General features: G+C 41.6%; 43 protein-coding genes, 30 tRNA genes, 3 rRNA genes, 1 pseudogene and 1 riboswitch (2 of these 78 only partly in view). Of the genes and pseudogenes, 71 read left to right on the forward strand and 6 right to left on the reverse strand.

Annotated features, from left to right (window positions below; all coding sequences use genetic code 11):
• Together OZX58_RS01715 and OZX58_RS01720 are read left to right on the forward strand one after the other, a co-directional pair.
• Positions 1-114: the end of a TIGR01457 family HAD-type hydrolase gene (locus OZX58_RS01715; protein WP_277141234.1), read on the forward strand. Its footprint begins 660 nt before the window's first position; the window shows 114 of its 774 coding nt (coding positions 661-774); the start codon falls outside the window, past its left edge; its stop codon occupies positions 112-114.
• Positions 111-719, forward strand: coding sequence for a TIGR01906 family membrane protein (locus OZX58_RS01720; RefSeq protein ID WP_277141235.1), 609 nt, complete (start codon positions 111-113; stop codon positions 717-719). The genes OZX58_RS01715 and OZX58_RS01720 overlap by 4 nt, the downstream gene beginning before the upstream one ends.
• Positions 720-732: 13 nt before the next feature.
• Here the strand turns inward: OZX58_RS01720 and OZX58_RS01725 are convergent, their stop codons facing one another.
• Together OZX58_RS01725 and OZX58_RS01730 are read right to left on the reverse strand one after the other, a co-directional pair.
• The gene (locus OZX58_RS01725; RefSeq protein ID WP_277141236.1) at positions 733-1,383 is read right to left on the reverse strand and encodes a VTT domain-containing protein; all 651 of its coding nucleotides are present in this window, start codon (positions 1,381-1,383) and stop codon (positions 733-735) included.
• An 8-nt stretch (positions 1,384-1,391) separates the two neighbouring features.
• On the reverse strand, positions 1,392-2,327 hold the full coding sequence (locus tag OZX58_RS01730) for an NAD(P)/FAD-dependent oxidoreductase (RefSeq protein WP_277141237.1): 936 nt from the start codon (positions 2,325-2,327) through the stop codon (positions 1,392-1,394).
• A 501-nt stretch (positions 2,328-2,828) separates the two neighbouring features.
• Here OZX58_RS01730 and OZX58_RS01735 point away from each other — a divergent pair.
• From OZX58_RS01735 to OZX58_RS01935, 41 genes are all read left to right on the forward strand, one after another.
• Positions 2,829-4,397: ribosomal RNA gene (locus OZX58_RS01735) — 16S ribosomal RNA — on the forward strand.
• Between the two features lie 134 nt (positions 4,398-4,531).
• A tRNA-Ile gene (locus OZX58_RS01740) sits at positions 4,532-4,605 on the forward strand.
• Between the two features lie 37 nt (positions 4,606-4,642).
• Positions 4,643-4,715: transfer RNA gene (locus tag OZX58_RS01745), tRNA-Ala, on the forward strand.
• Between the two features lie 122 nt (positions 4,716-4,837).
• Positions 4,838-7,748: ribosomal RNA gene (locus tag OZX58_RS01750) — 23S ribosomal RNA — on the forward strand.
• 82 nt (positions 7,749-7,830) lie between these two features.
• Positions 7,831-7,947, forward strand: a 5S ribosomal RNA gene (gene rrf, locus OZX58_RS01755).
• The 16S, 23S and 5S rRNA genes sit together here with 18 tRNA genes alongside, the layout of an rRNA operon.
• 3 nt (positions 7,948-7,950) lie before the next feature.
• Positions 7,951-8,023, forward strand: a tRNA-Val gene (locus OZX58_RS01760).
• A gap of 4 nt (positions 8,024-8,027) precedes the next feature.
• Positions 8,028-8,100 (forward strand) — tRNA-Lys (locus tag OZX58_RS01765).
• Positions 8,101-8,112: 12 nt separating this feature from the next.
• A tRNA-Leu gene (locus OZX58_RS01770) sits at positions 8,113-8,194 on the forward strand.
• Between the two features lie 32 nt (positions 8,195-8,226).
• A tRNA-Thr gene (locus tag OZX58_RS01775) sits at positions 8,227-8,299 on the forward strand.
• Positions 8,300-8,311: 12 nt separating this feature from the next.
• Positions 8,312-8,383, forward strand: a tRNA-Gly gene (locus OZX58_RS01780).
• Positions 8,384-8,392: 9 nt separating this feature from the next.
• Positions 8,393-8,478: transfer RNA gene (locus OZX58_RS01785), tRNA-Leu, on the forward strand.
• 9 nt (positions 8,479-8,487) lie between these two features.
• Positions 8,488-8,561 (forward strand) — tRNA-Arg (locus OZX58_RS01790).
• A gap of 6 nt (positions 8,562-8,567) precedes the next feature.
• Positions 8,568-8,641, forward strand: a tRNA-Pro gene (locus OZX58_RS01795).
• Positions 8,642-8,675: 34 nt separating this feature from the next.
• Positions 8,676-8,749 (forward strand) — tRNA-Met (locus OZX58_RS01800).
• 11 nt (positions 8,750-8,760) lie between these two features.
• Positions 8,761-8,834, forward strand: a tRNA-Ile gene (locus OZX58_RS01805).
• A 34-nt stretch (positions 8,835-8,868) separates the two neighbouring features.
• Positions 8,869-8,942 (forward strand) — tRNA-Met (locus OZX58_RS01810).
• 3 nt (positions 8,943-8,945) lie between these two features.
• Positions 8,946-9,019 (forward strand) — tRNA-Asp (locus tag OZX58_RS01815).
• Between the two features lie 6 nt (positions 9,020-9,025).
• Positions 9,026-9,098, forward strand: a tRNA-Phe gene (locus tag OZX58_RS01820).
• 15 nt (positions 9,099-9,113) lie between these two features.
• Positions 9,114-9,184 (forward strand) — tRNA-Gly (locus OZX58_RS01825).
• A 5-nt stretch (positions 9,185-9,189) separates the two neighbouring features.
• Positions 9,190-9,263: transfer RNA gene (locus OZX58_RS01830), tRNA-Ile, on the forward strand.
• A gap of 2 nt (positions 9,264-9,265) precedes the next feature.
• Positions 9,266-9,355 (forward strand) — tRNA-Ser (locus OZX58_RS01835).
• A gap of 677 nt (positions 9,356-10,032) precedes the next feature.
• A tRNA-Glu gene (locus tag OZX58_RS01840) sits at positions 10,033-10,104 on the forward strand.
• A gap of 36 nt (positions 10,105-10,140) precedes the next feature.
• Positions 10,141-10,227 (forward strand) — tRNA-Ser (locus tag OZX58_RS01845).
• 9 nt (positions 10,228-10,236) lie between these two features.
• Positions 10,237-10,310 (forward strand) — tRNA-Met (locus tag OZX58_RS01850).
• Between the two features lie 3 nt (positions 10,311-10,313).
• Positions 10,314-10,387 (forward strand) — tRNA-Asp (locus OZX58_RS01855).
• A 6-nt stretch (positions 10,388-10,393) separates the two neighbouring features.
• Positions 10,394-10,466: transfer RNA gene (locus OZX58_RS01860), tRNA-Phe, on the forward strand.
• 7 nt (positions 10,467-10,473) lie between these two features.
• A tRNA-Tyr gene (locus OZX58_RS01865) sits at positions 10,474-10,555 on the forward strand.
• A gap of 4 nt (positions 10,556-10,559) precedes the next feature.
• A tRNA-Trp gene (locus OZX58_RS01870) sits at positions 10,560-10,630 on the forward strand.
• A 12-nt stretch (positions 10,631-10,642) separates the two neighbouring features.
• Positions 10,643-10,715: transfer RNA gene (locus OZX58_RS01875), tRNA-His, on the forward strand.
• 7 nt (positions 10,716-10,722) lie between these two features.
• Positions 10,723-10,794 (forward strand) — tRNA-Gln (locus OZX58_RS01880).
• A 21-nt stretch (positions 10,795-10,815) separates the two neighbouring features.
• A tRNA-Cys gene (locus OZX58_RS01885) sits at positions 10,816-10,886 on the forward strand.
• Positions 10,887-10,929: 43 nt separating this feature from the next.
• Positions 10,930-11,014: transfer RNA gene (locus tag OZX58_RS01890), tRNA-Leu, on the forward strand.
• Positions 11,015-11,132: 118 nt separating this feature from the next.
• A complete protein-coding gene (locus OZX58_RS01895) occupies positions 11,133-12,305 on the forward strand; it encodes a glycosyltransferase family 4 protein (protein WP_277141238.1) in 1,173 nt (390 codons plus the stop codon).
• Entirely contained in the window at positions 12,298-13,341 is a 1,044-nt protein-coding gene (locus OZX58_RS01900) for a glycosyltransferase family 4 protein (protein ID WP_277141239.1), read from the forward strand. Before OZX58_RS01895 ends, OZX58_RS01900 begins: the two co-directional genes overlap by 8 nt.
• Positions 13,341-14,366 (forward strand): lysylphosphatidylglycerol synthase transmembrane domain-containing protein, encoded by a 1,026-nt coding sequence (locus OZX58_RS01905; protein ID WP_277141240.1) that lies wholly within the window; start codon positions 13,341-13,343, stop codon positions 14,364-14,366. Before OZX58_RS01900 ends, OZX58_RS01905 begins: the two co-directional genes overlap by 1 nt.
• A 69-nt stretch (positions 14,367-14,435) precedes the next feature.
• Positions 14,436-16,496: an LTA synthase family protein gene (locus OZX58_RS01910; RefSeq protein WP_277141241.1), complete on the forward strand. Its 2,061-nt coding sequence runs from the start codon at positions 14,436-14,438 to the stop codon at positions 16,494-16,496.
• Between the two features lie 69 nt (positions 16,497-16,565).
• Entirely contained in the window at positions 16,566-16,799 is a 234-nt protein-coding gene (gene secG / locus OZX58_RS01915; protein ID WP_038521563.1) for a preprotein translocase subunit SecG, read from the forward strand.
• Positions 16,800-16,874: 75 nt separating this feature from the next.
• A complete protein-coding gene (gene rnr / locus OZX58_RS01920) occupies positions 16,875-19,211 on the forward strand; it encodes a ribonuclease R (protein WP_277141242.1) in 2,337 nt (778 codons plus the stop codon).
• Between the two features lie 12 nt (positions 19,212-19,223).
• Positions 19,224-19,679 carry an SsrA-binding protein SmpB gene (smpB, locus tag OZX58_RS01925; RefSeq protein WP_277131040.1) on the forward strand — a complete coding sequence of 152 codons (456 nt, stop codon included), beginning with the start codon at positions 19,224-19,226 and terminating at the stop codon, positions 19,677-19,679.
• A 339-nt stretch (positions 19,680-20,018) separates the two neighbouring features.
• Entirely contained in the window at positions 20,019-20,675 is a 657-nt protein-coding gene (locus tag OZX58_RS01930; protein ID WP_277141243.1) for a nitroreductase, read from the forward strand.
• 78 nt (positions 20,676-20,753) lie between these two features.
• Positions 20,754-22,100: a hemolysin family protein gene (locus OZX58_RS01935; protein WP_277141245.1), complete on the forward strand. Its 1,347-nt coding sequence runs from the start codon at positions 20,754-20,756 to the stop codon at positions 22,098-22,100.
• Between the two features lie 55 nt (positions 22,101-22,155).
• Here OZX58_RS01935 and hpt read toward each other — a convergent pair whose 3' ends face one another.
• Positions 22,156-22,725 carry a hypoxanthine phosphoribosyltransferase gene (hpt, locus tag OZX58_RS01940; protein ID WP_277141246.1) on the reverse strand — a complete coding sequence of 190 codons (570 nt, stop codon included), beginning with the start codon at positions 22,723-22,725 and terminating at the stop codon, positions 22,156-22,158.
• Positions 22,726-22,965: 240 nt separating this feature from the next.
• Between hpt and OZX58_RS01945 the strand changes: the two genes are divergently transcribed.
• From OZX58_RS01945 to OZX58_RS01960, 4 genes are all read left to right on the forward strand, one after another.
• On the forward strand, positions 22,966-24,048 hold the full coding sequence (locus OZX58_RS01945; RefSeq protein WP_277131045.1) for a M42 family peptidase: 1,083 nt from the start codon (positions 22,966-22,968) through the stop codon (positions 24,046-24,048).
• 102 nt (positions 24,049-24,150) lie between these two features.
• The gene (locus OZX58_RS01950; protein WP_277131046.1) at positions 24,151-25,377 is read left to right on the forward strand and encodes an MFS transporter; all 1,227 of its coding nucleotides are present in this window, start codon (positions 24,151-24,153) and stop codon (positions 25,375-25,377) included.
• A 59-nt stretch (positions 25,378-25,436) separates the two neighbouring features.
• A riboswitch (TPP riboswitch) is annotated at positions 25,437-25,525 on the forward strand.
• A gap of 46 nt (positions 25,526-25,571) precedes the next feature.
• Positions 25,572-26,150: an ECF transporter S component gene (locus tag OZX58_RS01955; protein ID WP_277141247.1), complete on the forward strand. Its 579-nt coding sequence runs from the start codon at positions 25,572-25,574 to the stop codon at positions 26,148-26,150.
• Between the two features lie 13 nt (positions 26,151-26,163).
• The gene (locus OZX58_RS01960) at positions 26,164-26,742 is read left to right on the forward strand and encodes an ECF transporter S component (protein ID WP_277141248.1); all 579 of its coding nucleotides are present in this window, start codon (positions 26,164-26,166) and stop codon (positions 26,740-26,742) included.
• A 43-nt stretch (positions 26,743-26,785) separates the two neighbouring features.
• On the opposite strand, the gene udk is transcribed toward OZX58_RS01960, so the two are convergent.
• Positions 26,786-27,430 carry a uridine kinase gene (gene udk / locus OZX58_RS01965; protein WP_277141250.1) on the reverse strand — a complete coding sequence of 215 codons (645 nt, stop codon included), beginning with the start codon at positions 27,428-27,430 and terminating at the stop codon, positions 26,786-26,788.
• A gap of 199 nt (positions 27,431-27,629) precedes the next feature.
• Between udk and scrK the strand changes: the two genes are divergently transcribed.
• From scrK to OZX58_RS02000, 7 genes and pseudogenes are all read left to right on the forward strand, one after another.
• Complete coding sequence (gene scrK, locus OZX58_RS01970; protein ID WP_277141251.1) at positions 27,630-28,502, forward strand: fructokinase ScrK; 873 nt, start codon at positions 27,630-27,632, stop codon at positions 28,500-28,502.
• Between the two features lie 32 nt (positions 28,503-28,534).
• A pseudogene (locus tag OZX58_RS01975) lies at positions 28,535-29,494 on the forward strand (PTS transporter subunit EIIC); the annotation flags it as partial.
• 86 nt (positions 29,495-29,580) lie between these two features.
• On the forward strand, positions 29,581-30,891 hold the full coding sequence (locus OZX58_RS01980; RefSeq protein ID WP_277141252.1) for a glycosyltransferase family 2 protein: 1,311 nt from the start codon (positions 29,581-29,583) through the stop codon (positions 30,889-30,891).
• Positions 30,892-31,035: 144 nt separating this feature from the next.
• Positions 31,036-31,506: a DNA starvation/stationary phase protection protein gene (locus OZX58_RS01985; protein WP_277141253.1), complete on the forward strand. Its 471-nt coding sequence runs from the start codon at positions 31,036-31,038 to the stop codon at positions 31,504-31,506.
• A 125-nt stretch (positions 31,507-31,631) separates the two neighbouring features.
• Positions 31,632-32,324 carry a ribose-5-phosphate isomerase RpiA gene (gene rpiA / locus OZX58_RS01990; RefSeq protein ID WP_277141255.1) on the forward strand — a complete coding sequence of 231 codons (693 nt, stop codon included), beginning with the start codon at positions 31,632-31,634 and terminating at the stop codon, positions 32,322-32,324.
• A 119-nt stretch (positions 32,325-32,443) separates the two neighbouring features.
• Positions 32,444-33,364, forward strand: coding sequence for a nucleoside hydrolase (locus OZX58_RS01995; protein ID WP_277141256.1), 921 nt, complete (start codon positions 32,444-32,446; stop codon positions 33,362-33,364).
• A gap of 11 nt (positions 33,365-33,375) precedes the next feature.
• On the forward strand, positions 33,376-34,101 hold the full coding sequence (locus tag OZX58_RS02000; RefSeq protein WP_277141257.1) for a GntR family transcriptional regulator: 726 nt from the start codon (positions 33,376-33,378) through the stop codon (positions 34,099-34,101).
• Between the two features lie 67 nt (positions 34,102-34,168).
• Here the strand turns inward: OZX58_RS02000 and OZX58_RS02005 are convergent, their stop codons facing one another.
• On the reverse strand, positions 34,169-34,942 hold the full coding sequence (locus OZX58_RS02005) for a DeoR/GlpR family DNA-binding transcription regulator (RefSeq protein ID WP_277141258.1): 774 nt from the start codon (positions 34,940-34,942) through the stop codon (positions 34,169-34,171).
• Positions 34,943-35,229: 287 nt separating this feature from the next.
• Between OZX58_RS02005 and OZX58_RS02010 the strand changes: the two genes are divergently transcribed.
• Together OZX58_RS02010 and OZX58_RS02015 are read left to right on the forward strand one after the other, a co-directional pair.
• A complete protein-coding gene (locus OZX58_RS02010; protein WP_277141259.1) occupies positions 35,230-37,629 on the forward strand; it encodes a phosphoketolase family protein in 2,400 nt (799 codons plus the stop codon).
• 776 nt (positions 37,630-38,405) lie between these two features.
• Positions 38,406-41,072 (forward strand): calcium-translocating P-type ATPase, PMCA-type, encoded by a 2,667-nt coding sequence (locus tag OZX58_RS02015; protein ID WP_277141260.1) that lies wholly within the window; start codon positions 38,406-38,408, stop codon positions 41,070-41,072.
• A gap of 73 nt (positions 41,073-41,145) precedes the next feature.
• Here OZX58_RS02015 and OZX58_RS02020 read toward each other — a convergent pair whose 3' ends face one another.
• Complete coding sequence (locus tag OZX58_RS02020) at positions 41,146-41,595, reverse strand: GAF domain-containing protein (protein ID WP_277141261.1); 450 nt, start codon at positions 41,593-41,595, stop codon at positions 41,146-41,148.
• A 143-nt stretch (positions 41,596-41,738) separates the two neighbouring features.
• On the opposite strand from OZX58_RS02020, the gene OZX58_RS02025 reads away from it, so the two are divergent.
• The 15 genes from OZX58_RS02025 to ligA form a co-directional block, all read left to right on the forward strand.
• Positions 41,739-43,145, forward strand: coding sequence for a DHA2 family efflux MFS transporter permease subunit (locus OZX58_RS02025; protein WP_277141710.1), 1,407 nt, complete (start codon positions 41,739-41,741; stop codon positions 43,143-43,145).
• A gap of 199 nt (positions 43,146-43,344) precedes the next feature.
• Positions 43,345-44,082, forward strand: coding sequence for an amino acid ABC transporter ATP-binding protein (locus OZX58_RS02030; RefSeq protein WP_277131073.1), 738 nt, complete (start codon positions 43,345-43,347; stop codon positions 44,080-44,082).
• Positions 44,083-44,095: 13 nt separating this feature from the next.
• Complete coding sequence (locus tag OZX58_RS02035) at positions 44,096-44,911, forward strand: transporter substrate-binding domain-containing protein (protein ID WP_277141262.1); 816 nt, start codon at positions 44,096-44,098, stop codon at positions 44,909-44,911.
• Positions 44,908-45,546, forward strand: a complete 639-nt coding sequence (locus OZX58_RS02040; RefSeq protein WP_277131075.1) for an amino acid ABC transporter permease — start codon at positions 44,908-44,910, stop codon at positions 45,544-45,546. The genes OZX58_RS02035 and OZX58_RS02040 overlap by 4 nt, the downstream gene beginning before the upstream one ends.
• Positions 45,547-45,559: 13 nt before the next feature.
• Positions 45,560-46,213 (forward strand): amino acid ABC transporter permease, encoded by a 654-nt coding sequence (locus OZX58_RS02045; protein WP_277131077.1) that lies wholly within the window; start codon positions 45,560-45,562, stop codon positions 46,211-46,213.
• A gap of 101 nt (positions 46,214-46,314) precedes the next feature.
• On the forward strand, positions 46,315-47,469 hold the full coding sequence (locus OZX58_RS02050) for a CDP-glycerol glycerophosphotransferase family protein (protein WP_277141263.1): 1,155 nt from the start codon (positions 46,315-46,317) through the stop codon (positions 47,467-47,469).
• 10 nt (positions 47,470-47,479) lie between these two features.
• Positions 47,480-48,910 (forward strand): oligosaccharide flippase family protein, encoded by a 1,431-nt coding sequence (locus OZX58_RS02055; protein WP_277141264.1) that lies wholly within the window; start codon positions 47,480-47,482, stop codon positions 48,908-48,910.
• Between the two features lie 2 nt (positions 48,911-48,912).
• A complete protein-coding gene (locus tag OZX58_RS02060; RefSeq protein ID WP_277141265.1) occupies positions 48,913-49,611 on the forward strand; it encodes a glycosyltransferase in 699 nt (232 codons plus the stop codon).
• 2 nt (positions 49,612-49,613) lie between these two features.
• The gene (locus OZX58_RS02065; protein WP_277141266.1) at positions 49,614-50,075 is read left to right on the forward strand and encodes a SprT family protein; all 462 of its coding nucleotides are present in this window, start codon (positions 49,614-49,616) and stop codon (positions 50,073-50,075) included.
• Between the two features lie 107 nt (positions 50,076-50,182).
• A complete protein-coding gene (locus OZX58_RS02070; RefSeq protein WP_277141267.1) occupies positions 50,183-50,842 on the forward strand; it encodes a MarR family transcriptional regulator in 660 nt (219 codons plus the stop codon).
• Between the two features lie 74 nt (positions 50,843-50,916).
• Positions 50,917-52,668, forward strand: a complete 1,752-nt coding sequence (locus tag OZX58_RS02075; RefSeq protein WP_277141268.1) for an ABC transporter ATP-binding protein — start codon at positions 50,917-50,919, stop codon at positions 52,666-52,668.
• A gap of 68 nt (positions 52,669-52,736) precedes the next feature.
• Positions 52,737-52,822, forward strand: a tRNA-Leu gene (locus tag OZX58_RS02080).
• Between the two features lie 151 nt (positions 52,823-52,973).
• A complete protein-coding gene (locus OZX58_RS02085) occupies positions 52,974-53,621 on the forward strand; it encodes a glycoside hydrolase family 73 protein (protein ID WP_277141269.1) in 648 nt (215 codons plus the stop codon).
• Positions 53,622-53,701: 80 nt separating this feature from the next.
• Positions 53,702-55,945, forward strand: coding sequence for a DNA helicase PcrA (gene pcrA, locus OZX58_RS02090; RefSeq protein WP_277141270.1), 2,244 nt, complete (start codon positions 53,702-53,704; stop codon positions 55,943-55,945).
• A gap of 38 nt (positions 55,946-55,983) precedes the next feature.
• On the forward strand, positions 55,984-57,671 hold the 5' portion of the coding sequence (gene ligA / locus OZX58_RS02095) for an NAD-dependent DNA ligase LigA (RefSeq protein WP_277141271.1). 325 nt of this gene lie beyond the right edge of the window; only the first 1,688 of its 2,013 coding nucleotides appear in the window; the start codon lies at positions 55,984-55,986; the stop codon falls past the right edge of the window.

The following is a 57,671-nucleotide window of genomic DNA, read 5'->3' on the forward strand; positions in this document are numbered from 1 at the left end:
AATAGTCAAGTTGACCAGTTGTTAGTGACTACTGGCATTACGCAGCTGGACGATATTAAGGATAAGCGTCAGCCAACATACGTAGTTGATAGTTTGGATCAATTTGAATTATGAAGAAGCAAAATAATATTTTTACGATTATCTATCATTTTGTATTTGCGATTACGAGCAGTGTGGTTGGTGCAATTGTTGCCAGCTGGCCGTTACTGCTGGTCTTTGTTATTGTCCAAAAAACCAATCGGACAGTGAAGCTGACAATTGGGCAGGTAATGCACAATTATAATCAGCTGATGTGGTATCTGATTTGGCCTTTTAAACATGTATTGCACATGCGCGATTTGCCAACGTCGTCAATGGCCGCCCAGCACTTTGCGGCGGTGAAAAAACTCTTTGTCTTAGCGATTGTGGCCTTTTTGTGCTGCTTGGTAATTTATCTTTGGAGTAGAAGACAAAAGGGTAACGTGCTAAAGCTAAGTAAAGTTTGGGCACTGCTGTTCTTACTACTGCCAATTGCAATTTTGCCGTTTGCGGTAACAAATTTTGATAGCTTTTTTGTGGTCTTTCATCATTTGTTGTTTGCTGGAAGCAATACCTGGCTGTTTGATCCGGCTACTGATCCGGTTATTAATGTCCTGACAGAAGGTTTTTTTGCCGCATGTTTTGCTGTCGGCGGGATTATTTATGAACTATATTTTGCTGAAAAATTATTACAGCGTTAAAAAAGGAGTTCCTTTAATGGAACTCCTTTTTACGTGTGATGCGCTTTTTTAACGCGACAATTAAAATCGGGATAACAGAAATCAAGATGATTGCTAAGATTAAGATTGAAAAATGATCTTTGACAAACGGGATGTTGCCGAAGAAAAAGCCAATAATGGTGAACAAGCCGCACCAGAGAATACCACCAGCGATGTTGTAAGCTGCAAATTTACCATAATGCATCTTACTGCCGCCGGAAATGAACGGAACAAAAGTCCTAATAAACGGAATGAAACGGCCAATTACGATTGTGATTGGACCGTGACGTTCAAAAAACTTTTCGGCTGCCAAGCGGTTTTTCTGATTAATTAACTTATTGAACCAAGCGTACTTGCTGCCGGCATTAACAGAGCGAGCGCCTAGTTCATAATTACAAGCATCACCTAGGACTGCTGCCAGCAAGACTGTTAGATAAACCAGCCAAATATTGAGTTGGTACTTGGGATTGACGGCCATTGAGCTGGCGGCAAAAATTAGCGAGTCCCCAGGTAGAAACGGAAAGATCACTAGTCCGGTTTCAATAAAAATAATGGCAAATAGGATAAGATAGGTCCAACCGCCAAACTGGTTGACGATTGCGATTAGGTGGTGATCAATGTGCAAAATAAAGTTGATTAACGCCATAAAGTCTCCTAAATACTGGTTGAATGGATAGTTAAAGTTTTTTCTGGGAAAAGTGACCGCATAATTGAGGTAATTGCAATTTGCGCTTCGCCAAAGCCAAGGCCGATAACTGGCACGCGGCCGTCATATGCTGCAGCATCGCCGACAGCATAGATACCAGGCATGTTGGTTTTCATTTCTTGGCTGACCTTGATTTGGCCGCCGCTGGTAGCAACACCCCATTGTTTAACAAAGTTATTGTTGGCGCGAAAGCCATAGGCAACGACAATTTCGTCAAAGGTTTGCTCCACGATGTCGGCTTGTCCCATTTCTTTTAGTCCAATTGTAAGCTGATTATCAACTAACGAACTAGTTTTAGGAAGGTAAGGGGTCAGAATTTCAACATTTTTTAAACTTTTAAGCTGCTGAATACTGGATTCTAAACCGCGGAATTCATTTCGCCGGTGAACAAGCTTAACTTTGGTGTTGGGCTGTTGGGCTAATTCAAGTGCCCAATCAAGCGCGGAATCGCCACCTCCAAAAACGCCGACGACTTTGTCAGCAAATTTTTCGGGCTCTCTTATATAGTAGTGAATGTGTTTTTCACTTTCGCTGTCAACTTTCAGCGGAAACTTTTTAGGTGTAAACGAACCGGTACCGCTGGCAATAATGATACTTTTAACGGCAAATTCGTTGTCAATAATGAAGTAATCATCATCTTTAGCAATTTCACTAACGCGGTGATTCAGCATGAAAGTTGCTTTTTCCTGGGTTTCTTCTGCCAAATGTTCGATTAATTCTTTACCCGTAATTGCATTAAAAACAGGGATGTCAAAAATCTTTTTAAACGGATAAAGCAGCTTGGGCTGCCCACCAACCTCCTTTAACGAATCAAAAATTATCGTTTTTAGTCCATGTAAATGAGCAAAATTTGCGCTAAAGAGTCCAATTGGACCTGCCCCCACGATTGCTATGTCAAATTTTTTTATTTTAAAAACTCCCCTCTAAACGTTGATATAACAACTTTAACATGAAACTAGAAGTAAGTCATTTTAATAATTTTTAAAAAAAGCTTGCAAAAGGGGAGACAAGTTGGTAATATTAATAACTGTCGTCGGGCAAGAGAGCGAAAGGCTTGAGAGCAAGGCGGCGAAATAAAAACTAAGCAAGAGGGCTTGACAAGAGCTCGAAGGTTTAGTAAGATAATAAACGCTGCTGAGGGAGTTGAAAACTTCTTCAACAGGGGGCAGAAAAAACTTCTTGACAAAAGAAAATACTTCTGTTAAAATAAAGAAGCACTGATGTAAGTTATTTACGTCAGTGGGTAGTACCTTGAAAACTGAACAATGTTTTCGCAAAGTGTGCGGGTGTAAGAACCCAAAACAAAAAAGCGAAGTCAATTTCGCAAGCAAATAAATCCGAGATGCAAATCTTGGAACGAATGAGCAAACATTCAAACAAACATTAAAAATGAGAGTTTGATCCTGGCTCAGGACGAACGCTGGCGGCGTGCCTAATACATGCAAGTCGAGCGAGCAATTTTAACAGAATACCTTCGGGTAGGAAGCTAAAAGCGCGAGCGCGGCGGATGGGTGAGTAACACGTGGGTAACCTGCCCTCTAGATTGGGATACCATTTGGAAACAGATGCTAATACCGAATAAGAAGTAAGATCACATGATCTAGCTATGAAAGGCGGCTTTCGAGCTGTCACTAGAGGATGGACCCGCGGTGCATTAGCTAGTTGGTAAGGTAACGGCTTACCAAGGCAATGATGCATAGCCGAGTTGAGAGACTGAACGGCCACATTGGGACTGAGACACGGCCCAAACTCCTACGGGAGGCAGCAGTAGGGAATCTTCCACAATGGACGAAAGTCTGATGGAGCAACGCCGCGTGAGTGAAGAAGGTTTTCGGATCGTAAAGCTCTGTTGTTGGTGAAGAAGGATAGATAGAGTAACTGCTATTTATTTGACGGTAATCAACCAGAAAGTCACGGCTAACTACGTGCCAGCAGCCGCGGTAATACGTAGGTGGCAAGCGTTGTCCGGATTTATTGGGCGTAAAGCGAACGCAGGCGGGAAGACAAGTCAGATGTGAAAGCCCTCGGCTCAACCGGGGAATTGCATCTGAAACTGCCTTTCTTGAGTGCAGAAGAGGAGAGTGGAACTCCATGTGTAGCGGTGGAATGCGTAGATATATGGAAGAACACCAGTGGCGAAGGCGGCTCTCTGGTCTGTAACTGACGCTGAGGTTCGAAAGCATGGGTAGCGAACAGGATTAGATACCCTGGTAGTCCATGCCGTAAACGATGAGTGCTAAGTGTTGGGAGGTTTCCGCCTCTCAGTGCTGCAGCTAACGCATTAAGCACTCCGCCTGGGGAGTACGACCGCAAGGTTAAAACTCAAAGGAATTGACGGGGGCCCGCACAAGCGGTGGAGCATGTGGTTTAATTCGAAGCAACGCGAAGAACCTTACCAGGTCTTGACATCTAGTGCAATTCATAGAGATATGAAGTTCTCTTCGGAGACACTAAGACAGGTGGTGCATGGCTGTCGTCAGCTCGTGTCGTGAGATGTTGGGTTAAGTCCCGCAACGAGCGCAACCCTTATTATTAGTTGCCAGCATTAAGTTGGGCACTCTAATGAGACTGCCGGTGACAAACCGGAGGAAGGTGGGGACGACGTCAAGTCATCATGCCCCTTATGACCTGGGCTACACACGTGCTACAATGGTTAGTACAACGAGGAGCGAACCTGTGAAGGCAAGCGAATCTCTTAAAGCTAATCTCAGTTCGGATTGCACTCTGCAACTCGAGTGCATGAAGCTGGAATCGCTAGTAATCGCGGATCAGAACGCCGCGGTGAATACGTTCCCGGGCCTTGTACACACCGCCCGTCACACCATGAGAGTCTGTAATACCCAAAGCCGGTAGGATAACCCTTCGGGGAGTCAGCCGTCTAAGGTAGGACAGATGATTAGGTGAAGTCGTAACAAGGTAGCCGTAGGAGAACCTGCGGCTGGATCACCTCCTTTCTAAGGAAGAGCGAATAGGTGGAGAGTAGAAATACTAGAGGAAGCCTAGGAGCAACGGAAGCACACGGAGCGAGAACATTGTTTAGTTTTGAGGGTAGTACCTCAAAAAGAATAAAAACAGATACGCAAGAGACGGGCCTATAGCTCAGCTGGTTAGAGCGCACGCCTGATAAGCGTGAGGTCGATGGTTCAAGTCCATTTAGGCCCATTGACATCAGAAGTTATTGACTGTCGAAAGAGTATTTGGGGGCTTAGCTCAGATGGGAGAGCACCTGCTTTGCACGCAGGAGGTCATCGGTTCGATCCCGTTAGCCTCCATTGGGTCGAAAGATCCATTGGTTAGTACATTGAAAACTGAATATAATCCAAGAAAAAACCGAGACACAATCAAAGAGATAATAAACAGATTGCAAGAGCGACCGAGAGAGTATCTTGAGTAAGGTCAAGTAAATAAGGGCGCACGGTGAATGCCTAGGCACAAGAAGGCGAAGAAGGACGCGACTAACAGCGAAATGCTTCGGGGAGTGGTAAGTACACAATGATCCGGAGGTATCCGAATGGGGGAACCCAGTATGAGCAATCATACTACTAGCTGATGAATACATAGTCAGTTAGGGCAAGACGCAGTGAACTGAAACATCTAAGTAGCTGCAGGAAGAGAAAGAAAAATCGATTTCCCAAGTAGCGGCGAGCGAAACGGAAAGAGCCCAAACCAAGTGATTTATCATTTGGGGTTGTAGGACTGTAATAAGGTAGTGCAAGAGATAGCAGAATTATCTGGGAAGGTAAGCCAGAGAGGGTGAGAGCCCCGTAAGCGAAATCGAATGCACACTGAGCAGGATCCTGAGTAGGCCGGAACACGAGGAATTCCGGTTGAAGCAGCGAGGACCATCTCGCAAGGCTAAATACTAATTTGTGACCGATAGTGAACCAGTACCGTGAGGGAAAGGTGAAAAGAACCCCGGAAGGGGAGTGAAATAGAACCTGAAACCGTGTGCCTACAAGTAGTCAGAGCCCATTAAAGGGTGATGGCGTGCCTTTTGTAGAATGAACCGGCGAGTTACGTTAACTAGCGAGGTTAAGTCAGAAAAGACGGAGCCGCAGCGAAAGCGAGTCTGAATAGGGCGAGAGAGTTAGTTGATGTAGACCCGAAACCAAGTGACCTACCCATGGCCAGGTTGAAGGTGCGGTAAAACGCACTGGAGGACCGAACCCACGTAAGTTAAAAATTGCGGGGATGAGCTGTGGGTAGCGGTGAAATTCCAAACGAACTTGGAGATAGCTGGTTCTCTCCGAAATAGCTTTAGGGCTAGCCTGGTGCGAGGATGATAATGGAGGTAGAGCTCTGTTTGGACGAAGGGCCCGTCAGGGGTTACTGAATTCAGATAAACTGCGAATTCCAGATATCAAAGCACTGGAGTCAGACTGCGAGTGATAAGATCCGTAGTCGAAAGGGAAACAGCCCAGATCACCAGTTAAGGTCCCAAAATCTATGCTAAGTGGAAAAGGATGTGGAGTTGCGTAGACAACTAGGATGTTGGCTCAGAAGCAGCCATCATTAAAAGAGTGCGTAATAGCTCACTAGTCGAGTGACGCTGCGCCGAAAATTTACCGGGGCTAAGCATAGTACCGAAACTGTGGATGTGTAGTAATACACGTGGTAGGAGAGCGTTCTAAATGCGGTGAAGGCTAATCGAGAGGATAGTTGGAGCGTTTAGAAGTGAGAATGCCGGTATGAGTAGCGAAAGACAGGTGAGAATCCTGTCCGCCGAAAGACTAAGGTTTCCTGGGGCAGGCTCGTCCGCCCAGGGTAAGTCGGGACCTAAGGTAAGGCCGAGAGGCGTAGCCGATGGACAACAGGTAGAGATTCCTGTACTGCGTTAAATCGTTAATAGCGAAGGAGGGACGCAGGAGGCAAGGAACGCATGGCGCTGGAAGCCCATGTTCAAGCAACAAGTGTGAGAGTGAGTTAAATGCTTGCTTTCAATAAGCACAAGTTGTGATGAGGAGCGAAATAAAGTAGCGAAGGTTCTGTAGTCACACTGCCAAGAAAAGCTTCTAGTGAGAGATAACGTACCCGTACCGCAAACCGACACAGGTAGTCGAGTGGAGAACACTAAGGTGAGCGAGAGAACTCTCGTTAAGGAACTCGGCAAAATCGCCCCGTAACTTCGGAAGAAGGGGTGCTGGTGTAACAGCCAGCCGCAGTGAATAGGCCCAAACAACTGTTTATCAAAAACACAGGTATCTGCAAAGTCGTAAGACGACGTATAGGTGCTGACACCTGCCCGGTGCTGGAAGGTTAAGGAGAGAGCTTAGTCATTAAGACGAAGGTTCGAACTGAAGCCCCAGTAAACGGCGGCCGTAACTATAACGGTCCTAAGGTAGCGAAATTCCTTGTCGGGTAAGTTCCGACCTGCACGAAAGGTGTAATGATTTGGGCACTGTCTCAACGAGAGACTCGGTGAAATTATAATACCCGTGAAGATGCGGGTTACCCGCGACAGGACGGAAAGACCCCATGGAGCTTTACTGCAATTTGATATTGGGTAGCTGTTAAACATGTACAGGATAGGTAGGAGCCAGAGAAGATAGGACGCTAGTCTTATTGGAGGCAATGTTGGGATACTACCCTTGTTTGATGGCTACTCTAACTAGTATCTCTAAGCGAGATATAGGACAGTGTCAGATGGGCAGTTTGACTGGGGCGGTCGCCTCCTAAAGAGTAACGGAGGCGCCCAAAGGTTCCCTCAGAATGGTTGGAAATCATTCACAGAGTGTAAAGGTATAAGGGAGCTTGACTGCGAGAGAGACAACTCGAGCAGGGACGAAAGTCGGGCTTAGTGATCTGGTGGTACCGCATGGAAGGGCCATCACTCAACGGATAAAAGCTACCCTGGGGATAACAGGCTTATCTCCCCAAGAGTTCACATCGACGGGGAGGTTTGGCACCTCGATGTCGGCTCGTCGCATCCTGGGGCTGAAGTTGGTCCCAAGGGTTGGGCTGTTCGCCCATTAAAGCGGCACGCGAGCTGGGTTCAGAACGTCGTGAGACAGTTCGGTCCCTATCCGTCGTGGGCGTTGGAAATTTGAGAGGAGCTGTCCTTAGTACGAGAGGACCGGGATGGACATACCGCTGGTGTACCAGTTGTCTTGCCAAAGGCATCGCTGGGTAGCTAAGTATGGCAGGGATAAGCGCTGAAAGCATCTAAGTGCGAAGCCCCCCTCAAGATGAGATTTCCCATACGTAAGTAGTAAGACACCTCTAAGACTAAGAGGTAGATAGGCTAGGAGTGGAAGAGTCGTGAGACTTGGAGCGGACTAGTACTAATCAGTCGAGGACTTGACCAGAGCTTGAGCAATCTGGAGAGTGTAAGAAAGTTTTTTCAAGAGATTATATTTAGTTTTGAGTGTAAGAACTCAAACAAAAAAGTACGGTGGCAATAGCAAGAAGGAAACACCTGTAACCATGTCGAACACAGTAGTTAAGCTTCTTCACGCCGAGAGTAGTTGGTGGGAGACTGCCTGCGAGGGTAGGACGCTGCCGTGCTTTGGAGGATTAGCTCAGCTGGGAGAGCATCTGCCTTACAAGCAGGAGGTCACAGGTTCGAGCCCTGTATCCTCCATACCGAGTCGTTAGCTCAGTCGGTAGAGCATCTGACTTTTAATCAGAGGGTCGACGGTTCAAGCCCGTCACGACTCATGGCCCCATTTTGCGGGTGTGGCGGAATTGGCAGACGCGCTAGATTTAGGTTCTAGTGTTTCAGGACGTGTGGGTTCAAGTCCCACCACCCGTATTTGCCAATATTATATACCATATTTACATCTTGCCGATTTAGCTCAGTTGGTAGAGCATCTGTCTTGTAAACAGGGGGTCGTACGTTCAAATCGTATAATCGGCATTTATATATTACGCGGAAGTAGTTCAGTGGTAGAACATCACCTTGCCATGGTGGGGGTCGCGGGTTCGAATCCCGTCTTCCGCTTCATTACTTGCCGGGGTGGCGGAATTGGCAGACGCACGGGACTTAAAATCCCGCGATTGGTTTCAATCGTACCGGTTCGACTCCGGTCCTCGGCATATAATGACGCGCCCTTAGCGCAACTGGATAGAGTGTCTGACTACGAATCAGAAGGTTGAAGGTTCAAATCCTTCAGGGCGCATTATCTCGGGAAGTGGCTCAGTTTGGTAGAGCACCTGGTTTGGGACCAGGGGGTCGCAGGTTCGAATCCTGTCTTCCCGATTGTAATCTTATATTGGTTACTTTAATATTTTTTGGCGGTGTAGCTCAGCTGGCTAGAGCGTCCGGTTCATACCCGGGAGGTCGAGGGTTCGATCCCCCCCGCCGCTATACTAGAGCTTGGACCTTTAGCTCAGTTGGTTAGAGCAGACGGCTCATAACCGTCCTGTCGTAGGTTCGAGTCCTACAAGGTCCATAAACTGGATTTTGTACTTTTATTTTTTAAACATCGCGGGATGGAGCAGTTAGGTAGCTCGTCGGGCTCATAACCCGAAGGTCGGTGGTTCAAATCCATCTCCCGCAATATGGTCCATTGGAGCAGTGGTTTATCTCGTCTCCCTGTCACGGAGAAGATCATCAGTTCAAATCTGATATGGACCGTAAGATGGCTCGGTAGCTCAGTTGGTAGAGCAAAGGATTGAAGCTCCTTGTGTCGGCGGTTCGATTCCGTCCCGCGCCATTATATTAATTTGTTGCGGGTATGGTTTAGTGGTAAAACGAAAGCCTTCCAAGCTTTAGTCGCGAGTCCGATTCTCGTTACCCGCTTTAATGGGCCTATAGCTCAGCTGGTTAGAGCGCACGCCTGATAAGCGTGAGGTCGATGGTTCAAGTCCATTTAGGCCCATTGGAGACTTACTCAAGTGGCTGAAGAGGCGCCCCTGCTAAGGGTGTAGATCGGGTTATTCCGGTGCGAGAGTTCGAATCCCTCAGTCTCCGTAGTATAAGCGAATCTTGTTAATTCAAGATTCGCTTTTTTTGTTTTCTTTACTTTAAATTGCTTATTCTGTTTCTTATATATGAAGAAACGATTGATAAATAACGTATAGTTGTGGTTACTATTGCAAATAGCAAAAATAATATCAAAGAGCGATGAGCGTTAATTTTCCAATTAATAGCTTATAGGGGAGAATAACGGCAATATTAAGTTTATTCATGAGCTTTGAGATAAAGTGGCTAAAAAGGCATTAAAATTAAGTTATACATAATTTATTTGTTATGAAGCAAAGCAAGCAAACTGTTAAGTAGCAATTATAGATAATGATTAGAAATTTCTTTTTAACTAACATTAGTCAGCAATAAAAATTAATTCTATAGGTGAAATAATCTTGTTGACACTAATAATTAGCAGCCAAATTGCTATTAGCTCTAGGAAATTAGCTAAAAAATGATATATAAAAGCATTGATAAATTAGGCTTAATGCGCTTTCTAAATAAAAAACAAAATATTTTTGCATAAAAGTCTTGCAAGATGACGACTAATCCTGTATTATTAATAACGTTGTGATTGAGGTATCGCTTGATAGCTCTGAATTACAAAAATAAAACAGTTGACTTTTTAATCAATATTAGGTATTATAATTAAGCGTCTTATATATTAAGAAGAAAACAAATATGACCCGTTGGTCAAGTGGTTAAGACATCGCCCTTTCACGGCGGTAACATGGGTTCAAATCCCGTACGGGTCATTACCAACAGTATTGGTATTTTATTTTTTACATTATGGAGGATTACCCAAGTGGCTTAAGGGGACGGTTTTGAAAACCGTTAGACGGGTTTCTCGTGCGTGGGTTCAAATCCCACATCCTCCTTTCAAACATCGCGGGATGGAGCAGTTAGGTAGCTCGTCGGGCTCATAACCCGAAGGTCGGTGGTTCAAATCCATCTCCCGCAATATGGTCCATTGGAGCAGTGGTTTATCTCGTCTCCCTGTCACGGAGAAGATCATCAGTTCAAATCTGATATGGACCGTAAGATGGCTCGGTAGCTCAGTTGGTAGAGCAAAGGATTGAAGCTCCTTGTGTCGGCGGTTCGATTCCGTCCCGCGCCATCAGCCTGGAGGAATAGCGAAGTGGCTAAACGCGGCGGTCTGTAAAACCGCTCTCTCTGAGTTCGGCGGTTCGAATCCACCTTCCTCCATAATAGGGATATCGTATAAAGGTAGTACATCGGTCTCCAAAACCGCTAGTGTGGGTTCAATTCCTACTATCCCTGTTTACCTTCATGGCGGAATTGGTGAAGGGGTTAACACACCGGTTTGTGGATCCGGCATACATGGGTTCGAATCCCATATTCCGCCCTAGTATTGGGATATAGCCAAGCGGTAAGGCACTAGACTTTGACTCTATTATGCGCTGGTTCGAATCCAGCTATCCCAATCTGTTATTAAAATAGCTGATGGCGGTGTAGCCAAGTGGTAAGGCAGAGGTCTGCAAAACCTTAATCGTCGGTTCAAATCCGATCCCCGCCTTATGGTTCATTGCTAGAACTATTGATTAATAATTGAATATCATGGCGGTGTGGCGGAATTGGCAGACGCGTCAGACTCAAAATCTGGTGTCCTTTTCGGACGTATCGGTTCGACCCCGATCACCGCTATAAATTAGAAGCAGCTCCCATCTGGGAGCTGCTTTTGTTTTACAATTAATAATTTTGCTTATAAAAATTGCACAAGTAATGCGGAATCTTTATAATACCAGTATATGGAGGTAGGCAAATGAATATTGGTATTTTTACCGATACATATTTCCCACAGATTAGTGGTGTTGCAACATCAATCAAGACACTCAAAGATGCACTTGAGGCTCAGGGACACAATGTATTTATTTTTACGACAACTGACCCACATGTCAAAAAGGGGACAGTTGAAGCTAACGTTTTTCGGTTTAGCAGTATTCCCTTTATTTCGTTTACTGATCGGCGAATTGCTTTTCGTGGCTTTTTTGAAGCTACTAAAGTAGCGCGGGAAGTTAAATTGGATGTTGTCCACACGCAAACAGAGTTTGCACTGGGAATGATTGGCAAATATGTTGCACATCAACTTAAAATCCCGGCAATTCACACTTACCATACGATGTATGAGGATTATCTGCATTACGTTTTGAATGGTCATTTACTTAGGCCATATCACGTTAAGCAATTTACCAATGTCTTTCTCAAAAATATGGATGGCGTGATTGCCCCTAGCGAGCGCGTAGAGGCGTTATTGCATCGCTATGGTGTAACTATACCAATGAGAGTTATTCCGACCGGTGTAGCCGTTAATGAGATGAACCAGAAGCCGACTCGTGACATTCGTCAGGAATTAAGTATCGCTGCCGATAGTCCAGTGTTATTAACGTTAAGTCGAATTGCCGGTGAGAAAAAGATTGACCGCATTTTAAATGTTATGCCGGAAATCGTTGATGAATTTCCTAAGATTCGACTGGTGATTGCTGGTGATGGTCCCGATGTTGCCGTATTAAAGCAGCAAGTTGAGCGGCTAACACTTGAAGATTACGTGATTTTCGCCGGAAATGTGCCGCATGAAGATGTTGGTTCATATTATCAAATGGCGAACCTGTTTGTTTCAGCCAGTGATACAGAAACTCAAGGCCTAACATACATTGAAGCTTTAGCAGCAGGGACTAAGTCTGTTGTCTATGATACGGATTATACGGAACATGTCTTTGATGATCCTGATTTGGGACAGGTTTTTACCAGCCAAAGCGAGATGCTCAAGGAGATTGTGACTTATTTGCAAAAGGGTAATTTTCAAATTCCGCAGGCTAAATTGGATAACAAACTTAAGCAGATTTCGGCAGAACATTTTGGTAATTGTGTTTGTGAGTTTTATCAAGATGTGATTGCTAATTATCAAGAAAAGCGCAAAGAGGATTCAAATGATTAGAATAAATATGTTCTCACAGGCTGCATCAGTTGAGGGGCAGGGCGTTGGCTCGGCCTATAACGAATTATTAAGCCTGTTAAGAACGCGATTAGTTGACGAATTTTATGTGACAAATAACAAATATGGTGCAAGCGACTTAACGCATTACCATACGATTAATCCGACTTATTTTGCTAACAGCTTTTCACACAGCCGCGGCCGTAAAATTGGTTACGTTCACTTTTTGCCGGAAACGCTGGAAGGTTCAATCAAGCTGCCAGGGGTTGCCAAAAACGTCTTTTATCGCTATGTCATTGACTTTTACAAGCGCATGGATCAAATTGTCGTTGTTAATCCGATTTTTATTGATAAATTAGTTAAGTATGGCATTAAACGTGAGCGGGTTAAGTACATTCCTAATTTTGTTTCTAAGGACGAGTTTTATCCCGAGAGTCGAGAACAAAAGGACGCTTTTCGTCATGAATTAGGTATCCCGCGAGACAAGTTTGTGGTTTTTGGTGACGGACAAGTTCAGGAACGTAAAGGTGTTGATGATTTTGCCAAAATGGCACTGGCAAATCCTGATATTCAGTTTATTTGGGCCGGTGGCTTTTCCTTTGGCAAGATTACCGATGGCTACGAGCACTTCAAGGCGCTAGTTGATGATCCGCCGCAAAACCTTAAATTTACCGGAATTATTGACCGGGCAAAATTAGTTGATTATCTAAATATCGCTGATTTGTTTGTTTTACCGTCCTATGACGAGTTATTCCCAATGTCAGTACTGGAAGCCTTTAGTTGTGGTACGCCGGTGCTGTTGCGCGATTTGGACCTCTATCAGGCAATTATTGACGGCTATTACATGAGTGGTCATGATTTTACTGAGATGAATGCTCAATTGCAGCGCGCAGCTGGCGACCAAGCTCTACTTAATAAGTACAGTAAGCTATCAGATTTGGCCAGCCAAAAATACTCTGAAGATCATTTAGCCCAGATTTGGAATGAATTTTATCATGAACAATACGACTTGGGTAAAAAGTTGGGACAGATTCGCTAATGAATAAAAAGCACTTATGGGGCATCCTAATTGTTTTACTTATCAGCGGCGGCGTTCTATTCGTTGACTTAAAGGAGACACCTGTTGCTCAGTTGCGTGCAGCGGCCCAGAATATCAACTTTTGGGGACTTATTGCAGTATTTGGCTTAATGCTTCTGTCGTACGTTTTTGAAGCTAGTATTTTGGCGGTTTTAGCAAAACGCAAAAACGAGCCGAAACGCTCCAGCTGGTCATTTTTGCGGATACCGATAATTCAAGCGCTGTTTAATGCGATTACCCCAATGTCTACTGGTGGTCAACCGTCGCAGTTAGCGGCAATGGTGCAGATGGGAATCGAAGGTGGTCGAGCAACTTCATTGCTATTGATGAAGTTTATCATTTACCAAATCGTGGTTTTTATTGCCTATGTTGTAACGATTATTAGCGGCTTTCACATGGTAGCTGCTAAGTTTGGCGGGTTAGCATTTTTTATCGCCATTGGCTTTTTAATTCACGTTAGTTCTATTGTGCTTCTCTTGGCGGCTTTATTTGCTTATCAGTGGACCAAAAATGCGGCTAACTGGGTGATGAATTTGCTGGCTAAAGTGGTTAATCCTGAAAGGGTGGCTGTTTGGCGGCAAAACACGATGGCGAAGATTGATACCTTTTATCGTGAAAGCCAGGAATTAAAAAAAGAAAAAAAGAAGCTGCTGTTGAGCGCGCTATTTACCGTTTTGCAGCTAGCATGCTTTTACTCAATTCCCTACATGGTGCTGGTGGCACTCAATGTTCCGGCCGATTGGGTCAGCGTCACGCAAATGAATATTATGATTATCATGTTTATGGCAATTATTCCAATTCCCGGTGCGTCTGGTGGGGCTGAATACAGTTTTCAAACACTGTTTTCTACTTTTATCTCGTCAAATGGTACCTTGATTTTGGGAATGTTCTTGTGGCGGTTTGTGACCTACTTCTTTGGAATGATATTGGGAATCTTTGGCTGGATTTTTAAACCACGAAAAATTCCAAGTCCCCCAAATAATTAATTTTTGCTAAAATCACTTTGTTTAATCAAGCTTTAGCGTAGTATATTAGCATGGTGAGAGGAGAATAGAATGACACGGATCAAGTCTTTTTTGCAATGGCTGACAGAAACCAAGCTAGGCTTTTTCATTACTGTTTTAGTTGCCTTTTGGCTGAAAACATATGCAATTTACTTAACGAAATTCAACTTGGGTGCAGTTGGCTCAATGCAGAACTTTTTGCTCCTGCTTAATCCGCTGCCAGCGGGACTATTATTATTAGGGATCGGCCTGTTTTTTAAGGGACGCAAGTCGTATTGGATTATTATTGCGATTGACCTGATATTAAGTCTGTGGCTGTTTGCCAACATCTTGTACTACCGTGAGTTTTCCAACTTTTTGTCCTTATCAATTATTAAGACTTCAGGCTCAACCGCGGATAACTTAGGGAAGAGTATCGTGGGGATAACCCATGTAACCGACTTTTTAGCCTTACTCGATGTTGCAGTAATTATTGGGTTGTTATGCGGTAAAGTCATTAAGTATGATTTGCGGCCGCTTAAACTCAGGTTCAACGTGTTAGTTGAGGTTTTGGCAATTATGATGATTGGTCTAAACCTGAAAATGGCGCAAAAAGACCGGTCGGGATTGTTAACAAGAACATTCGACAACAATTACATTGTTAAGTATCTGGGGATGAACGAGTACGCCGTTTATGATGGTTTTAAAACCGCGCAAACAAGTGCGCAGATGGCCAAGGCAAATGTTTCCGATCTTGGCTCCGTCCAAAAATATTTGAAGGCCAACTATGTAAAGCCTAATCCGCAGTACACCGGCGTTGCTAAGGGCAAAAATGTTCTAGTAATCCACCTTGAGAGTTTTCAGCAGTTTTTAATTGGTTACAAGTGGAAGGGGAAGGCAGTTACGCCTAACCTGAACAAGTTGTACCATGCCAAAGATACCTTGAGCTTTGCTAATTTTTATAACCAAGTTGGTCAGGGGAAGACATCAGATGCGGAAATGATGTTGGAAAATTCACTCTATGGCCTGCAGTCAGGGTCGGCAATGTCAAGTTACGGCACATCGAACACCTTTGAAAGTGCGCCGGCAATTTTAAACCAGCAAGGTGGTTATACGACAGCCGTGATGCATGGTGGTGCAGGTTCGTTTTGGAATCGGAATAACGCCTACAAGCAGTTCGGTTACCAGTACTTTATGCCGCTGTCATATTATCAAAATAAACCGAAGTATTATATCGGTTATGGGTTAAAGGATAAGATCTTTTTTAACCAGTCGATTAAGTACATTGAGCGTTTGCCGCAGCCGTTTTACTTGAAGATGATTACGGTAACGAACCACTATCCGTATGAGATTGACAAGAAAAACCAGTCGATTGATAAAACAGATACGGGGGATGAAACCGTTGATGGTTATGTTCAGACCGCTCATTATTTGGATCAAGCAATTGGGGAGTTAATGCATTGGCTGAAGAAAACTGGGCTTGATAAAAAGACCCTGATTGTGATGTACGGTGACCATTACGGTATTTCCGGCAACCACCATAAGGCTAGTGCCCAATTGTTAAAGCAGGATGAGTTCACCGATTTTGACAATTTGAAGTTCCAACGGGTGCCGTTAATGTTTCATATGACGGGACTTAAAGGCGGCATTGATAAGACTTATGGCGGCGAAATTGATGTTTTGCCAACTCTGCTTAACCTATTAGGAATTAATGACAGGGGCACGATTCAATTCGGCCATGACTTGCTTAGCAAGCAGGAACCACAGATTGTGGCGCAGCGTAACGGCGACTTCATTACGCCGCAATACGCTAAAGTTGGCGGGACTTATTATGATACTAAGACTGGCATGGAAATTGTGGACCCTGATAAGAAGTTGAAGTTGCATTTGATGGCAATTTCTAATCGGGTAACCACGCAGTTATCCTTGTCTGATCGAGTGATTGATGGTAATCTATTGCGCTTTTATAAGCCTAAGTGGTTTAAAAAGGTCAAAGCTAATGATTATGACTATAATAAGGACAAGGCACTAAAGAAGCTGTTTAGTCCTAACAAAACTTCTTTGTGGTACCAAAATCATAAGAAGACGACGCAGAAACAATTTAAGACGGATGCGCCGGAACTTGAAAAATAAATACTCGAAAAAAGCCGTCTTTTATGATAAACTTTGTAAGTAATCGATCTGTATATTGGAGGCAGCGCATTGTACAATTTATTTATGACGCTACTAATTATTGTTTCAATTTTAATTGTTATTGCAACAATGATGCAGCCGCAAAAGCAACAGGATGCATTGAATGCCCTATCAGGCGGCGCAGTTTTTAGTGGCCAAACGAAGAAACGTGGTTTTGAAGCATTTATGGAAAAAGTTACAGCAGTTTTGTTGGTTCTCTTTTTCGCTTTTGCTATTGTGTTAGCTTATTTGTCTTCAAAGTAAGTTTTAGTTCCTCCCGATCAAATGTGTTGGGGAGGACTTTTTTTATATTTTTTAATAAGGAACGGAGATTAGTGCATGGCACAAAACGAAAAAATTTTAGCTAATGTTTTAGAAATCTTTCGCCATAATCCCAAAAAACAATACCAAGTAGAGCAAATTGACAGAATGCTGCGGCGTGATCGCCTCGGCAGTTTTTCTGATATTGTCAAGGCACTCTCCTTTTTGGAACAAGAAAAGAAAATTATTACTGACGGTAATGGTCATTATCAATTAGCCGAAGAGAATACCATTGTTGAAGGGTCATTTCGGGCTAATGATAAGGGCTTTGGCTTTGTCAAACTTGAAGATGAAGAAGCCGATGATATTTTTATTGCCAGCGATTATACCGCGTACGCCGTTGATGGCGACAAGGTACGCGTTAAGATTACTGCTGGTGGTAATCCTTGGAATGGCAAGGGACCAGAAGGTCAAGTTCAGGAAATTATTGAGCGCAGCCTTGACACATTAGTTGGCGAATTTCACCCAATAACTGATGCGCAAGTTAAGGTTAGTCACTTTTTAGGGTATGTTTTGAGTACCAATAAGAAGCTGCATAAGTATCGCGTTTATGTTGGTGAAAATGGCCTGCACCCGCAAATGGGCGACATGGTTAAGGTCTCAATTGCTAACTATCCTAGTGAAGACAATCCGGATTCAATGGCTGGTGTGGTAATCGAGATTATCGGTAACAAGAACGATCCCGGCGTTGATATTATGTCCATTGTTTCTGCACATGATGTTCGTACTGAATGGCCTCAAGATGCAATGGACCAGGCTAATGCTATTCCTGACCATATTGAGCCAGAGGAATGGGATAATCGCGAAGATATTACCGATCAGCCAGCTGTCACAATTGACGGTGATGACTCCAAGGACTTCGACGATGCGGTAGTTTTATGGAAATTACCTAACGGCAATTATCATTTGGGTGTTCATATTGCCGATGTATCTCATTACATCAAGGAAAAAACACCGCTGGACGAGGAAGCTTTTGCGCGCGGCAACAGTACTTATTTGGTTGACCGCGTAATTCCGATGCTGCCATTCCGGTTATCAAATGGGATTTGTTCACTTAACGAAGACCAAGACCGACTGGTTTTATCCTGTGAAATGGAATTTACTCCAGAAGGTGAGCGGGTAAATTACCGGATCCATTCATCCGTGATGCGGTCACATGGTCGCTTAACTTATAACAAGGTTAACCAAGCACTTGATCCTGATAACACTGACGAGTTAGAAGAAAAATATGTTAAATTGCGGCCGATGCTGCAAGATATGGCAGAATTGCACAATGCGTTATATCAAAAGCGTCACCAACGTGGTGCGATTGACTTTGAAGAGCCAGAAGCTAAGATTATTGTCGACGAGCAAGGCAAGCCAACTGATATTGTTTTGCACAATCGGGGCACTGCTGAAAAGATGATTGAATCATTCATGTTGGTGGCCAACGAAACTGTAGCTGAAGACTTCTTTAAAAAGCACGTGCCATTTTTGTACCGGGTTCATGAAACTCCTGATGGTGAACGGATTAAGAACTTCTTTGAATTTTGTAGTGCCTTTGGTTTGGATATTAAGGCTGACCCGAACCACATCAAGCCAATTGACTTGCAAAAGGTAGTTGCTAAGACAATGGGAACACCTGAGGAAGCCGTTGTTCAAATGATGATGCTGCGCAGCTTAAAGCAAGCACATTATTCAGAAGAAGCATTAGGTCACTTTGGCTTGGCTGCGAAATTCTATACCCACTTTACTTCGCCAATCAGACGGTATTCTGACTTGATGGTCCACCGCATGATCCATGCATACAGCGACCAAGGAACTGGTAAGGAAGTTCAGCAGCATTTTGCTAGCTACTTGCCGGATGTTGCCGATCAAACTTCAACTCAAGAGCGAGTTTCAATTGATACCGAGCGAGAAGTTAATGATTTGAAGATGACCGAGTTCATGGCCGATCAAGTTGGCCAGCATTTTGATGCGGTGGTTTCTTCGGTAACAAGTTTTGGGATGTTTATCCAATTGCCAAATACGGTTGAAGGTTTGATTCATATTTCGAATTTGAATGATGATTTTTATAGCTTTAACGAGAAGAGCTTAACCTTAACTGGTCGCGGCACGCATAAGCAATATCGTGTTGGCATGCCGATCAAGGTCACCTTAATTAATGCCAACATTGAGCAGCATCAGTTAGACTTTGAAGTTTATGATCCAAATGCGCCAAAGCATCCACATCATGATCGAGGTAACAATAATCGGCGTCGCGGCAGCCGCGGCTTCCATAACGACCATGGCCATCGCGGCGGTCATAACGGCAGCAGCCGGAATGGTTTCCGTAAGAATGGCAACCATCCGCATTTTAGTAAGTACAAGCATTAGGACTACAAGCCGATGAAAGAAAAAAATGAAAATTTAATCGCGCAAAACAAAAAAGCGCATCATGATTATTTCATCAAGGAAACATATGAAGCCGGGATTGCACTGACGGGAACAGAAATTAAGTCGGTGCGTGCGCGGCGGATTAGTTTGCGTGACGGCTACGTGCAGGTAATTAATGGTTCTGCTTTTTTAGAAAATGTACATATTAGTGAGTATAAGCAGGGCAATCGTTATAATCATGAACCCTTGCGCAGTCGCCGGTTGCTTTTACATAAAAAAGAATTGACGCGACTAGCTAAAGAGCAAGCTGAGCGTGGGGTAACAATTGTTCCACTTAAAGTGTATTTGAAACACGGCTTTGCTAAGATTCTAATTGGTGTTGGTCAGGGTAAGAAGCAATACGATAAACGCGAAACAATTAAAAAACGCGATCAGGAGCGTGAGCTTCGACGCCAATATAAAGTTTAAAAAGAAGTTTGATTAGTTATACTAATCAAACTTCTTTTTGCATATGACAAGATATTGTTAATAGCTAGTTCGACGACTACAATTAGATTTTAAGTAGGCATTGTAATTATTCAATTACCAAAAAAATTATTTTGTGACTGTTATTTTTTGGCATAATCATGTATCATTTATTAATATTGTCATTGTATATATTGCTCATAAGTTAAGCAATAAGATTGTTAAATTGTTTTAGTTGAATATTGGATTAAGCCAAATTTTAGCGGTGGTATAATAGAGTTATGTTGTTTCACTAGAGAAAATAATGTTTAATAAACTAAAATGTTAGGATTTGAATTTTAAATGGAATTTAAGGACGTATATAATCATGAACGCGTGACGCGTAAGTTTTCCAATCGGAAGGTTAACGAGAAGCTGCTTGCGAAAATTATTAAAAAGGCCCAGCTGTCACCGTCATTACTTAATTCACAACCTTGGCGGATATATATGGTAACCGGTGATGCCTTGAGCAACTTGAAAGAAGAAGTCATGCAAAAGATTAAGGAGGGTGTTGACCCGCATGAAGATTTTGCCACGATTTTGTCGCTCAACTGGGATGCCTATCCAAGTCAAAGTTTGGCAACGGTAGGTGCATCACAGCCGTACTTCTACAATAATAAGATAGAGTTGTTTACCCAATCTAATGATACGATGTTTAACGCACAGGATGTAGCATTCATGACAATTCCGCGGACTTCGCCTGCGTGGTCAGTGTTTGACTTGGGTATTTTTGCTCAAAGTATCATGCTTTTGGCACTTGATGAAGGACTGGCAGTGATGCCGGCGCATTCGATGGTTGCTTATCCAGAACTGGTACGCAAGTATGCGGAAATTCCAGAAAATGAGCTTGTGGGTATGGCTATTGGTCTAGGTTATAAAGATAATGCGGCGGAAGTTAATGATCCGAAGTATTACCCAGCAAGATTGCCATTCGAAAAGATTTATAAATTGGTCAAGTAAGATTAATTTTGATGATTAAAAGTGCGCTATTGATGCTAAAATAAAGGATAGAATTTTTTGACAAAAAGGTGACAAATTTTGAGTATAGCCCAAATAATTACTTACTTAATAGCGACTTTGGTGATTTTTGTCTTTGCGGCGTTCTTTGTTGCCGCAGAGTTTGCATTAGTCCAAACTCGATCAAGTCAGCTGGAAGATATGCTGACAAATAATACTGGCAATCGCCGCAAGATAAAGCGCGCGTTGCATATGGTTCACAATTTAAATGAATATTTATCAACCACGCAGGTAGGGACAACGCTTGTGGGGGTTGTTTTAGGTTGGTTTTCTGCTGATACATTCGCAACTTTGTTTGCGGACTTGTTAAATTTAGCACACCTAAATCCTTCACTTGTCCGGTCGGTGAGTGCGCTATTAGGTGTTATCTTACTGACATATTTAGAGGTCGTCATTACGGAAATCGTCCCCAAAAATATTGCCATTGATATGCCGGTTAAAATGCTGCTGAAATTGGCGACGCCACTTCAGGCATTTCATACCTTGGTTTATCCGTTCGTGTGGCTGCTTAATACTAGTTCGAATGGCTTGCTAAAGGTTTTGGGTTTTAAACCTGCTGATGAAGAAAATCAGGTTTATTCACAGTCCGAAATTATCAAGTTATCGCGCAAAGCCGTGCACGGCGGCTCTCTTGATAAAAATGATCTAACATACATGAAACGTGCCTTTGAACTGAACGATAAGGTTGCTAAGGATATTATGACTGACCGGACACGGTTAATTGTGATTGATTCAAGTGATACAATTGCTCAGGCACTAGAAATGTATCTTGAAGAGGGCGCAAGCAGGCTGCCGGTAGTGCGTGATAATAATAAAGACGATATTGTTGGTTATATTTATGCCTTTGATGTGGTTCAACAGAGCCGCATTGATGCTCACGTGCCAGTGACGCGGATTATTCGGACAATGATTACAGTACCTGAGTCGATGCCAATTCAGGATGTCTTGCACTTAATGATTAAGAAGCACACGCCGATTGTCTTGGTTGTCGATGAATATGGCGGTACCAGTGGCGTTGTGACCGATAAAGATATCTATGAAGAATTATTCGGTACAGTTAAGGATGAGATTGACGACGTTTCCGACGATTACATTATTAAGGATGCGGAAGGTAATATTCATGTTTCCGGAAAAACGACCTTGTATGATTTTGAACGCTATTTCAGAACGGATTTAAAGAGTTTTCAAAATAGTGATATCATCACCATTGGTGGTTATATGATGGAACATTATCCAGACTTAAAAAAGGATGAATCCGTTGAGTTTGAAGGATTTTCGTTCACACTAGATAATATTGAGCAGGGCTTTATGCGTTGGTTTATCGTTAAACGGTTAGCTAAAGAGCCTATCATGAATAAAGAAGAATAAATTAGGCTAACAAAAAGCGTTACTTTGATTAAGTAACGCTTTTTTCATTATAAAATTATTTGTTATCAGCCAGCTTGATTACTTCGGGCTTTAAAACGCCGATATATTTGATATTACGAAAGGCATTCATGAAGTCTAGACCATAACCAACGACAAATTCATTGCCAACCTTTGAGCCGTAATATTCAATTTCAACATCAGTAGTACGGTTAGCTTCTTTGTTAAGAAGCACGCAGCACTTAACGCTCTTAGCACCGCGCTCTTTAAGCATGTCTTTCATGTATTTTAAGGTAAGACCAGTGTCGACAATATCTTCAACGATTAAGACATCACGATCCTTAACATCAGTAGTTAGGTCGGTAATCAAATCAACCTTACCTGAAGAAACAAAACCATCGCCATAACTGGAAACGTCCAAAAAGTCGATTTCTTCTTCAACGTCCATTTCACGGACCAAATCAGTTAAAAAGAAAATCGCACCTTTAAGTGCCCCAACAATTAGCGGCTTCTTGCCGGCATAATCTTCAGTCAATTGTTTGCCTAGGCGGACACACATTTGGTGAATATCGTCTTCAGTAAATAATTTATGGTCAATAATTCTATTAATATTGTCGTTTTTTGGCATTTATCTACCCTTCACTTCAACTAATTCAAGATTCCTAATAGACTCGATTATATCATTCTTTTGCATAAAAAGTAGCTAGATTTACACTTTTTACGGGGGTTTGCGCGGATTTAATTGCTAATATTTTACTTAAATTAAAAAATCGCTTTTTATCTGAAAAATAACTTAAATATTTTAATTTTACGTGACTATTTTTGCTACAATATAAGTAAATATTTTTTGCATGAAAGGTTAAGCAGAATGGAAAAAGAACAAGAAATAAAAATGTTAAAAGCTTTTTCGGATGCAAATTCAACTTCAGGATTTGAAGGCGAGTTTGTTAAGTTGTTTACCGAAACAGTCAAGGATTTTGCCAATGTTAAGGTTGATGGCATGTTAAATGCTTATGCTTCTAAGAAGGAAAATAAGGCGGGTCGGCCCGTTATTCAGCTTGATGCCCACTCAGACTCAGTCGGGTTTATCACTCAGGCAGTTAGGCCTAACGGCATGATTAAGTTTGTTCCATTAGGTGGCTGGGTTAAGTATAATATTCCAGCTCTGCGGGTTCGGATTAAAAATCGTGATGGTGAATATATCCCCGGCGTTGTAGCCACTAAGCCACCGCACTTCATGACGGAAGCTGAACGCAATAATGTGCCCGATGTAGCTGATATGTCAATTGATGTTGGTTCGAGTTCACGTGAAGAAACATTGAACGACTATAAGATTGATACTGGCTGTCCAATCTTTGTTGATGTTAAGTGTGAATATAACGAAAAGTCGGGTTTGTTCTTTGGTAAGGACTTTGATGACCGTTTTGGTGCTGCAGCCATGGCTGATGTTTTGGAAACATTAGATGGTGAAGAAACACCATTTAACGTTGTCGCTGCACTGTCAAGTCAAGAAGAAGTAGGCTTGCGCGGAGCTTATGTTACAGCTCGCACTGTTAAGCCCGACTTGGGTATCGTGCTAGAATCTTGCCCAGCTGATGATACCTTCACTCCTGATTGGCTTTCGCAAACTGCCTTAAAACACGGACCAATGATGCGTGACATGGATACGTCATTCTTGCCTAATCCTAAGTTCCAGCAATACGCTTGTGATGTAGCTGATAAGAACCATATTCCTTACACGCGGTCAGTTAGAACTGGCGGCGGCCAAGATGGTGCCGCAATTTATTATGAGAATGGGGCACCGACAATTGTAATTGGTATTCCAGTTCGTTATGAGCATTCACCTTATTGCTTCAGTGCCTACCAAGATTTCAAGGCAGCCGTTGAAATGACAGTGGCAATTATTCGTGATTTAACTACTGAAAAATTAGCTAGTTTCAGCCAATTTTAAGTAAATTTAATATTTTAGTTGCAAAAAATTATTAAACGAGTAAAATAATGTTCCAAAGAAATAATTAGGCGACAGAGAGCGCTTGTTTCGGAGGAATTAAATATGGATACAACTAATGAGCACAGTCATGCACTAACTACAGATCAGAAGTGGACCATCGCGTCGACCTCATCGGGATTTATGTTAGAGAACATGGATGTGCTTTTTCTATCGTTTGCGATGAGTTCGATGATTGCTGACCTGCACCTGTCTGGTGGTGCTGCAGGGCTAATTTCATCGATTACTAATTTGGGGATGTTGTTTGGCGGGATTGCCTTTGGCATGTTGGGCGATAAAATTGGCCGCGTCAAAACTTTCAGTCATACCGTGATTATTTTTGCGGTGGCGACAGCCTGTATGGCCTTTGCCAATAACATCTATTTGATTTATGCTCTCCGTTTTTTGGCCGGAATTGGTGCTGGCGGTGAATATGGTGTTGGGATTGCATTAATTGCTGAAGCTTTTCCGAAGAAGGAAATTGGTAAAATGACCTCAATTGCGGCAGTTGGTGGTCAGGTGGGGGCAATCTTCGCGGCGTTAATTGCGGCATGGATTATTCCAACTGCTGGCTGGCATATGTTGTTCTTGGTCGGTATTGTGCCGGTAGTCTTAACGGTTTTCATTAGAAAACACCTGCATGAAAGTAAGCAATTTTTAACGGCTAAGGCAGAAGAAAAGGGTTCATTGCTAACCAATGTTGCCCGCAAGATGTTTGCAACACCGCGGCTTGCTTGGCAGAGTATTGGCTTGATGATTATGATGACAGTTCAAATCGCTGGTTACTTCGGCTTAATGAACTGGCTGCCAACAATCGTACAGAAGCAATTAAATTTGAATGTTGCCAATTCAAGTTTATGGATGATTGCAACGATTATTGGAATGAGCATTGGAATGATGACTTTCGGTACCATTTTCGATCATTTTGGTCCACGGCGCGCCTTCGGTATCTTCTTAATTGGTTCGGCGATTATGGTCTACACTTTAAGTTTGGCCACCAACATGGTAACTTTGCTTATCATTGGGGCGATTGTCGGCTTCTTCTCTAATGGGATGTTCGGTGGTTACGGTGCGGTAATTAGCCGGCTGTACCCAACAGAAATTCGCTCGAGTGCGAACAATATTATTGTGAATATTGGCCGTGCAATTGGCGGGTTTTCATCAGTTGTAATTGGTATCTTGATGGATCACTACAACTTAACGGTTGTCATGGGCTTCTTATCAAGTTTATACATTATCAGCTTGATAATTATGATTAGCCTGCCTGGATTGAAAAAGCTGGCAAATAATTAGTGAAGTAAAAGAATGGTTTTATAATAATTATCGTTGTGGTATACTACCTATAAATAGATTTTAGTCACTAGGGGTGCGCTTAGCTGAGAATTACCCTTGGAACCTGAACAGGACAATGCCTGCGTTAGGGAAGTGTTTGAATAAGCATTTAACTGTACTCCTTCTGACTTAATAGTTAGTTAGGAGTATTTTTTATGTTCACAAGATCATCAAAATGGAATGTTAAGTCGGTAATTTTGGTCGCGTTGATTGGAATTATTATGGGGGTAATTTATACCTACGGCTTTAATTGGGCTTACAACATTATTAAAATGGCACTGGTTCCTACAGGCTTTGCCCCAGTAACGGACACGGTCTTTTCGGGCTTATGGCTAATGGCAGCACCCTTAGCAATGTATTTTGTACCAACGGCTGGTTCTGGGACAATTGGCGAAGTGTTAGCTTCAATTGTAGAAATGGCAATCGGCGGACAATGGGGTGCGATTACTGTTATTTCAGGACTTATTCAAGGTGCAACTAACGAAATCGGCTTTTTCCCCAAGAAGTCACGTTATCAAGCATTTTCTTGGAAGAGTGTTATGATTGGTGCCTTCTTTGCAGGACTAGGAATTTTTATTCCGTCATATATTCTTTACGGTTGGGGCAAATTTAACATGACGGTTCAGATTGTAATGTTCATTACCAATATGGTTTCGGCGCTTGTCTTTGACGGTGTACTGGTTAAATTAATCGCTAATCTGTTTGATCGTACACTAAAGCCGCGACTGGCATAGATTGAGGTAAATCATGTTTACACGATCATCAAAATGGAATGTTAAGTCGGTAATTTTGGTTGCTTTAATTGGTATTTTGATGGGTATCTTTTATACCTATGGCACTAATGACCTGTATAACTTAGTTAAAATGTTACTACTGCCGACAGGGTACGCCCCGGCAACCGACGCCTTTTTTGCAGGATTATGGTTAATGGCCGCGCCTCTTGCAATGTATTTTGTCCCCACAAAAGGTTCAGGATTAGTAGGAGAGCTGCTCGCTTCAATAGTGGAGATGGCTTGTGGTGGTCAATGGGGGATTACCACTGTAGTCTCGGGACTAATGCAGGGATTAACCAATGAAATTGGCTTTTTTCCAAAAAAGTCCCGCTACCAGAAATTTTCATGGCAAAGTGTTCTGACAGGTTCATTTTTTGCTAGTTTTGGCTTTTTAATTCCGTGTTATCTGATGTATGGCTGGTATAAATTTGCGCTTAAGGTGCAAATTGTAATGTTCTTTGTCAGTATTCTCTCGTCAGTTTTATTTGACGGGGTGCTAGTTAAGTTGATTACTAACCTGTTTGATCGCGCATTGAAGCCGAAAGTGGAATAATTTTGAGTAAACAAAAAGGTCGAGGATAATTACCTCGGCCTTTTTAGTTGGCTGTTTCTTTTCTTAAGATTGCGTGAACCTTAGTGGTTAACATGTCAATTGCAACATTATTTTCGCCGCCCTCGGGAACAATAATATCAGCGTAACGTTTAGTCGGTTCAATAAATTGATGGTACATTGGCTTAACTGTGCCTAAGTACTGGTCGATTACGGAGTCAATTGAACGTCCGCGTTCATCAATATCGCGTTCAAGCCGTCTAATGAAACGAATGTCATCGTCAGTATCAACGTAAACTTTGATGTCCATTAAGTCCCGAATTTCTTCATTTGCTAAAACCAAAATTCCTTCAAGAATAATAATATCAGCAGGCTCAATGTGAATAGTTTCAGTGCTTCTGGTATGTTCCTTAAAGTCGTAAACGGGCATTTCAATTGGCTTGTAGTTAAGCAAGTCATTGATTTGGGCTTTAAGCAGTGGAATATCAAAGGCATCAGGATGGTCATAATTGATGTTCATCCGTTCGCTCATTGGAATACCGGTATTATCCTTGTAGTATGAATCTTGCGTCATAATTAGGACGTGTTCATTTTCTTGCATTTGGTCAACAATTTTATGGGCAATCGTTGTTTTACCACTACCCGAACCGCCGGTAATCCCAATTACGACGGGTTTTTCAAGTTTAGACATTCAGACTCTCCTTTTTATCAAATAATATTTTACTGTAGTTTTTGCTGTAATACCACTAAAACAAGTGACATTTTAAGATTTTGGTCAATAATTTTTGCAATAAAAGATAAAATCTGCGCTTGAAAGGGCTTTATAAAATAGGTAACATGAATTAATAGGCGATATAAGCTCAACATTTAGTAAATGAAGGAGATAAAGTATGTTATTAGGTTCAATTGAAGCTGGCGGGACTAAGTTTGTTTGTGCGGTAGGTAATGAAAATTATCAGGTTAAAGATACGATAACTTTTCCGACAACCACACCCCAAGAAACTTTGCAAAAAGCTTCCGATTATTTCAAACAATTTCCGATAACAGCGATTAGTATTGCTTCCTTTGGTCCAATTGAAATTCGCCAGACGGCAGCTAATTACGGCTATATAACTACAACTCCTAAACTGGGCTGGCAGAATACAGATTTTGTTGGCTTCATTAAACAGCAGGTTAATGTGCCAATCTTTTTTACAACGGATGTTAACGGCTCTGCATATGGCGAATATGTCATGTCATTATTATCCAATGAAGATATTGATTCGCTGGTTTATTACACAATCGGCACTGGTGTCGGCGGCGGCGCGATTATTGACGGCAAGCTGGTTGGCTCTTTGGGGCATCCTGAAATGGGACATGTCTTACTCAAGCGCCATCCAGACGACTTGAATTTTAAGGGTGTATGTCCATATCATCAGGATTGTCTTGAGGGACTCGTTTCTGGACCGACTTTTGAAGCCCGTTTAGGCAAAGCGGGCAAGGACGTGCCATTGACTGATCACGTCTGGGACATTATGAGTTATTATGTGGCACAAGCTGTTTTACAAGTAACCTTAATTTTACGACCAGATAAGGTTGTCTTTGGCGGCGGCGTGACTAGTGAAGCATTTTTACAAAAAGTACGCCGGGATTTTGCCAAAATGTTAAACGGTTATGTTGAAGTGCCAGATTTAGCTAGATATATTGTGATGCCGGCAATTGCCGATAATGGGTCAGCAACCGTTGGTAATTTTGCTTTGGCTAAGCGGTTGTTAAAAGCTTAGTGCTAAATTGCTGATAAAAATTTTACTTATTAAATGGTACAGTTCAATTTTTAACTACCTTTACTAAAACTAAGATGGTTGCTGGTGGTTATGAAGCTTCTACATCTGGTATTTATCGGATTGGTGCCGTTGGTATCTTTATCGGATTAGTTGTTGCTTGGTTAACTGTTCAAATTTATCGTTATACGATTAAACATAATTGGCAGATTAAAATGCCAGCTTCAGTTCCGTCTGGGGTATCGAACTCGTTTAGCGCCTTAATTCCGGCTGCATGTATTGCAGTAGTTGTTGCAGCAATTAATGTAGCATTGGTATTAATGGGAACAGATTTGTTTAAAGTATTGTTCGTACCATTTTCATTTATTAGTAATATTGCTGATACTTGGTGGGGATTTTTGATTGTTATTTTCCTAATTCACTTCTTATGGTGGTTTGGGATTCATGGTGCAACAATTATCAGTTCCTTCTATACACCAATTGTATTAGCTAATTTGCAAGCTAACCAACACGGTGGTGCTTACCATGTATTTGCAGGTGATCCAGTAAATGCATTTATTAATATTGGTGGTTCAGGCGCAACTTTGGGTGTAGCAATTTGGCTGCTTTTAAGAGCTCGTTCAGCTCAATTGAAGGAAATTGGTAAGGTAGAAATTGTGCCGGCAATCTTTAATATTAATGAACCGTTGATCTTTGGTTTGCCAGTAGTTTACAATGCCAATCTATTAATTCCGTTTGTTGGAGCTCCATTGGTTTCAGGTCTTATTGCATATTTGGGAATTGCAACTCACTTAGTACCGAAAATTATTGCACAACAGCCATGGCCAACACCAATTGGGTTGAGTGGACTGATTGCGACAGCTAGTTGGCAGGGTGCAGTATTATCAATTGTCTGTGCAATTGCGGCATTCTTAGTTTGGTATCCGTTTATCAAACATTACGATAATGTTTTATTGAAGCAAGAAAAAGAAGCTGCTGCACAAGAAAATGCTTAGAAATTAGTGTGTAGATTAAGCTAGTGTATAAGTATTAATATGAACAGAGCTTTACAGTAAATAAACTCTATAGAAAGAATAAAGCGATGATAGATATTTCAATTATCGTTGCTGCTTTTAACGAAGAGAAGTATTTAGCACGTTGCCTGCATTCTTTGGCTTGTCAAACCTTTACGGGTAAGTATGAAGTAATAGTTGTCGATGATGGCAGCACAGATGGTACTGCTGATATTATTCAAAAGTTTAAGAATAAGTATCCAGAGATATTTACTTCAATAAGACAAAAAAATCTTGGTCAAGGAATGGCAAGAAACAATGGTATTAGTATTGCTAAAGGAAGATATATCGGCTTTGCTGATGATTGGGTAGAAGCTGATTATCTTTCAGAATTATTTAGTAGCATTACTAAGTATCAAAGTGATATTGCTGTATGTGATGTACATAAGATTTTTGTTGAAGAAAAAACCGAAGTAGATGTTCGGTCAATGAAATGTGATAGTGGGCTGATCGATATTGCTTTATATATTACTGAAGGGCAGAGTAATTCTTATTCATGGAATAAGTTATATCGCAGAGAAATTTGGCAGACAAACAAGTTTCCCCAAATGGTATATGAAGACTTGGATATTCTGATTCCCATTATGAGCAGATGTACAAAAATATCGTATGTTCACAGGGTACTCTATAATTATTATAAACATTCAGATAGCACAACTTCGGCGTATACTAATCCGCGGTTATTTCAAATTTTTAAGGCTTATGAAGATTTAATAGCAAATAGTACGGATCGTTATCAGCTGGAAGCACAATTTTGTGCAGTTAAGCGAATAATGATTAATATGAATACTGCAGGCTTCAATTATTATTTAGCATATTTTATATTGTTGTTAAGAAAGATCGATAATCTTAATAATGATAATTATCTGATTAATAAAAATGAGCTAACTAAAGATATTCACTATTACAGCAATCGTGAAGTTTTGCCGCCAAATATATTTGTTTATGAATCTGCAGACTTAAAAGCATGGAACTATTACAAATTTGATGAAAACATAACGACTTATTCTGATGATATTAGTGACACAATTGATAGATTATTTGGAGAAGGTGGTCTATTAATTGTAGGCAAACTTAATCCTCAAGCGCCAATTGGTTATTTAAGGAGCTTAAATAATTTTATTCTTCGTGATACTGACGGTCAGGTATTGATAGTTGGGATGACTGCTAGACATCCTTTAGCAACTTTGCTGATTAATAATTATGATAGTAAAGAGAGCTTGTCTGAATATTTCGATGAAATTTTAGCTAACAAGGATATTTATAATCGCGTATTGAATGAAGTAAAAATTATAAATATTGATACTTTAGATAAAAAGGCTTTGTTTTCAAGGTATTGATGTTCATATTTAATTAAAGCAATCAGTTTTTAACAGCTGATTGCTTTTTTATGCCTTTTTCACAAACAAGTTTTAAGTAATCCAACTCACTTTTTGTTATGATAAAAATGTAACCAAGAGTGTTTGAATAGGAGGAATTTTATTATGAAATATCCTAAGACAAAAGAAGTTTTAAATCAATTAGTAGCAGATTTGACGCAAATGCACATGATTGTGCACCAACACCATTGGTACATGCGCGGTGAACGCTTTTTGAAGTTGCACCCGTACCTTGATAAAGTAATGGATGAATTGGCTAACCAACAAGATTTAGTTGCAGAGCGATTAATTACCTTGGATGGTTCACCAGTTTCAACACTTAGCGACATTGCTAAAATGACTAACATCAAGGACGAAGAACCAAACTGGAACGAGACAATTGATGAGCGTTACAGCAAGATTATTGCTGGTTACCGTCAATTGGAGCAAGACTACCAAAAGGGCTTGGAAGTCAGCGATGAAGAAGGTGACTATTCAACTAATGACATGTTCACTACTTGTCACACAGAAGTTGAAAAGCGTATTTGGATGATGTCTGCAGAGATTAATCAGGCACCAGGAATTGATCCAGAATAAAAAATAATTGTTAAAGAGTAGTTTATCTGAACTACTCTTTTTTATTGTGATTACTTATAGAAAATTTTGCTATAATAAGGTTGATTGATGAGTTGGTAATGATTTAATAGTGGGAAAGTATGACGATGGATAAAGAAGAACAGGATAAATTAAAGCAAAAAGCTGGAATTAAAGCTGCTAGCCTGGTTAAGCCAGGAATGAAATTAGGAATTGGTACTGGTTCAACCGTGGCCTTTTTAATTGATGCTTTGGGCAAACGCAAGCAAGAAGAAGGCTTGGAGCTAGCTGCCATTGCCACTACTTCTAGTAGAAGCAAAAAGCAGATGGAAAGTTGGGGTTTTAAAGTTAACCAGCTTGCTGAAATCGACCAGCTTGACTTAACAATTGACGGTGCAGACCGTTTTGCGACTAACTTTGATGGCATTAAAGGCGGCGGCGGCGCGTTAACATTAGAAAAAAATGTTGCCGTTAATTCGAAAAAAGTAATGTGGATAGTTGATGAATCGAAAGTTGTCGACCACTTGAGTGGTTTTGCACTGCCTGTGGAGGTTCTGCCAATTTCATGTGAACAAACTTTCCGTCGTTTTGAAGCAGAAGGGTTAAAGCCCAAGTGGCGCATGGCTGCTGGCAAACGCTTCGTCACCCATTACGGTAATTACATTATTGACTTAGACCTTGACCGTATTCCTGTGCCACATGGCTTGGCTGATTATCTTGACCACACTGTAGGGGTTGTAGAACACGGCTTATTTCTTGATATGTGTGATGAAGTTATTATTGCTCATCGCAATGGTGAGATTGAAGACCGCAAAAAATAAAATTAGGGATGAATTGTTGATAAATTGGTTATCGACAATTCATTTTTTCTTTTAAAAGAAGCAACTGGTGTCAAGATTTGGTATGATTGACATATAAACTTTTTAAAAGAGGAAATTTAATGACAAGAAAACCTTTGATTATCAGTACAGACCCCGGAATTGACGATGCAGTGGCAATTACCATTGCCTTATTTGCCAAAGAGTTAGACGTCAAGTTAATTGCGGCAACTTGGGGTAATGTAACTTTAGACAAAACCTTGCAGAATGCTTTAAAATTAGAAGCTTTTTTGCAAACTAAAGTACCAGTTGTTGCTGGGGCAACACGGCCGCTGCTGCGGGCAGCAATTGATGCTTCAAGTGTTCATGGTAAGTCTGGCATGGCTGGCTATGATTTTCCTGAAGCTGACGAGACATTATTGGTTCCAGGTTTAGCTGCCTCAGCAATCCATGAAGTAGTTGCTAAGAGCGAGACCAAGGTAACTTTGATGCAGATTGGTCCAGCGACAGATTTTGCCTTGTACTTCAGACAATATCCTGATGACCTAGCTAAGATTGAGGAATTAGTCATTATGGGTGGTGCGATTGGCCGCGGTAATTGGGGACCATATAGTGAATATAATGTTGCCGGTGACCCTGAAGCTGCTCAGATTGTCTTTGACAGCGGCGTACCAATCAAGGTTGCACCACTAGAATTGGGCCACCAAGCATTTATAACCCAAGAAACGCTGCAGAAGATAAAAGTTTTGGGTAAAACTGGTGATATGTTGTACCATATTTTAACTAATCTGCATGATGAGACCGAGACTGATGGCCGCGAGATTTATGATGCCCTGGCTGCAGGAATGCTGTTAAATCCTAAGATGTACACCTTTAAGCCAGCTTACATTGTGGTTGATACCAAGAGCCCACATGCGTATGGCGCGTCAATCATGGACTTCAATGACTTCTTTGGTAAACCTGCTAATGCCCAAGTTGGTGTTAAGATAGATCAGGACGTATTTTCTGATTGGATTATTCAGGCAATTAAACAAGCAAATTAGTGAGGCAGTAAATGGCAGATTTTGTTTATCGGACTGTGATGCACGATATTAAGCAGAATATTTTAAATAATAAGTATGATGGGATGAGATTGCCTGATGAGCGCAGCTTGGCCGAACACTATCAGGTTAGTCGTTCGTCGATGAAGCGGGCAATGGAATTGTTGTCGCAACAAGGAATTGTCTTTAAAAAACGCGGCAGCGGCACTTTTATTAACCCACTTTATTTGAAAAATCAGTCCTTATTTCGTTATGAGGGTTCTAATCTAGGCTTGACTGATAGTTTAAAAGTCCCTGGCAAACAGCAAAAAATTAAGCTGCTTGATTTTCACGTTGTTAAGGCTCCCGAAAGCATTGCACAAGACTTATTTTTAAACAAAAATGATTTTGTTTATGAATTTCGGCGGCTGCGGTTAATGGATGAACAGCCATTTTTAATTGAAACTGGCTATTTGCCAATCAAAATTGTGCCGGAGTTAAAGCCGCAGCATTTACAGAGTTCACTGTTTAATTATTTGGAAGATACTCAAAATAAGGTTGTTACCAAGGCCTTTTTGAATATTACTGTTGATCCATCAAATGCTGACGATCAAGAGCAGATGCAATTGAAGGCAACTGAGCCAGTTGGCGTCATGGAAGGAATTTTCTTCTTAGATGATGGTACCCCGTTTGAATTTTCAACAATGCGAGTTCATTATCAGTACATGCGTTTTAATACGTTCGTTAATTTGAATAAATAACAAAAGAGCAAGCTTGAGCTTGCTCTTTTTGCTAGGATACATATTATTTAAAGAAGAAAATTATCGTTTAACTAACTTTTTTCTTTATAACTGAAATAATTTGCGTTGTTGGCGCAAAGTTTTGCTTAATCTCGTCAGGCAATGGCTCATCAGTGATAAGCACATCAATCTGACTAAGAGGAACAGCCATGTAAGGTGCAATTTTCGGATTGTTAAACTTATGCTTTTCGGCGACAACGATAATTCTTTTTGCCCGCGAAGTTGCGACTTTGATTAATTCGGCATCGTTGATTTTAGGTAGGTAGATACCATCGCTTTTTACACTAGCCGTACCAACAAAAGCATTATTGAAACTAATTCCTTTTAATAAGTCGAGTGCGTGAACAGAGTAATTAAATCGGTGTTCTTTGTTAACTATCCCGCCTAAAAGTAAAACCTCGGGAAATTCCGACCGCATTAGTTCAAGCGAATTATCAATTGAATTGGTAACGATTTGTAAATTAGTACCACTGATTAACTGACACAACTTTTTAAGGATCGTTGATGGCCCAATAAAATCGCATTGTCTGGTATGGATAAAGTGCTGTGCCATTTGCGCCATTTGGGTTTTAATTGGCGAGTCAATCTGGTTGCGGGTTAAAAACGGCAGGCCTTCATCATCAGTATTTCTAATTAATCCGCCGTGGACGCGAATTGCTTGGCCAGTGGCAACTAACCGAATTACGTCACGTCTAGCAGTATCAAACGAAATATTGAAGTGCTCAGCCAAATCACGGGTAACCAGATGGTTTTGCCTAACAAGCATTTGTCTAATTTCATGTAATCGTTGCTCCTGTGTCATTCTGCTTCCTCCAAAAATAAATTTATCATGTTTAGAGATTATTATAAATATTTTAATTAATAAGTCAGAATTTTTATCAGCATTTATCAGCATTTTGGCAATGAAATACTGATAAATAAAAATAATTAACTGGATAAAGCTTGATGCAGCAACTATTAAGTATTTTAAATGCTGATTTTTTAAATTGGGACGAACCAATTTTTTAAATGGTTGAACTTTTAGAAAAACTTGCTATAATATATTGTGTAAAGAGAAATTAAGTAAGTAATTGCTAAAGGAGAAATAAAATGGCAGTTGATTACGATTCACAAGAATATTTAAAGAGTGTCGACGCTGACTGGCGCGCAGCTAACTATCTATCTGTTGGACAGCTTTTCTTAATGAGCAATCCACTATTAAAGCATGACTTAAAAGCTAGTGATGTTAAACCTAAGCCAATTGGCCACTGGGGCACAATTTCACCACAAAACTTCATTTATGCTCATTTAAATCGGGTAATTAAGAAGTACAACTTGGACATGTTCTATATCGAAGGTTCAGGTCATGGTGGTCAAGTAATGGTTTCTAATGCCTATCTTGATGGTTCATATACCGAGCGCTTCCCTGACATTAAGCAGGATGAAGAAGGCATGGCTAAGTTGTTCAAGCGCTTCAGCTTTCCGGGTGGTTCAGCTTCACACGCTGCTCCTGAAACACCAGGCTCATTGCACGAAGGCGGCGAGTTAGGTTATTCACTCTCACACGGTACAGGTGCGATTTTGGATAATCCAGACGTAATTGCGGCCGTTGAAATCGGTGATGGGGAATCAGAAACTGGACCATTAGCAACTAGCTGGTTCAGCGATAAGTTTATCAATCCAATTAAAGACGGTGCCGTCTTACCAATCTTACAAATTAATGGCTTCAAGATTTCTAATCCAACCATCGTTTCACGGATGACTGATGAAGAACTGACTAAGTATTTTGAAGGCATGGGCTGGCACCCATACATTATTTCTGCTTATAATGGCGGCGAATTTGATGGTTACAAGGACCATATGCAAGTTCACCAAGAAATGGCTAAGTTAATGGATACTGTGATTGAAGAAATCAAGGCAATCCAAAAGCATGCTCGTGAAAACAATGATGCTACCTTACCACATTGGCCAATGATTATCTTTAGAGTACCTAAGGGTTGGACTGGTCCTAAGTTTGATCTTGATGGTAATCCGATTGAAAACTCATTTAGAGCACACCAAATTCCAATTCCTGTTGAACAAGATGATATGGAACACAAAGACATGCTGGTTGACTGGCTTAAGAGTTACAAACCAGAAGAATTGTTTGATGAAAATGGTGCTCCAACTGAAATCGTTAAGCAGAACATGGTTCATGGCGATCAAAGAATGGCAATGAACCCAATTACCAACGGTGGTAAAAATCCTAAGCGTTTGGCTTTGCCTGACTATCGTAAGTATGCGTTGAAGTTTGACAAGCCAGGTTCAGTTGAAGCTCAAGACATGGCTGAATGGGCAAAATATTTGAGTGAAGTTGCTGACATGAACCCAGATACATTCCGCGGCTTTGGCCCAGATGAAACTAAATCCAACAGAATGTTCAAGTTGCTTGATGACCAAAAGCGGCAATGGGGTGAGCAAATTCATGAGCCAAATGATGAAAACTTGGCACCAAGTGGTCGAATTATTGACTCACAATTGTCAGAACACCAAGATGAAGGTTGGCTTGAAGGCTACGTTCTAACTGGTCGTCACGGTTTCTTTGCTACTTATGAAGCCTTTGGTCGTGTTGTTGACTCAATGTTAACCCAACATATGAAGTGGTTGCGTAAGGCTAAGGAACAATATTGGCGCCATGATTACCCATCGTTAAACTTTGTTGCTACTTCTACTGTGTTCCAACAAGATCACAATGGTTATACTCACCAAGACCCAGGTATTTTGACCCATATGTACGAAAAGAACCGGCCAGATTTGATTCATGAATATCTGCCGTCAGATACTAACTCATTATTGGCAATTTCGCAAAAGGCCTTTACTGACCGTGAATGTATTAACATTTTGGTTACTTCTAAGCAGCCGCGGCCACAATGGTTCTCGATTGATGAGGCAACTAAGATTGCACAACATGGTTTGTCATACATTGATTGGGCTTCAACTGACCAAAATGCTAAGCCAGATGTTGTCTTTGCTTCGACTGAAACTGAACCAACAATGGAATCGTTAGCTGCGATTGATATCTTGCACAAGGAATTTCCAGATTTGAAGATGCGTTACATTAATATCATTGATATTATGAAGTTAATGAATACTAAGGATAATCCAGATGCAATTTCTGACGAAGAATTTGACCGTTTATTCCCAAGTGATGTGCCAGTTATCTTTGCATGGCACGGCTTTAAAGCAATGATGCAATCAATCTGGTTTGGTCGCAAACGTGATAATATTCATATTCACTGCTACGAAGAAGAAGGCGACATTACCACGCCATTTGATATGCGGGTAGTGAACGAACTTGATCGTTTCCACTTAGCTAAAGATGCTGTCTTGAGCGTACCAGGGCTGGCTGATAAGAGTGCTGGCTTTGTAGCTAAGATGGATAAGTTGCTTGCTAAGCACCACCAATATATTCGTGATAATGGTGAAGATATGCCGGAAGTTACCGAATGGCAATGGACTGGTTTGAAATAATTTAACTAATCAAATATCCCTCTAAATAGAGAAGAACCTAGTTTCAATTGAAACTAGGTTCTTTTTGATAAAAATGTAATACACGTTTAATAAATTTATGGCATTATAATATGCAGTGACATATAATAAAAGTAACATTCAGATAGCTTGAACGCGGTGGCAAATCCTGATTCTAAGGAGATGATGCGTATGGTGTAACAAAACCATGCAGCAGAATTCTTGTTAAAGAAGGGAGGAGCTGAGTACCTTGCTGGGTACTTTATTGAGAGTTGGCTGGTCAATAATATCGCTAATTGTGATGATCGATATAATTATTAAGCAAATTAATATTTTATTATCTGATCTGATTGAAATGACGATTTTGCATGATCTGCTAATGAGTTTGGTAAAATTTTTTACCAGACAAAAATAACCGTTATAGCTCTGGACGGGGTAACAACGGTTAATTAGTTTATTATTCTGCCACCGCTAATAAGCGATGATTCTGAGTGCTGGCGATCCTATTGATAGTAGGATCGTTTTTATTACTCATGAATATTATAGCATGGGATTAGCATGGTGAACAAGCAATGCTTTTTGCAATTTAATATTAATTTTTAATTGATTTTCCTTGTTAAAATAAAATAAATTATTTATAATTAGCTTAACCATAAGGGAGTAACAGCAATTACTTGCGATAAGCCCAACAGCCGAAAGCGAAACTTTCTGGACTTATCTTAATTAGTGAGACTTGTGTGCAGTGTGCATATAAGTCTCTTTTTTATTAGGAGGTAAAAATGGCCCAAGATTATTACAGACAAGCGGTTCAAGAAGTAGCCAGTGAATTAGACACGTCACTAAGCAAAGGATTGACTGCAAGTCAAGTTAAGCAGCGCCGAGAGCAATACGGTGTTAACAGTTTGGCTGGGAAGAAGAAAGTCAGCCTTTGGCAACGTTTTTTAGCTCAATTCAAAGATTTTATGATTATTGTCTTGATTATTGCGGCGTTATTGTCAGGATTTGTTGCTCAAGAATGGACTGATGCGGCAATAATTATGATTGTTGTCTTATTGAACGCAATTTTGGGCGTTTTTCAAGAAGCACGTTCAGAAGAAGCAATTAATGCTTTGAAAAAAATGGCAACGCCAAGCGCGCACGTCAGGCGTAATGGTCAGGTTGTGGAAATTCCCAGCACTGAATTGGTTCCAGGGGACGTTGTTTTATTAGAGGCCGGCGATGTGGTCCCAGCTGATTTGCGCTTAACAAGCGTCAACAGCTTAAAGGTTGAGGAATCGGCATTAACGGGCGAATCTGTTCCAGTTGACAAACAAGACATACCACTAGAAGAAGCACAGGTTGCTCTGGCTGACCAAGACGACATGGCCTTTGCGAATACTAATGTTACTTATGGTCGCGCCGAGGGGATAGTTACCCAGACGGGAATGCACACGGAGGTTGGTAAAATTGCGACGCTGCTTAATAATACCGATGAAACTGATACGCCGCTGAAGCAAAATCTGGATCAGCTGGGAAAAACACTGACGATTATGATTTTGGTAATCTGTGCGATTGTGTTTGCTGTTGGCTTCTTTACCAAGCAAGGTACAGAACCAGTCGACAAATTAGCGATTGACATGTTTTTGGTAGCTGTGTCGTTAGCTGTAGCGGCAATTCCGGAAGGCTTACCAGCGATTGTTACTATTATTTTGGCATTAGGCACGCAAGTGATGGCTAAGCACAAGTCAATTGTGCGCAAACTGCCCGCTGTGGAAACATTGGGAGCAACAGACGTTATTTGTTCTGATAAAACAGGAACACTGACGCAGAATAAAATGACAGTTGAACGAGTTTATTATGACGGTCAAGTTCATCAGGCTGAACAAGCAATTACTGCAAAAAATCCTGCTTTGTTGGCAATGCTGCTAGCAAATGATACGCAAATTAGCGACAAGCAGCTTTTGGGCGATCCAACCGAAACGGCCTTGGTTCAGTATGCAATTAACCAAAAAATTAATGTCCAAGAATTGTTGGCACAACATCAACGTGTGCAGGAAGTTCCCTTTGATTCTGAACGTAAGTTGATGAGTACTGTTAATCAAGATGGCGATCATTTTTTGGTGGCTGTTAAGGGGGCACCTGACCAATTATTAAAACGGGTCACTAAGATTGAAAAAAATGGGCAAATTGTTCCGATTACTGAGGCCCAAAAGCAAGAAATTTTAGCAGCTAATCAAACTATGGCTGAACAAGCATTACGTGTACTAGCTTTGGCTTATAAAGCTGTCGAGCAGCCGTATGATGAGCCAACAACTGACAATGTTGAGCAAGACCTTATCTTTACTGGATTGGTTGGGATGATTGACCCAGAAAGACCAGAAGCTAAAGCTGCAATTGCGGAAGCCAAGCAGGCTGGCATTCGAACGGTAATGATTACAGGCGATTTTCAAGTAACAGCACAAGCAATTGCTCAACGGCTGGGGATTATTGAGCCGGGGCAAGACCAGCAAGTGATTACAGGTGCCCAGCTTGATAAAATAAGTGATGACTACTTGCAAGAGCATGTTGGCGACTATAGCGTTTATGCGCGTGTTTCACCGGAACACAAGGTGCGGATTGTTAAGGCATGGCAAGCACAAGGCAAGATTGTGGCAATGACTGGCGACGGTGTGAATGACGCGCCGAGTTTGAAACAGGCTGACATTGGTATTGGCATGGGGATTACGGGAACCGAGGTTTCTAAGGGTGCCAGCGACATGATTTTGGCTGATGATAATTTTGCCACGATTGTTGAAGCGGTTAAGCAGGGACGAAAAGTTTTCAGTAATATTCAGAAGGCGATTCTATACCTAATGAGCTGCAATGTTGGTGAAGTTCTAACTGTCTTTATGATGACAATGCTTGGCTGGGACATTTTGGCACCTGTGCAATTATTGTGGATTAATCTGGTAACAGACACGTTGCCGGCAATTGCATTAGGACTTGAGCCGGTGGAAAAGGGCATTATGAATCGGCGGCCGCGGGGGAAGAAATCGACGTTCTTTAGCGGCGGAGTTGCCAGTTCCATTGTTTATCAAGGTGTTTTGGAAGGCATATTAGTGTTGACAACTTACCAGTTGGGACTTAATTTTGGCCCGCACCTTGCTAATAGTACCTTGCAGCATGAGGATGCGTTAACGATGGCCTTTCTGACTTTAGGATTAATTCAGCTGTTCCATGCGGTTAATTCCAAGTACATTCACCAGTCAATCTTCACGAAGCAAACATTTGCTAATAAGTGGTTTAACTGGGCAATCCTAGTTTCTGCATTGGTAATGGCGGCAGTGGAATTGCCGTTCATGACGAAATTCTTTGACGTAACGGAATTGAACGGCGTGCAGTGGTTAATTGTTTTGTTAGCTGGTATCTGCATGATTGTAATTGTGGAAATTGTCAAATTCTTTGAAAGAAGATTGAGCGAGAAGTAAGTTTTAAAAAATTATGAAAAAATCCCCCTTGCAGAATTGTTTCTGTAAGGGGGATTTTTTGCTGGTGAAGGATTTATGCGATTACTAACGCCGCTATTTTTGCTAAATATTCTGCATCGACTTCGTCAAAAATCGCGAAATCATTGCTGTCTAGGTCCAGAACTGCAATTAATTGGTCATTTTTAACCATTGGGACGACAATTTCAGAATTAGTTGCGGCATCACAGGCAATATGACCCGCGAATTGATGAACGTCTGGGACAATTTGCGTTTGCCGAGTTGCAGCGGCCGTACCGCAAACGCCTTTACCTAAGGCAATGTGCATGCAGGCAACGGGGCCCTGGAATGGCCCTAAAATTAATTCGCCATTTTGATAGCGGTAAAAGCCGGCGTAACTGACGTTTGGCAGACCGCTGAACAATAGTGCGTTAATGTTGCTCATATTGGCAATTAAGTCATGTTCACCAGTAAGTAAGCTCTTGGCTTGCTCAAGCAGCAGTTGATAATTTTCTTGTTTATTCATTTATTTCTCCTCATTAACGTTAGTGTAAACTAGTTTGTTAAATTTGAAAACGATAACAAACTTACGAAACTAATTTTATTTTGCTATTCTAAATAAGTCGTCTAAAAATTAGGGACGAAATAGGAGGAATTTGGATGAAAAAAATGGACGCAATTGTCAAGGTGGAAAAACCTTGGCTAGTAATGGCAGGGATGCTAATCGGTACCTTTGTGGGGATGCTGTCAGAAACATCACTGAACATCGCATTGCCCCAATTAATGAAAATTTTTGGCGTTAGCAGTTCACAAATTCAATTTTTAGTAACAGGCTACATGTTAATTATTGGGATTATCCTGCCATTTTCAAGTTTATTAACTAAATGGTTTAGCACACGGAAAATTGTCATTACTGGGTTATTGGCCTTTATTATTGGGTCGGTTATTTCAGCTATGGCACCTAATTTTGCTATTTTATTGACTGGCCGAATGATTCAAGGAATTGGTACGGGCTTAATCCTGCCAATTACCTTTACGGTTGCAATGTTGATTTTCCCACCATATAAGCTGGGGACAGCAATGGGTGTCTGCAGCTTGGTTATTATGCTGGCACCAGCAATTGGCCCAACTTTAACTGGAATTATCTTAGGCAAGTTATCGTGGAGCTATGTTTTCTGGTTATTCGTACCATTCTTAGTTATTGCATTGATTTTAGCCATCTTTGGTTTAAAAAATGTTGGTCAAATTACTAAGCCACGCGTTGATTTCTTATCTGTAATTGAATCAGTAGTTGGCTTTTCAAGTTTAGTTATGTCAGTTAGTTTGGCAAGTGGCTTGGGCTGGAGTTCACCTGTTGTCTTAGGTTTACTTGTTCTTGGTTTAATTGTTTTGTTCTTTTATGGCAAGCGTCAATTGCATTTGACCGAGCCGGTTTTGAACTTACATGTGTTCAATAAACGTGCCTTTACTTTGGGTGCATTAAGTGTGATGGTCGATTTTGCCATTATTTTGTCGGCAATGTACTTATTACCGCAATATTTGCAAAAAGGATTATCACTGCCAGTTGCAATTACTGGCTTAATCATGTTGCCGGGCGGAATTATTAATGCCGCTGTTTCAGCTTTTGCTGGGAGAATGTACGATTCACTTGGCGCAAAAATTCCAGCAGTACTTGGTTTTATCTTGGCTATTGTTGGGATCGTGATGTTATTAATGTCCAACAGTCATTCCAGCTTGGCTTACGTTGTGGCAGCGCACATCATTTTAATGGTTGGCTGTCCGTTAGCAATGTCACCAGCCCAAACTTACGCTCTGAATTCTTTGCAGGGGCAAGAATCGGCTGATGGCAGTACGATTTTGAATACCATGCAACAGATTGTTGGTGCCCTAGCAACGGCTTTAGCAACTAGCTTGCTCGGATTAGGACAAGTAGCTTATCAAGGCGCTGATAGTGCTGCTCGGTTCACTAACGGGGTCCACTATGGCTTATTCTTTACCCTTGCATTAGCTATTGTTGGTGTCTTGTTGGGAATTAATTTTGGTTCAAGAACGCCAAGTAAAGACATTGATGCTTAAAAAATAATACTACTAAATAACTTTTATCTTTTAATTTGAGGTAAAAGTTATTTTTTACAAATATAATTAAATTTATATTAACTATTTAATATTTACCTTAAAATAAGGCTTAATTTTTCTAAAAAATTAATTGGTATAGTAAAATAGACTTAGTTATATATTAAATTTTATTGCAATGATAATGAAAGAGGCGATAACAATGTCGATGATAGAATTCCATGATGTGCAAAAATTTTATGGCCATTTTCATGCACTGCACGACATTAATTTGAAGATCGATCAGGGGGAAACGGTTGTCTTAATTGGGCCTTCTGGCTCAGGTAAGAGTACCTTGGTAAGAACCGTCAACGGCCTTGAATCGATTCAAAAAGGCCAATTGATTGTTAATAATCATGACTTGTCTGATCCCAAAACTGACTTAAATATTTTGCGGCGGGACGTCGGTATGGTTTTCCAACATTTCAATTTATATAAGAATAAAGATGTGTTAGAAAATATCATGTTGGCACCGCGGATTGTCAGTCATATGCCTGAAAAAGAAAACAAAGAGCAGGCGATGCATCTATTAGAGATGGTTGGTCTGGAAAAGTGGGCACACAACATGCCGTCACAGATTTCTGGTGGTCAAAAGCAGCGGGTGGCAATTGCTAGAACGCTAGCCATGCGGCCAAAATTGATCTTATATGATGAACCAACTTCTGCACTTGACCCAGAAATGATTGACGATGTTTTACAGGTTATTAAGAAGGTTACAACTGATAGCGGGATGACATCGCTGATCGTTACACACGAGATGGGCTTTGCTAAAGAAGTTGCCAATCGGGTAATCTTTATGGATCAAGGTAGAGTTGTGGAAGACGACGCTAGTGAAAGTTTCTTCAAACGGCCTAAGACGGAAAGAGCACAACAATTTTTGAGTAAAATTATTTCACACTAAGGAGGGAGCAATCATGAAAAAGAGATTTTGGTTGGTTTCTCTATTAGCTAGTTTGCTCTTGTTAACCGGTTGTGGCCGCAGCTTAAGTGACCAGTCAGTTTTGGACAATGTTAAGCGGACCAATACAATCAGCTGGGGCGTTAAGGGCGATGTTAAGCTGTTTGGTCTGATCGACGTTAAGGATGGTCAACCCAAGGGCTTCGATGTCGATATGGCTAAAGCAATCACGCGGCATATTTTGGGACCAACGGGTAAGGCTGAGTTTACGACGACTACCTCACAATCGCGGGTGCCATTATTGAAGAACGGTAACGTTGATGCGGTAATTGCAACGATGTCGATTACGCCGGAACGGGAAAAGGTAATTTCTTTTTCTAAATCTTATTTTGACGCGGGGCAATCGCTATTAGTGCCAAAGAATTCGTCAATTCATAGTGTTAAGGATCTCAACGGCAAGACAGTTATTGGCGTAGTCGGTGCCAATTCAGTGGCTAACATTAAAAAGGTGGCGCCAAAAGCTCACGTAATCGAATTGCAGGATTATGCCCAGGCAATGAACGCACTTAAGTCTCACCAAGGTGATGCCTTGACAACTGATAACGGGATTTTGTTTGGTTTAGCAGTGCAGAACCCGGGCTATCAGGTTCGCGGCGGCACGTTTACCGTGGAACCTTATGGTGTTGCCGTTAATAAGGGTCAGACTGGGTTTACTAAGGCTGTTGACAAGGCGGTTTTGGAAATGCAGCACGATGGCGAATACAACCGCTTGATTAAAAAATGGTTTGGTAATGTACCAGGATTTAAGTATAAGGAGTTGTATCGCAAATGATTAATATTTTCTCTCATTTTAGTAGTCAACTGCTAGTTGGCTTGGGTTGGACTGTGTTGTCAAGCGTGATTGCCTTATTCTTCAGTCTAATCATTGGTACTGTCTTTGCGATTATGGAGATTGTACCGAACAAGGTTTTACGGACAATTGGACGTGCTTATGTCGAGATCTTCCGTAACATTCCGTTGTTGGTAATTACAATGTTCTTTTACCTTGTAATTCCAATGTATGTGGTTAAGATTAACGGCTTTACTGCTGGTACGATAGGACTAACGCTGTACACTTCAGCCTTTATTGCGGAAACAGTCCGCTCAGGTATTCAATCAGTTGCCGGCGGCCAGATGGAAGGTGCCCGCTCAACTGGGATGACCTATTGGCAGTCAATGCGCTATATTATTTTGCCGCAGGCCTTTAAGATTGTTATTCCGCCGCTTGGCAACCAGTTTGTTAATTTGGTGAAAAATTCGTCGGTGTTGGCCTTTGTAGCTGGCTTTGACCTCATGTATCAAGCCAACTCAATTGCCTCGACAACTTTTGATACGATTAATAGCTATCTAGTAGTCGGCGTTTTGTATCTAATTATCACACTGCCACTTAGCTATTACATGCAGCATTTAGAGAAGAAATTGGCCTAGGGGGTGCAGAAAAATGCAAAATTGGATTAATGCTCTTTCGTGGCTCAATGTACGCTTTTTGCTGATGGGCCTTTGGGTGACAATTTATATTTCGGTAATTTCGGTAATTTTGAGTTTTATTTTGGGTTCAATCTTGGGGATTATTCGCTACTCTAAGATTAAATTTGTTTCCAAAATTGTCGGCTTTATTATTGATATTATCCGTAATGTGCCCCTACTGTTGATTATTTTCTTCACCTATTTCGGATTGCCAAACTTTGGTCTGCGTCCCGAAACAATTCCCGCGGCGATTATTGCAATGACCGTTTTTGAATCAACAATGATTGCGGAAATCGTGCGTTCAGGTATCCAGTCAGTTGACCCAGGTCAAATGGAAGGTGCCCGTTCAACCGGGATGAGCTTCGTGCAGGCATTGTGGCACGTTGTTTTGCCGCAGGCGTATAAGAATATGATCCCGACAATTATTAGTCAGTTTGTTTCCTTAATTAAGGATACGTCGCTAGCAACAATTATTGTGGTGCCGGAATTGATGCAGCACGCGCAAGTTATTTATGGGCAAAATGCCAACTATATCTTGCCGATGTTTGCGGCTTTAGCAGTGCTTTACTTTATCGTTTGCTTCACGTTGTCAGTGATTGGTAATCAGATTGGTAAGAGGCTGTCGTAATTCAACCAAACTATAAATTTTTAAAAAATAACGCGAAAAAGCTTGAGTTTGCTCAAGCTTTTTTTGTAGGCTAAAGGGAGATTATTTAGGAAAGATTGATTATGAAAAGTTTTTTGTTTCGGCTTTACCTGCAAGTGATGAAGCTGTGGGCACGGTTTACCAGAATAAATAACAAAAAGATTGTCGTGCTTAATGGAGCGGGCCGTTCAGGTTCTAATGGTTACCTGTTTGCCAAATATGTAGAAGCGCACCATCCAGATTACACGGTCACACTGGTTGAGCCATGGCCGTCTTCACATTTATCTTTTGCAACTTGGCGGGAAATCGGCGCGGCTAAATTTGTTTTGACGACGCATCAGCCCTTTAAGGTTCGCAAGGGTCAGATTAACGTGCAATTTTGGCACGGGATACCTTTAAAACGAATGGGCATTATGGCCAACAATACTAAGGCTAGAGATAACAAGCGCAATCAGACATTGTGGCGCAAAACCGCGGATATTGTTTGTTCAAGTTCGGATTTATATGAAACCTTAATGAGCGCCTGCATTGGAGTTAGTGCTAACCAATACCGCCAGCTTGGCTTTCCGCGTCTTGATGCCCTACAGCATCCAGCAGTCAGTCAAAAGCAATTGCTACGCGACTTGTTTGGGGCAGTTGACGACCATGCCCAAGTTGGGATTTACATGCCAACTTTTCGCTATGAATTAGATGATGAAAATGTCCTTGAGCAGATTAAGGCAGGGAATTTTTTAACTTTAGCTGATTTTGATGCGCCGGCCTTAAATGCGGCGCTTAAAGAGCAGCACCAATATTTAATTGTGAAACTGCATCCTTATGAGATGAAGCTGTTTAACCATTTAAGCAGTCAATTCTCTAATATTGCCTTTTTGAATAATGATTATTTGGTTCAAAACGATTATGATTTGTATGAGCTGCTTGGCGCGACAGATTTTTTGCTAACTGATTTTTCGTCGATTTATTTTGATTACCTAAATTTGGACAAGCCCGAGATTTTTCTTACTAATTATCTCAAGCAGTATGAACAAACGCGGGGCCTGCTCATGGGGCCGTATGAAGAAGTTGTGCCGGGGCAGTGTGTTAACCAGCAAGCCGAATTGATTGAGGCGCTGGGGCAGCTGGCGCGAGGTGAGGACAATTATCAACCAAAGCGGCAATATTGGCGTCGTTTAACTAATCAAGTCTCTGCTCAATCAGCTTGCGAGAGAATTTTTACTTTCATGACCCAAAATTATTAGAGGAAAAATTGTGAAAAAAACATTTTTAAATATTTTATATAATGCGGTTTACCAAATTTTCCTTGTCTTAGTACCGTTAATTACGGTGCCTTATTTGTCACGGATTTTGGGACCGAAAACCTATGGCATTTACAGTAATGTGAATAATATCATGCAATTCTTAATGATCTTTTGCACATTATCGATTTCGTATATTGGTATGCGGACAATTGCGCAAGTGCGCGCCTTTGGGACTAAACAGGAATTAACCGATGCTTTTTGGGGGTTATGGTACTTTCAGGCATTAGCTAGTGTCGTGACAATTGCTATAGTGGTTGTTGCCGCTAGCTTATTCCATATTAAGTACTGGAATTACCTACTATTGATGCTGCCGTATTTGATTTCGGCACAAGTGGATATTTCGTGGTTCTTTCAAGGGTTGGCGGCGTTTGGCCGGGTCGTTTTGAAGAACACGGCGGTTAAACTAGTCTCGGTAGTTTTAATTTTGCTTTGGGTCACAAGTCCCAGTGACTTGTGGAAATATATGCTGATTATGTCGGTGTCCACAATGCTTGGATCATTTGTCTTTTGGTTTGATATTCATCGCTTTGTTGGTGGACCAGTCAAGCATTTTTATAAGTACCAAACGACAATTAAGGCCATTATTACCCTACTAATTCCGCAGATTGCCACGCAAATTTATACGTCATTAGATAAACCAATTTTGGGAATTTTCAAAAATTCAACTCAAGTAGCGTTCTATGATAATTCGCAGCGGATTTCGAATATGGTTTTGGGAGTAATTACCAGTATTTCGCTGGTAATTATGCCCAAAATGGCGAGTGAGGGTAAAGATGAGCAGCGTCTTGTCTTGAAAAAGTCGCTTGAAGCGACGGTCTGGCTGGGTACCATGTTTGCGGTGATTATCATGGCTAACACGCGAGAATTTGTACCATTCTTTTTTGGCGCAAAGTTTACGCCGATGGTGCCATTGATGTTCTTTTTTACGTTAACAATTGTCATGATTCCCACAGGTGGGGTCTTTGCCAATCAGTTTGCCTTAGCCAACCACCGCGATCGCGATTATGCACTGCCGGTAATAGTTGGTGCGATTTTGGAAGTAGTGTTGAGCTTCTTTTTAGACCAATTTTATGGCGCTACTGGTGCAATGGTCGCAATTTTAATTACTGAATTTGTCGTTTTGATTTTGCGGTTGTGGATTGTCCGTGACGGCTATGATTTTAAATATTCTTTCAAGGAAATCCCGAAGTACTTTGTGATCGCAGCGATTGTTTTGGCGGCAGGTATGTTAATGCCGCAGCTGGTGTCGTCGGCTTTTCTAAATATGACGATTAAGTCAGTTATCATGCTTGTACTCTACATGGCATTAATGTTTATGATGCGGCTTGATTTTAATCAGGATATTGTGCAGTTAATTAAAAATTTTCTCAAACGAGGTTAAAGATGATTCCTAAAATTATTCACTATGTATGGGTTGGCGGTAATCCGAAGCCCAAGAACATTCAGCGGTGCATGCGAACTTGGCAAAAGCACCTTAAGGGCTATCAGATTATTGAGTGGAACGAGCAGAATTTCGATATTCACGAAAATAAGTACGTTGAGCAGGCTTACAAGGCCAAAAAATGGGCCTTTGTTTCCGATTATATTCGTGCAAAGGCCGTTTACGAGATGGGCGGGATTTATTTAGATACCGATGTGTTGGTGTTAGATGATTTGACCTCATTATTAAATAATCATGCCTTTGTAGGGTTTGAAAATCAGGATAATCCGTTTACGGCGGTTTTTGGTGCTGAACCCAAACATCCGTTATTAAAAGATATGCTGGCATATTATGATGACCGCAATTTTACCTTTGATAGTCAGGATCAGATGGCTGGTGTTAATACGGTGTCAGTTGCTGATATTTTAAAAGAAAAGTATGGTGCGGTTGCCAATAATCAGGAGCAAGTTCTGCAGACGGGTATCCATGTTTATCCTGATGGTGTTTTGTGTAATCCGTCAGCTAATAGCAAGACAATCCATGTCTTCACGGGGACTTGGATGGAGGGAGCCAAACCATTCAAGCGTAAACTGGTGACGGCGCTAAAGGTTCGGATTAAAACGAGGCGTGAAGCAGCCTTGTATGCACGCTGTTTCAGGTAGTAATGATTGAAGCAGAATTACAAAAGCTGGTTGAAGAAATTGCTGTGAAATATTTTGGCCAGCCCTTTAGGCATCAAGTTAACATCAATTACCGCATGACTACTACTGGTGGACGTTACCGGTTAAAAGACCATCAAATTGAAATTAACGCGCACTTTTTAATCCCGCAATATCGCCATGAGTTAATTGGGATTATTAAGCATGAGTTAACGCATTATTTTTTGCACTTATCTGGTCAAGGCTATCGTCATCGCGACCAAGACTTCAAACAGCTACTAAATCAGGTTGGCGGTTCACGCTTTGCACCGGATATTGGTCTAGGTAAAAAGCAGCAGTGTAAGTATCTGTATTCTTGCCAAAAATGCGGTCAAGAATATTGGCGTGTTCGCCAAATTAACGTGCGTCGTTATGGCTGCGGTAAATGCGGCGGCAAGCTAAAATTAGTAAAAAAGTTATTGGGTTAGACTTAGACAGCCAATAGCTTTTTTTATTTGACAGATTGTTAGGCACCAAACTATAATTCAAAGTAGTAAATTTAGGTACCTAACAAAATTCAAAAGGACGATTAATTATGAGTGCAACAAATCAAAACTTAATGAAGCAACTAACTTTTATTATGCGTGCCAGTCGCTACTTTATGTACCAAAATAAGCAGCCGTTTTCTGGGCAAAAAAGGGTCTTGGCTGTCTTAAATTTGGAAGACGGATTGACACAAAACTATTTGGCGGAAGTTCTGGCACTTAAGCCGGGATCGCTAGCGGAACTGCTAAAAAAGCTGGAAACAAAAGGCGAGATTAGGCGCGAAACTGATCCTGATGATCGCAGAGTTAAGCGGGTCTATTTGACTGCTGCTGGCAAAGAGCGGGTTGCCAATTTAAATGAACAGTCCCAAGAAAATACTGAGACTGACTTTTTTGCTGGGTTAACAGCTGAGGAGCAAGCTAAGTTCAGTAATTATTTAGAAAAAATTGCGGCGGGCTGGGATGATTCTTTCAAAAAGCAGGCACAACAGTTTGTCGACCCAACGACTAAGATGAAAGAGATGAACAAGTGGCGCACGCAAATGCGTGAGCGTAATTATTCACCAGAAGAGCGGGATGAATTTTGTCACAAAATGCACGGCTGGCACCGGCGCTGCCATGATTTTGACTACAATGACCACCATTATAAGCATGAATATGACCACGATTTTTGGCGTAATTTTTGGCATAATGAGGATAATGAAATATAATTAAAAACAATGATTAAAAGTTTTTCCGCGAGTGAAAAACTTTTTGTTTAGTTTAAGAGAAAGTCGGTAATTAGATGGCGTCGAAATCACGCAAGAATGAAACACAAGAGGTTAAGCTGAAAGACTTTTTTCAGCTGTTAAAGGGACTAGACCTGAAAAAAGGATTGTTTATCCTGGGGCTTATTTTCAGTTTGATTACTAGCGGTGCCAATTTACTATTACCGCTGTTAACCAAGCAATTGGTAGATACGAGCAGTCTGGCAAAGTTTAATATGCAAGTGTTGCTGATTTTAATAGTGATTTTTGTCGTGCAATTAATTTTGGGAACCATTGGCGGTTATATTTTGCGTTATTTTGGCGAGAGTGCCGTGAAAAAATTACGTGAAAAGTTGTGGACGCACTTGTTACGCCTGCCAGTTTCTTATTTTGACGTGAATAAGGCGGGTGAAAGCAGCTCACGGCTAGTTAATGACACGGGAATTATTAAAGACTTGATTACTTCACAGTTTCCTAATTTTATTACCGGAGCGATTCAGTTACTGTTTTCCGTTATTATCTTATTCATCATGGACTGGCGCATGGCGGCGTTAATGTTCATTAGTGTGCCGGTAGTAGTTATTATTTTGATTCCAATTGGGAAAATCATGGCCCGGCTTGGTCGCCAGATGCAGGCAGCGACGGCTGACTTTAATGGTGACGTTAGTGAAAAATTGTCCGAGGTTCGCTTGATTAAGGCAAGCAATGGGGAACAATTCGAAGAACAGCGCGGTAAAAATTTTATCGGTCGCATTTTTACGATTGGAATTAAAGATGCCAGAGTTGAGGCAATTTTACAGCCGATTATGACCACCGTGATGATGGGTGTTTTTGCGGGAATTTTGGCTTACGGGATTGTCCGCCTCAGTCAAGGCACATTAACTTCAGGGACGTTGGTTGCCTTTATTCTTTATCTGTTTAACGTGATTGCTCCAGTTGCCAGCTTTGCGACCTTCTTCTCGCAGCTGCAAAAGGCAATGGGCTCAACTGAACGTATTCAGGAAATTTTGCGGCTGCAGCCAGAAAAAGGGCTGACGCACCAGCAACTTGATGTTGAGGGTAAGACCTTAGTTGCCAGCGATTTGCAGTTTAGTTATCTTCCAGAAGAACCAGTGCTGAAGTCAATTTCTTTTAAGGCGGAGCCGAATACGGTTGTCGCGTTTGCTGGTCCCAGTGGTGCCGGTAAGTCAACAATCTTTTCTTTACTTGAGCGTTTTTATCAACCCGATAGCGGGCAAATTACGGTTGATGGGCAAGATATTGCTGAGATTGACTTGCGTGATTGGCGCTCACAGATTGGCTATGTTTCGCAAAACAGTGCCATCTTTTCGGGAACAATTCGCGATAATTTGCAGTATGGCTTAGAAAAAGACTTGAGCGATGAAGATTTATGGCGGGGGTTATCCTTGGCGTATGCCGACCAGTTTGTTAAAGAATTTCCGCACCAATTAGAAACCGAAATCGGTGAACGGGGAATTAAATTATCGGGTGGTCAAAAGCAGCGTCTGGCAATTGCACGGGCCTTTCTGCGTGATCCGAAAATTTTGATGCTTGATGAAGCTACCGCCAGTCTTGATTCAGAATCCGAAGGCAAAGTTCAGCAGGCACTTGACCAACTAATGGTTGGCAGAACCACGCTGGTCATTGCCCACCGGCTGGCGACAATTGTTGGCGCCGACCAAATTTACTTTGTTGAGCATGGGCAGGTTACCGGGCATGGCACGCATAGTGAACTGATGGCAACTCATAAACTGTATGCGCGTTATGTTCAGGAACAAATGGTTGACTAGTTTTTCAAAAAAAGACACAGAAAACTCTTGTGCAAAAGTCAATTTTGCGTTATAGTATTCTTTGTGTCGCGGGCATGGCGGAATGGCAGACGCGCAAGACTAAGGATCTTGTGATCGTTTTTAGATCGTGGAAGTTCGAGTCTTCTTGCCCGCACTAAGTAATGGAGCTACGGCTCCATTTTTTGTTTTAGAGAGTTATTCTGGATAGAGTAGCTCTTTTTATTTTAAAAATTAATTACATTGCAAAATTTACGACCAAGACAGGTTATACTTAGGGTACTAATATTTTAAGTAAGGAAAATTTTATGGCAAGACGACGTAAACACAAGGCACAATCTAGCTGGCAGATTATTTTGCGGGCATTTATTATTTTATTTTTGTTAATTATTGCCTTCGCTGCTTTCCGGTATTATCGCAGGCAGGCCATTCAATCCGAACAGATTCGGCAGGAACAATTGGCCCGTGAAGAAGCACGCGAAAAGGTTATCAGGCAGCATAAGGCGTTTATTAAAAAAATTGGCCCAATTGCCAAGGAAGTTGACAAGTCTTATGACCTATTGCCGAGCATTACGATTGCTCAAGCCTGTCTTGAAAGTGACTATGGTCAGAGTAGTTTATCGCAAAAATATAATAACTTGTTTGGCGTTAAGGGAACTAATCCTAATACCTCGGCGATTTTAACAACTAAGGAATATGTTAAGGGTGAATGGATTGTTGTTAAGGCACGCTTTCAAATTTATGATTCCTATGAAGCGTCAATTAGGGCACATGCGGAACTTTTCCAAAAGGGGACCAGTTGGAATAATAAGCAGTATCGCCATGTCTTAGCGGCTAAAGACTACCGCAAGCAGGCACAAGCTCTGGTACAAGACGGTTACGCCACGGACCCTGACTATGCGGATAAGCTGATTAACCTAATTAAGCAGTACAATCTTGACCAATATGATAATTAAAAGGCGGGGGCTTCCAGCTTTGGCCTTTATTTTTGGTACAATAAAACAGTTATAAAAAAATTTTTGTGAAGGGAATTAGAATGAGCGAAGAATCAATTTTAGCAGGATTAAATCCGCAACAGGAAAAGGCCGTCAAGATTACTGAGGGACCGCTGTTAGTCGTTGCTGGTGCGGGCTCTGGCAAGACCTCGGTGTTAACCAGACGGATTGCTTATCTAGTTGAGGTTAAGGGTGTATTGCCGTGGAATATTTTGGCAATTACTTTTACCAATAAGGCTGCCAAGGAGATGCGCGAGCGTGAACAAAAATTGTTGGGTCCAAGTGCCAATGATATTTGGATGTCGACGTTCCATGCTCTGTGTGTGCGTATTTTACGCCGCGATGCCGATAAAATTGGTTACAGCCATAACTTTTCTATTGCAGATTCATCGGAACAGTTAACCTTAGTTAAGCATCTTGAAAAAGAACTGAACATTAACCCTAAAATGTACGAACCGCGGGGAATTTTGTCGGCAATTTCAAATGCAAAGAATGACTTATTAACGCCGCAGGCTTACAAGGCAAGTGCAAGTTCGCCCTTTGAAAAAATGGCTGCCAAGGTTTATGCAGAATACCAACGCCGGCTTAAACACGATCAAATTATGGACTTTGACGATTTAATCATGCAGACATTGGTATTGTTTAAACAAGATCCGACCGTACTGCATTACTACCAAAACAAGTTCCGCTATCTATTAGTTGATGAATATCAGGATACTAACCAGGCCCAATACGAATTGTGTCATGAATTAGCAGCGCAATACCAGAATATTTGTGTGGTTGGGGATGCTGACCAGTCAATTTATGGTTGGCGCGGTGCCAATATGGAAAACATCATGAACTTTGAGCATGATTACAAGGATGCTGGCGTGCAGACCGTCAAGCTGGAACAGAATTATCGCTCGACTGGTCATATTTTGTCTGCCGCAAATGCCGTAATTAAAAACAACCGCAACCGTAAAGCAAAGAACCTGTGGACTGACCAAGGTGAAGGGGCCAAGATTACTTATTATAAGGCTCAAAGCGGTGACGATGAGGCGCACTTCATCATTAGTAAAATTCAAGAAGAAGTTAAAGCAAAACATCGTTCTTACCATGACTTTGCCGTCTTATACCGGACAAACGCGCAGTCGCGAACAGTTGAAGAATCATTTGTGAAGTCCAATGTGCCATATCAAATTGTTGGTGGTCATAAGTTTTATGACCGTAAAGAAATTATGGATATCATGGCTTATTTAAAATTAGTGGCCAATCCAAGTGATGCCATGAGTTTTAATCGCATTGTCAATACACCTAAACGGGGAATTGGTGCGGTAACAATTGATAAGTTCATGGCACTTGCCCAAGAAAACAACCTATCGCTGCTTGAGACGTTTGACCATTTGGGAATGTCGGGAATTTCGACCCGTGCTGCACTTAAATTAAGTGATTTTGGTGCTAAATTGCGTGATGCCATTAAGTTTGCCCAAGACCATAGTGTAACTGGCTTAACCGAAAAAATCCTGCAGGACTTTGGCTATACTGCAGCTCTTAAGAATGAACATACGATTGAAGCAGAAACACGCTTAGAAAACTTAGATGAATTTTTGTCGGTTACTAAGCGTTTTGATGAACAGTATGAGGCTGAAAGCGATGATAACAACCCGCTAAGTGATTTCTTAGCAGAGGTTTCTTTATTGAGCGACCAAGATGATTTGGCCAATAATGATGACCAGGTTACTTTAATGACGCTGCATGCGGCTAAAGGACTGGAGTTCCCAGTTGTCTTTTTGGTGGGGATGGAAGATGGCTTGTTCCCATTATCACGGGCACTATTAGAAGACGATCAATTAGAAGAAGAACGGCGTCTGGCATATGTTGGCATTACGCGGGCACGGCAAGAACTATTCTTGACTAATGCTTATTCACGCATGATGTTTGGCCGGATGCAGAACAATCCACCGTCAAGATTCTTGGAAGAAATTGACGCCGAAGATCTGCAAGTTGAAAATCCTAACGCTGGTAATATTATTGCTAGCGGCTTTCAAGCACAGACAGCGCCGTTTGCCAAAGCCGACGAACGAGCTCGTGCGCAGGTTTATACACCTAAGGTTAAGCCAGCAGGTGCTGTTGGTGCCGAGAAGAAGGGCTGGAATGTTGGCGATCAAGTTGAACATAAGGCTTGGGGCCGCGGTGTCGTGACTAAGGTCAACGGCACAGGTGAGGATATGGAACTCGATATTGCCTTCAATGGTAAGGGAATTAAGCGGCTTTTAGCGGCATTCGCTCCAATTAAAAAGGTATAATTAAATTAATAGTTAAAGAATTAATCAGGAGGAAGAAAATGGCAGATTTAACTCTTGATGAAGCCAAAAAAGAGGTTACGGAACTAAGGGCAGAACTTAATAAGTGGGCAGAAGCCTACTATTCTAAGGATGCACCTGAAGTTGAAGATAATGTTTATGACCAAAAATACCAGCGGCTGGTTGAACTCGAGCAGCAGTTTCCCCAGCTGGTAACGCCTGACTCAATTACCCAAAAAGTTGGTGGGCAGATAGATTCTGAGTTCACCAAAGTGGATCATGAAATTCCAATGTTGTCGATGGGGGATGTCTTCTCCAAAAAAGAACTGCAGGAGTTTGATGATCGGGTGCAAAAGCTAGTGGGCCATCCAGTTGCTTACAATGTTGAGTTAAAGATTGATGGCTTATCGATTGACCTTGAATATACAGATGGCAAGTTGGTGCGGGCTTCAACGCGGGGCAACGGCCGAGTTGGTGAAGACGTGACGGCTAATGCCCGTTATATTGCTGACATACCACAAGTTCTACCAGAAAAAATCACGACGGAAGTGCGTGGTGAATGTTATATGGGTAAAGAGGCCTTCGCTAAGTTAAACGCTGAGCGCGATGAAAAAGGTGAGGCCGCCTTTGCTAATCCCCGTAATGCGGCGGCTGGTTCATTGCGGCAATTAAACGCTAAGGTAACTAAAGAACGGAATTTGAGCACCTTTATTTATACTTGGGTGAATCCGCCAGAAGAAATCACTAGTCAGCATCAAGCCATTAGTGAAATGGCGCGGCTAGGTTTTCATACTAATGATACTGGTCGCAAATTAGCCAAGATGGCTGATGTTTTTGCCTTTATTGATGAATATACGGCCAAGCGCGACACACTTTCATACGGTATTGACGGGATTGTCTTGAAGGTTGACGACCTAAGTCTGCAGCAAAACATGGGTAACACGGTCAAGGTTCCACGTTGGGAAATTGCTTATAAATTCCCACCGGAAGAGCAGGAAACTGTGGTCCATGAGATTAAGTGGACCGTCGGTCGAACTGGTGTGGTAACGCCAACAGCAATCATGGATCCCGTACAGTTAGCGGGAACAACGGTTTCACATGCGGTTTTGCATAATGCTGACTTGTTAAAGGAAAAGGATGTGCGCATTGGCGACACGGTTCTGCTGCACAAGGCCGGTGATATTATTCCGGAAATTTCACAAGTTGTTTTAGCTAAGCGTCCTAAGGACTCACAGCCGTATCCGATCCCGACAACTTGTCCATCTTGCGGGCAAAAGCTAATTCACTTAGAGGGAGAAGTTGCTCTGCGCTGCGTTAATCCGTCATGTCCGGCCCAGATTGAAGAGGGGATTACGCATTTTGCGTCGCGGCCGGCGATGAATATCGATGGTTTGGGACCAAAAATTGTGCGTCAATTAATCACTAACGATTTAGTTCATAATGTTGCTGACCTTTATCGCTTAGACGCGGATGATTTGGCTAAACTAGATCATTTCAAGGAAAAGTCCATTAATAATTTATTGACAGCAATTGCCAGTTCAAAGCAAAATTCGGTGGAATTGCTGCTCACGGGACTTGGAATTGACCATGTTGGCGCCAAGGCTGCCCGCTTAATTGCCCAAAAGTTTAAAAATATGACAAAGATTATGTCAGCTAGCGTGCAAGATGTTGCCGCAATCGCTACAATAGGCATGACGATTGCGGAATCACTGACGACTTATTTTGCGCA

It is taken from the genome of Lactobacillus sp. ESL0680 (genome assembly GCF_029392855.1).
Taxonomy (GTDB): Bacteria; Bacillota; Bacilli; order Lactobacillales; family Lactobacillaceae; genus Lactobacillus.

Excerpts from the sequence above, each read along its gene's own strand:
- OZX58_RS01900 (WP_277141239.1), top strand. The coding sequence starts at position 12,298 with ATGATTAGAATAAATATGTTCTCACAGGCTGCATCAGTTGAGGGGCAG.
- OZX58_RS01725 (WP_277141236.1), bottom strand. The coding sequence starts at position 1,383 with ATGGCGTTAATCAACTTTATTTTGCACATTGATCACCACCTAATCGCA.
- OZX58_RS01985 (WP_277141253.1), top strand. The coding sequence starts at position 31,036 with ATGAAATATCCTAAGACAAAAGAAGTTTTAAATCAATTAGTAGCAGAT.
- OZX58_RS01955 (WP_277141247.1), top strand. The coding sequence starts at position 25,572 with ATGTTCACAAGATCATCAAAATGGAATGTTAAGTCGGTAATTTTGGTC.
- OZX58_RS02025 (WP_277141710.1), top strand. The coding sequence starts at position 41,739 with ATGGACGCAATTGTCAAGGTGGAAAAACCTTGGCTAGTAATGGCAGGG.
- OZX58_RS02010 (WP_277141259.1), top strand. The coding sequence starts at position 35,230 with ATGGCAGTTGATTACGATTCACAAGAATATTTAAAGAGTGTCGACGCT.
- OZX58_RS01910 (WP_277141241.1), top strand. The coding sequence starts at position 14,436 with ATGACACGGATCAAGTCTTTTTTGCAATGGCTGACAGAAACCAAGCTA.
- OZX58_RS02085 (WP_277141269.1), top strand. The coding sequence starts at position 52,974 with ATGGCAAGACGACGTAAACACAAGGCACAATCTAGCTGGCAGATTATT.
- OZX58_RS02070 (WP_277141267.1), top strand. The coding sequence starts at position 50,183 with ATGAGTGCAACAAATCAAAACTTAATGAAGCAACTAACTTTTATTATG.
- OZX58_RS02065 (WP_277141266.1), top strand. The coding sequence starts at position 49,614 with ATGATTGAAGCAGAATTACAAAAGCTGGTTGAAGAAATTGCTGTGAAA.
- OZX58_RS02005 (WP_277141258.1), bottom strand. The coding sequence starts at position 34,942 with ATGACACAGGAGCAACGATTACATGAAATTAGACAAATGCTTGTTAGG.
- pcrA (WP_277141270.1), top strand. The coding sequence starts at position 53,702 with ATGAGCGAAGAATCAATTTTAGCAGGATTAAATCCGCAACAGGAAAAG.
- OZX58_RS01960 (WP_277141248.1), top strand. The coding sequence starts at position 26,164 with ATGTTTACACGATCATCAAAATGGAATGTTAAGTCGGTAATTTTGGTT.
- smpB (WP_277131040.1), top strand. The coding sequence starts at position 19,224 with ATGAAAGAAAAAAATGAAAATTTAATCGCGCAAAACAAAAAAGCGCAT.
- OZX58_RS02030 (WP_277131073.1), top strand. The coding sequence starts at position 43,345 with ATGTCGATGATAGAATTCCATGATGTGCAAAAATTTTATGGCCATTTT.
- OZX58_RS01720 (WP_277141235.1), top strand. The coding sequence starts at position 111 with ATGAAGAAGCAAAATAATATTTTTACGATTATCTATCATTTTGTATTT.
- OZX58_RS02000 (WP_277141257.1), top strand. The coding sequence starts at position 33,376 with ATGGCAGATTTTGTTTATCGGACTGTGATGCACGATATTAAGCAGAAT.
- OZX58_RS01930 (WP_277141243.1), top strand. The coding sequence starts at position 20,019 with ATGGAATTTAAGGACGTATATAATCATGAACGCGTGACGCGTAAGTTT.
- rnr (WP_277141242.1), top strand. The coding sequence starts at position 16,875 with ATGGCACAAAACGAAAAAATTTTAGCTAATGTTTTAGAAATCTTTCGC.
- OZX58_RS01905 (WP_277141240.1), top strand. The coding sequence starts at position 13,341 with ATGAATAAAAAGCACTTATGGGGCATCCTAATTGTTTTACTTATCAGC.
- OZX58_RS01950 (WP_277131046.1), top strand. The coding sequence starts at position 24,151 with ATGGATACAACTAATGAGCACAGTCATGCACTAACTACAGATCAGAAG.
- OZX58_RS01980 (WP_277141252.1), top strand. The coding sequence starts at position 29,581 with ATGATAGATATTTCAATTATCGTTGCTGCTTTTAACGAAGAGAAGTAT.
- OZX58_RS01945 (WP_277131045.1), top strand. The coding sequence starts at position 22,966 with ATGGAAAAAGAACAAGAAATAAAAATGTTAAAAGCTTTTTCGGATGCA.
- OZX58_RS02075 (WP_277141268.1), top strand. The coding sequence starts at position 50,917 with ATGGCGTCGAAATCACGCAAGAATGAAACACAAGAGGTTAAGCTGAAA.
- OZX58_RS02045 (WP_277131077.1), top strand. The coding sequence starts at position 45,560 with ATGCAAAATTGGATTAATGCTCTTTCGTGGCTCAATGTACGCTTTTTG.
- OZX58_RS02040 (WP_277131075.1), top strand. The coding sequence starts at position 44,908 with ATGATTAATATTTTCTCTCATTTTAGTAGTCAACTGCTAGTTGGCTTG.
- scrK (WP_277141251.1), top strand. The coding sequence starts at position 27,630 with ATGTTATTAGGTTCAATTGAAGCTGGCGGGACTAAGTTTGTTTGTGCG.
- OZX58_RS01995 (WP_277141256.1), top strand. The coding sequence starts at position 32,444 with ATGACAAGAAAACCTTTGATTATCAGTACAGACCCCGGAATTGACGAT.
- udk (WP_277141250.1), bottom strand. The coding sequence starts at position 27,430 with ATGTCTAAACTTGAAAAACCCGTCGTAATTGGGATTACCGGCGGTTCG.
- OZX58_RS02035 (WP_277141262.1), top strand. The coding sequence starts at position 44,096 with ATGAAAAAGAGATTTTGGTTGGTTTCTCTATTAGCTAGTTTGCTCTTG.
- hpt (WP_277141246.1), bottom strand. The coding sequence starts at position 22,725 with ATGCCAAAAAACGACAATATTAATAGAATTATTGACCATAAATTATTT.
- OZX58_RS02020 (WP_277141261.1), bottom strand. The coding sequence starts at position 41,595 with ATGAATAAACAAGAAAATTATCAACTGCTGCTTGAGCAAGCCAAGAGC.
- OZX58_RS02050 (WP_277141263.1), top strand. The coding sequence starts at position 46,315 with ATGAAAAGTTTTTTGTTTCGGCTTTACCTGCAAGTGATGAAGCTGTGG.
- OZX58_RS02015 (WP_277141260.1), top strand. The coding sequence starts at position 38,406 with ATGGCCCAAGATTATTACAGACAAGCGGTTCAAGAAGTAGCCAGTGAA.
- rpiA (WP_277141255.1), top strand. The coding sequence starts at position 31,632 with ATGGATAAAGAAGAACAGGATAAATTAAAGCAAAAAGCTGGAATTAAA.
- OZX58_RS02060 (WP_277141265.1), top strand. The coding sequence starts at position 48,913 with ATGATTCCTAAAATTATTCACTATGTATGGGTTGGCGGTAATCCGAAG.
- OZX58_RS01895 (WP_277141238.1), top strand. The coding sequence starts at position 11,133 with ATGAATATTGGTATTTTTACCGATACATATTTCCCACAGATTAGTGGT.